At 72.2% G+C, this 47,505-nt stretch carries 47 protein-coding genes, 2 tRNA genes and 2 pseudogenes; 26 read left to right on the forward strand and 25 right to left on the reverse strand.

Features of this window, described 5'->3' with window-relative positions:
- Both ON36_RS06385 and ON36_RS06390 read left to right on the forward strand, forming a co-directional pair.
- Positions 1–1,061 (forward strand): alpha/beta hydrolase family protein (locus ON36_RS06385; RefSeq protein ID WP_043648908.1); only part of this gene is annotated, 1,061 nt, incomplete at its 5' end.
- 81 nt (positions 1,062–1,142) lie between these two features.
- Complete coding sequence (locus tag ON36_RS06390) at positions 1,143–1,544, forward strand: helix-turn-helix domain-containing protein (protein WP_083884947.1); 402 nt, start codon at positions 1,143–1,145, stop codon at positions 1,542–1,544.
- A gap of 15 nt (positions 1,545–1,559) precedes the next feature.
- Here ON36_RS06390 and ON36_RS06395 read toward each other — a convergent pair whose 3' ends face one another.
- The 4 genes from ON36_RS06395 to ON36_RS06410 all read right to left on the reverse strand — a co-directional run bounded on the left by ON36_RS06395 (position 1,560) and on the right by ON36_RS06410 (position 6,710).
- Positions 1,560–2,153 (reverse strand): ClpP family protease, encoded by a 594-nt coding sequence (locus ON36_RS06395; protein WP_043648910.1) that lies wholly within the window; start codon positions 2,151–2,153, stop codon positions 1,560–1,562.
- 36 nt (positions 2,154–2,189) lie between these two features.
- Positions 2,190–2,849, reverse strand: coding sequence for a ClpP family protease (locus ON36_RS06400; RefSeq protein WP_052313701.1), 660 nt, complete (start codon positions 2,847–2,849; stop codon positions 2,190–2,192).
- 172 nt (positions 2,850–3,021) lie between these two features.
- Positions 3,022–5,613, reverse strand: a complete 2,592-nt coding sequence (gene pepN / locus ON36_RS06405; RefSeq protein WP_043648911.1) for an aminopeptidase N — start codon at positions 5,611–5,613, stop codon at positions 3,022–3,024.
- A gap of 149 nt (positions 5,614–5,762) precedes the next feature.
- Positions 5,763–6,710: an NADP-dependent oxidoreductase gene (locus ON36_RS06410; protein ID WP_245557943.1), complete on the reverse strand. Its 948-nt coding sequence runs from the start codon at positions 6,708–6,710 to the stop codon at positions 5,763–5,765.
- A 70-nt stretch (positions 6,711–6,780) separates the two neighbouring features.
- On the opposite strand from ON36_RS06410, the gene ON36_RS06415 reads away from it, so the two are divergent.
- The gene (locus ON36_RS06415; RefSeq protein WP_043648914.1) at positions 6,781–7,734 is read left to right on the forward strand and encodes a GlxA family transcriptional regulator; all 954 of its coding nucleotides are present in this window, start codon (positions 6,781–6,783) and stop codon (positions 7,732–7,734) included.
- A 53-nt stretch (positions 7,735–7,787) separates the two neighbouring features.
- The gene (locus tag ON36_RS06420) at positions 7,788–8,624 is read left to right on the forward strand and encodes a phosphoribosylaminoimidazolesuccinocarboxamide synthase (protein ID WP_043648917.1); all 837 of its coding nucleotides are present in this window, start codon (positions 7,788–7,790) and stop codon (positions 8,622–8,624) included.
- Positions 8,625–8,641: 17 nt separating this feature from the next.
- On the opposite strand, the gene ON36_RS06425 is transcribed toward ON36_RS06420, so the two are convergent.
- Positions 8,642–8,998, reverse strand: a complete 357-nt coding sequence (locus tag ON36_RS06425; protein ID WP_043648919.1) for a winged helix-turn-helix transcriptional regulator — start codon at positions 8,996–8,998, stop codon at positions 8,642–8,644.
- 125 nt (positions 8,999–9,123) lie between these two features.
- Between ON36_RS06425 and ON36_RS06430 the strand changes: the two genes are divergently transcribed.
- Positions 9,124–9,942, forward strand: a complete 819-nt coding sequence (locus tag ON36_RS06430) for an NAD(P)-binding domain-containing protein (protein WP_043648922.1) — start codon at positions 9,124–9,126, stop codon at positions 9,940–9,942.
- Positions 9,943–10,054: 112 nt separating this feature from the next.
- On the opposite strand, the gene ON36_RS06435 is transcribed toward ON36_RS06430, so the two are convergent.
- Positions 10,055–10,720 carry an NAD(P)H oxidoreductase gene (locus ON36_RS06435; RefSeq protein ID WP_052313702.1) on the reverse strand — a complete coding sequence of 222 codons (666 nt, stop codon included), beginning with the start codon at positions 10,718–10,720 and terminating at the stop codon, positions 10,055–10,057.
- Positions 10,721–10,836: 116 nt separating this feature from the next.
- Between ON36_RS06435 and ON36_RS06440 the strand changes: the two genes are divergently transcribed.
- Positions 10,837–11,787 carry an AraC family transcriptional regulator gene (locus ON36_RS06440; RefSeq protein ID WP_043648925.1) on the forward strand — a complete coding sequence of 317 codons (951 nt, stop codon included), beginning with the start codon at positions 10,837–10,839 and terminating at the stop codon, positions 11,785–11,787.
- A gap of 23 nt (positions 11,788–11,810) precedes the next feature.
- On the opposite strand, the gene ON36_RS06445 is transcribed toward ON36_RS06440, so the two are convergent.
- Complete coding sequence (locus ON36_RS06445) at positions 11,811–12,305, reverse strand: NUDIX hydrolase (RefSeq protein WP_043649002.1); 495 nt, start codon at positions 12,303–12,305, stop codon at positions 11,811–11,813.
- A gap of 139 nt (positions 12,306–12,444) precedes the next feature.
- On the opposite strand from ON36_RS06445, the gene ON36_RS06450 reads away from it, so the two are divergent.
- Positions 12,445–12,870 (forward strand): winged helix DNA-binding protein, encoded by a 426-nt coding sequence (locus tag ON36_RS06450; protein WP_043649004.1) that lies wholly within the window; start codon positions 12,445–12,447, stop codon positions 12,868–12,870.
- Here ON36_RS06450 and ON36_RS06455 read toward each other — a convergent pair.
- From ON36_RS06455 to ON36_RS06465, 3 genes are all read right to left on the reverse strand, one after another.
- Positions 12,861–14,066 carry an RNA polymerase sigma factor gene (locus tag ON36_RS06455; protein WP_043649007.1) on the reverse strand — a complete coding sequence of 402 codons (1,206 nt, stop codon included), beginning with the start codon at positions 14,064–14,066 and terminating at the stop codon, positions 12,861–12,863. The two genes, ON36_RS06450 and ON36_RS06455, sit on opposite strands and share 10 nt — an antisense overlap.
- Positions 14,067–14,110: 44 nt before the next feature.
- On the reverse strand, positions 14,111–14,512 hold the full coding sequence (locus ON36_RS06460) for a YciI family protein (protein WP_043648928.1): 402 nt from the start codon (positions 14,510–14,512) through the stop codon (positions 14,111–14,113).
- 95 nt (positions 14,513–14,607) lie between these two features.
- The gene (locus ON36_RS06465; RefSeq protein ID WP_043649010.1) at positions 14,608–15,828 is read right to left on the reverse strand and encodes an NAD(P)/FAD-dependent oxidoreductase; all 1,221 of its coding nucleotides are present in this window, start codon (positions 15,826–15,828) and stop codon (positions 14,608–14,610) included.
- 164 nt (positions 15,829–15,992) lie between these two features.
- Here ON36_RS06465 and ON36_RS06470 point away from each other — a divergent pair, with 164 nt between their 5' ends.
- The gene (locus ON36_RS06470; RefSeq protein ID WP_052313703.1) at positions 15,993–16,637 is read left to right on the forward strand and encodes a mycothiol-dependent nitroreductase Rv2466c family protein; all 645 of its coding nucleotides are present in this window, start codon (positions 15,993–15,995) and stop codon (positions 16,635–16,637) included.
- A gap of 77 nt (positions 16,638–16,714) precedes the next feature.
- On the opposite strand, the gene ON36_RS06475 is transcribed toward ON36_RS06470, so the two are convergent.
- Positions 16,715–16,791, reverse strand: a tRNA-Pro gene (locus tag ON36_RS06475).
- A gap of 43 nt (positions 16,792–16,834) precedes the next feature.
- Positions 16,835–16,905: transfer RNA gene (locus ON36_RS06480), tRNA-Gly, on the reverse strand.
- A gap of 713 nt (positions 16,906–17,618) precedes the next feature.
- Between ON36_RS06480 and ON36_RS06485 the strand changes: the two genes are divergently transcribed.
- Positions 17,619–18,569 carry a GGDEF domain-containing protein gene (locus tag ON36_RS06485; RefSeq protein ID WP_043649013.1) on the forward strand — a complete coding sequence of 317 codons (951 nt, stop codon included), beginning with the start codon at positions 17,619–17,621 and terminating at the stop codon, positions 18,567–18,569.
- A gap of 1 nt (position 18,570) precedes the next feature.
- Here ON36_RS06485 and ON36_RS06490 read toward each other — a convergent pair whose 3' ends face one another.
- Together ON36_RS06490 and ON36_RS06495 are read right to left on the reverse strand one after the other, a co-directional pair.
- Positions 18,571–19,374 carry an Fpg/Nei family DNA glycosylase gene (locus tag ON36_RS06490; protein ID WP_043648934.1) on the reverse strand — a complete coding sequence of 268 codons (804 nt, stop codon included), beginning with the start codon at positions 19,372–19,374 and terminating at the stop codon, positions 18,571–18,573.
- Between the two features lies 1 nt (position 19,375).
- A complete protein-coding gene (locus tag ON36_RS06495) occupies positions 19,376–19,849 on the reverse strand; it encodes a ribose-5-phosphate isomerase (RefSeq protein ID WP_043648937.1) in 474 nt (157 codons plus the stop codon).
- 119 nt (positions 19,850–19,968) lie between these two features.
- Here ON36_RS06495 and ON36_RS06500 point away from each other — a divergent pair, with 119 nt between their 5' ends.
- Entirely contained in the window at positions 19,969–21,156 is a 1,188-nt protein-coding gene (locus ON36_RS06500; protein ID WP_373281776.1) for a M48 family metallopeptidase, read from the forward strand.
- A 47-nt stretch (positions 21,157–21,203) separates the two neighbouring features.
- On the opposite strand, the gene ON36_RS06505 is transcribed toward ON36_RS06500, so the two are convergent.
- The 3 genes and pseudogenes from ON36_RS06505 to ON36_RS37100 form a co-directional block, all read right to left on the reverse strand.
- On the reverse strand, positions 21,204–21,788 hold the full coding sequence (locus ON36_RS06505; protein WP_245557945.1) for a DUF4352 domain-containing protein: 585 nt from the start codon (positions 21,786–21,788) through the stop codon (positions 21,204–21,206).
- An 89-nt stretch (positions 21,789–21,877) separates the two neighbouring features.
- Positions 21,878–22,294, reverse strand: coding sequence for a PucR family transcriptional regulator (locus tag ON36_RS06510; RefSeq protein WP_043648940.1), 417 nt, complete (start codon positions 22,292–22,294; stop codon positions 21,878–21,880).
- A 412-nt stretch (positions 22,295–22,706) separates the two neighbouring features.
- Positions 22,707–23,159 (reverse strand): annotated as a pseudogene (locus tag ON36_RS37100) (RsbRD N-terminal domain-containing protein); the annotation flags it as partial.
- Positions 23,160–23,337: 178 nt separating this feature from the next.
- Between ON36_RS37100 and ON36_RS06525 the strand changes: the two are divergent.
- The 7 genes from ON36_RS06525 to ON36_RS06555 all read left to right on the forward strand — a co-directional run bounded on the left by ON36_RS06525 (position 23,338) and on the right by ON36_RS06555 (position 29,249).
- A complete protein-coding gene (locus tag ON36_RS06525) occupies positions 23,338–24,096 on the forward strand; it encodes an ABC transporter ATP-binding protein (protein WP_043648949.1) in 759 nt (252 codons plus the stop codon).
- The gene (locus ON36_RS06530) at positions 24,093–24,812 is read left to right on the forward strand and encodes an ABC transporter ATP-binding protein (protein ID WP_043648952.1); all 720 of its coding nucleotides are present in this window, start codon (positions 24,093–24,095) and stop codon (positions 24,810–24,812) included. Before ON36_RS06525 ends, ON36_RS06530 begins: the two co-directional genes overlap by 4 nt.
- A 1-nt stretch (position 24,813) precedes the next feature.
- Positions 24,814–25,695: a branched-chain amino acid ABC transporter permease gene (locus tag ON36_RS06535; RefSeq protein WP_043648955.1), complete on the forward strand. Its 882-nt coding sequence runs from the start codon at positions 24,814–24,816 to the stop codon at positions 25,693–25,695.
- Positions 25,692–26,678, forward strand: coding sequence for a branched-chain amino acid ABC transporter permease (locus ON36_RS06540; protein WP_083884950.1), 987 nt, complete (start codon positions 25,692–25,694; stop codon positions 26,676–26,678). Before ON36_RS06535 ends, ON36_RS06540 begins: the two co-directional genes overlap by 4 nt.
- On the forward strand, positions 26,675–27,922 hold the full coding sequence (locus ON36_RS06545; RefSeq protein ID WP_043648958.1) for an ABC transporter substrate-binding protein: 1,248 nt from the start codon (positions 26,675–26,677) through the stop codon (positions 27,920–27,922). Before ON36_RS06540 ends, ON36_RS06545 begins: the two co-directional genes overlap by 4 nt.
- Positions 27,923–27,984: 62 nt before the next feature.
- Complete coding sequence (locus ON36_RS06550) at positions 27,985–28,731, forward strand: DUF8020 domain-containing protein (RefSeq protein WP_052313705.1); 747 nt, start codon at positions 27,985–27,987, stop codon at positions 28,729–28,731.
- Between the two features lie 113 nt (positions 28,732–28,844).
- Positions 28,845–29,249, forward strand: coding sequence for a DUF1801 domain-containing protein (locus tag ON36_RS06555; RefSeq protein WP_043648962.1), 405 nt, complete (start codon positions 28,845–28,847; stop codon positions 29,247–29,249).
- Positions 29,250–29,266: 17 nt separating this feature from the next.
- Here ON36_RS06555 and ON36_RS06560 read toward each other — a convergent pair.
- A pseudogene (locus ON36_RS06560) lies at positions 29,267–29,992 on the reverse strand (metallophosphoesterase); the annotation flags it as partial.
- A 194-nt stretch (positions 29,993–30,186) separates the two neighbouring features.
- Between ON36_RS06560 and ON36_RS34580 the strand changes: the two are divergent.
- Positions 30,187–30,375 carry a hypothetical protein gene (locus tag ON36_RS34580; protein ID WP_157224802.1) on the forward strand — a complete coding sequence of 63 codons (189 nt, stop codon included), beginning with the start codon at positions 30,187–30,189 and terminating at the stop codon, positions 30,373–30,375.
- Between the two features lie 7 nt (positions 30,376–30,382).
- Here the strand turns inward: ON36_RS34580 and ON36_RS06565 are convergent, their stop codons facing one another.
- Positions 30,383–32,878: a phosphoketolase family protein gene (locus ON36_RS06565; protein WP_083884951.1), complete on the reverse strand. Its 2,496-nt coding sequence runs from the start codon at positions 32,876–32,878 to the stop codon at positions 30,383–30,385.
- Positions 32,879–33,042: 164 nt separating this feature from the next.
- Between ON36_RS06565 and ON36_RS06570 the strand changes: the two genes are divergently transcribed.
- From ON36_RS06570 to clpX, 5 genes are all read left to right on the forward strand, one after another.
- Positions 33,043–33,603 (forward strand): FKBP-type peptidyl-prolyl cis-trans isomerase, encoded by a 561-nt coding sequence (locus ON36_RS06570; protein ID WP_043648965.1) that lies wholly within the window; start codon positions 33,043–33,045, stop codon positions 33,601–33,603.
- Between the two features lie 178 nt (positions 33,604–33,781).
- Positions 33,782–35,143, forward strand: coding sequence for a trigger factor (tig, locus tag ON36_RS06575; protein WP_043649032.1), 1,362 nt, complete (start codon positions 33,782–33,784; stop codon positions 35,141–35,143).
- Positions 35,144–35,325: 182 nt separating this feature from the next.
- Positions 35,326–35,907: an ATP-dependent Clp protease proteolytic subunit gene (locus ON36_RS06580; protein ID WP_052313707.1), complete on the forward strand. Its 582-nt coding sequence runs from the start codon at positions 35,326–35,328 to the stop codon at positions 35,905–35,907.
- 76 nt (positions 35,908–35,983) lie between these two features.
- Positions 35,984–36,637 (forward strand): ATP-dependent Clp protease proteolytic subunit, encoded by a 654-nt coding sequence (locus ON36_RS06585; protein WP_043648971.1) that lies wholly within the window; start codon positions 35,984–35,986, stop codon positions 36,635–36,637.
- 193 nt (positions 36,638–36,830) lie between these two features.
- Entirely contained in the window at positions 36,831–38,111 is a 1,281-nt protein-coding gene (gene clpX / locus ON36_RS06590) for an ATP-dependent Clp protease ATP-binding subunit ClpX (RefSeq protein WP_043648973.1), read from the forward strand.
- 482 nt (positions 38,112–38,593) lie between these two features.
- Here clpX and ON36_RS06595 read toward each other — a convergent pair whose 3' ends face one another.
- Positions 38,594–39,460, reverse strand: coding sequence for a hypothetical protein (locus ON36_RS06595; protein ID WP_245557946.1), 867 nt, complete (start codon positions 39,458–39,460; stop codon positions 38,594–38,596).
- Between the two features lie 313 nt (positions 39,461–39,773).
- Between ON36_RS06595 and mihF the strand changes: the two genes are divergently transcribed.
- Entirely contained in the window at positions 39,774–40,088 is a 315-nt protein-coding gene (mihF, locus tag ON36_RS06600; RefSeq protein ID WP_043648975.1) for an integration host factor, actinobacterial type, read from the forward strand.
- 24 nt (positions 40,089–40,112) lie between these two features.
- Here mihF and ON36_RS06605 read toward each other — a convergent pair whose 3' ends face one another.
- From ON36_RS06605 to ON36_RS06615, 3 genes are all read right to left on the reverse strand, one after another.
- A complete protein-coding gene (locus ON36_RS06605) occupies positions 40,113–40,676 on the reverse strand; it encodes a hypothetical protein (protein ID WP_052313708.1) in 564 nt (187 codons plus the stop codon).
- Between the two features lie 75 nt (positions 40,677–40,751).
- Positions 40,752–43,043, reverse strand: coding sequence for an FdhF/YdeP family oxidoreductase (locus ON36_RS06610; protein WP_043648977.1), 2,292 nt, complete (start codon positions 43,041–43,043; stop codon positions 40,752–40,754).
- Between the two features lie 21 nt (positions 43,044–43,064).
- The gene (locus ON36_RS06615; protein ID WP_157224803.1) at positions 43,065–44,306 is read right to left on the reverse strand and encodes an FHA domain-containing protein; all 1,242 of its coding nucleotides are present in this window, start codon (positions 44,304–44,306) and stop codon (positions 43,065–43,067) included.
- Positions 44,307–44,403: 97 nt separating this feature from the next.
- Between ON36_RS06615 and ON36_RS06620 the strand changes: the two genes are divergently transcribed.
- Positions 44,404–44,958, forward strand: coding sequence for a GNAT family N-acetyltransferase (locus ON36_RS06620; protein WP_245557948.1), 555 nt, complete (start codon positions 44,404–44,406; stop codon positions 44,956–44,958).
- 7 nt (positions 44,959–44,965) lie between these two features.
- Here ON36_RS06620 and ON36_RS06625 read toward each other — a convergent pair whose 3' ends face one another.
- Positions 44,966–45,823, reverse strand: coding sequence for a dioxygenase family protein (locus ON36_RS06625; protein ID WP_043648985.1), 858 nt, complete (start codon positions 45,821–45,823; stop codon positions 44,966–44,968).
- Between the two features lie 92 nt (positions 45,824–45,915).
- Here ON36_RS06625 and ON36_RS06630 point away from each other — a divergent pair, with 92 nt between their 5' ends.
- Positions 45,916–46,395 carry a MarR family winged helix-turn-helix transcriptional regulator gene (locus ON36_RS06630; protein ID WP_306306900.1) on the forward strand — a complete coding sequence of 160 codons (480 nt, stop codon included), beginning with the start codon at positions 45,916–45,918 and terminating at the stop codon, positions 46,393–46,395.
- A 7-nt stretch (positions 46,396–46,402) separates the two neighbouring features.
- Here the strand turns inward: ON36_RS06630 and ON36_RS06635 are convergent.
- The coding region (locus ON36_RS06635) for a glycerol-3-phosphate dehydrogenase/oxidase (RefSeq protein ID WP_043648991.1) at positions 46,403–47,505 on the reverse strand (1,103 nt) is incomplete at its 5' end.

A 47,505-nucleotide genomic window follows, 5' to 3' on the forward strand; every position in this document is an offset into this window, starting at 1 on the left:
CGGGCGAGCACGGTTCGGTGATCAAGACGCAGCCGCTGACCGGCGCGCCCGCGATTCCGGGGGCGCGCAACCAGCTCGTCCTGTACCGGTCGGTGGACGCGCAGGGCAAGCCGGTCGCGGTCTCGGGGCTGCTGGCCGTGCCCGCCGGGACTCCGCCCGCGGGCGGGTGGCCGCTGATCTCGTGGGCGCCGGGGACGACGGGGGTGGCCGACAAGTGCGCCGCCTCGCGGGACGACCGGGACTCCTCGCCCGTGCGCGACCTGCAGGCGAAATGGATCGCGGCCGGGTACGCCGTGGCGCAGACCGACTATCAGGGCCTGGGGACAGCGGGCGAGCACGGCTACCTCATCGGGGAGACCGAACAGCGGGCCGTGGCCGACATGGCCACGGCGGCACGGTCGGTCGACTCCTCGGTCGGCCGCCGCTGGGTCGCCATGGGGCACTCCCAGGGCGGGCACGCGGCGCTGTTCGCCGCGAGCGCCGCGAGCGCGTGGGCGCCGCGGTCGGAGCTGCTCGGCGTGGTCGCCCTCGCGCCCGCCGCGCACCTGGGAGAGCAGGTGCGGGTGGCGAAGCTGGCCGCGGCGTCGCCGGTCGGCGGCCTCGGCGCGGGCGACCTCGCGGTGTTCGTGCCGCTGCTGGTGCGCGGCGCGCAGACCGTCGGCTCCCTCGACACCTCGCGCTTCCTCACCGACAAGGCCAGTTCCCTGCTGCCCCTGGCCGATTCGGAGTGCACCGGCGGCCTGCGCGACAAGAACCGCTGGGGCGGGCTGTCGCCCAGGGACGTCTTCACCAAGAACGCCGACCTGGGCGACTTCCTGCGCGTCCTGGACACCAACGACCCCAGCTCGCTGCGCTTCGACGTCCCGGTCATGGTCCGTCAGGGGGGCCGCGACCTCACCGTCACGCCCCAGTCCACCGAGGCCATGCTCGGCGAACTGAAGCTCCGCGGCCAGCACGTCGACTACGAGAAGTACGACGGCGTCGACCACGGCGGCATCCTCGCCGCCTCCTACGACGACGTCCGCGCCTGGGTGGACGCCCGCTTCGGCATCAGCCGCTGACCGGCCGCGCCGTCGCGTCGTGGTGTTCGCCCACAGCAGAGGGACCGCGTGCGCGGGCCCGCCGGTCTCTAGTCTCGGAGTATGGGCGAGCGCGACGGACTGCAGGTCATCCCCGGCGGGCGCGAGGAGCGTCCCGAACCGCTGTGGCGGGAGGTGCTGGGCGAGCGGTTGCGCGCGCTGCGGCAGGACCGGCGCTCGACGCTGGCCGAGACCGCCGGGCGGGCCGGGATCTCGCCCCAGTACCTGTCCGAGGTCGAGCGCGGGCGCAAGGAGCCGTCCAGCGAGATGATCGCGGCACTGGCCGGGGCGCTGGGTACCTCCGTCGGCGACCTGGTCGGCCAGGTCGCCGACGCGATGCGGACCGGCCGCCGGGTGGCGGCCGGCCGCAGGGCCGTGCCGCACCTGCGGTCGACGGCGCGGCCGGTGCCCCCGCTCGCCCGGCCCGGCGGAGCGGGCCCGAACGCCCTGCTCATGGCGGCCTGACCCTGCGCGGCGCGGTCAGCGCCGCTGGGTCAGGACGTGGTCGACGAGCCCGTACTCGATCGCGGCCGCGGCGGTGAAGACCCGGTCGCGGTCGGTGTCGCGGCGCAGCGTCTCGGGTGTCTGGCCCGTGTGGTGGGACAGGATCTCCTCGATGGCGGCGCGCATGCGCACGATCTCGTCGGCCTGCAGGATGAGGTCGGGGATGGCGCCCTGGCCCCGGGTGGCCGGCTGGTGCAGGACGGCGCGGGCGTGCGGCAGCATGGCCCGGTGCCCGGCCTCCCCGCCCGCCAGCAGGACCGCCCCGACGGCGATCGCCTCGCCGACACAGGTCGTGTGCACGGGCGCCTGGATGAAGCGCATGGTGTCGTAGACGGCCAGCATGGCGGGCAGCTCGCCGCCCTCGCAGTTGATGTAGAGGTTGATGGGCAGCTCGGGATTGTCGGACTCGAGGTGCAGCAGCTGGGCGATCAGCGCGTTGGCGACGCCGGAGTCCATCGGGGTGCCCAGGTAGACGATGCGTTCGCCGAGCAGATGCGAGTAGATGTCGGTGACGCGTTCGCCGCCGCGCGGATGCTGGGAGACGACATTGGGGATCGTGTAGGTGCTCATGGTTGTCCGTTCTGCGCGCAGGGGTGGGGTGGCCGCTCAGGCGTCGCCGTCGGCGCCGGGCCCGTCGTCACCGGGGAGCCGCCCCCACCCGGCCGGGGTCAGGCCGAAGCGGTGCCGCTGCGGGATCACCTGGTCGAAGGACTCGACGACGTGGTCGACGAAGCCGTACTCCAGGGCCTGGGGCGCGGTGAACCAGCGGTCGTGCAGGGAGTCCTCGTAGACGCGCTCGTAGGGCTGGCCGGTGTCGGCGGCGATGAGCCCGAGCACGGTCTCCACGGTGTGGCGCAGGTCGTGTGCCTGCACCTCCACCTCGACCGCGGAGCCGCCGATGCCTGCCGAGCCCTGGTGCATGAGCACGCGCGCGTGCGGCATGGCGTAGCGGCGGCCGGGGGTGCCCGAGGACAGCAGGAACTGCCCGGCGCTGCACGCCAGGCCGAGCGCGAGCGTCGCGACCTCGCAGGGGATCAGGTTCATCACGTCGCGGATGGCGAGCATGGAGGGCACGGAGCCGCCGGGGGAGTGGATCCACAGCGCAATGTCGGCGCGCGCGTCCTCGGCGGCGAGGGTGAGCATCTGGGTGAGCAGCAGGGTGCCGTTGTCGTCGTCGAGCGGGCCGTCGAGGACGAGGATGCGGCGGGCGAAGAGGTGTTCGCGTGCCCGCCGGTCGAACATCGGGGTGGTGCGTTCGGTAGCCATGCCCCGAGACTGCCCGGCGCACGGGCGGCTCCGCCGCCGTCGCTGCTGTGAGCGGATCCGCTGTGAGCAGCGGCGTTCGCCGCGTCGGCGGCACGGGTCGCCGCGGCCTCCTCTCGGAGACTGCGGCGACCGTGGCGACCGCGGCGACCGCCGGGTCCGGCGCGGGTGGGGACTACTTCGCGTCGAAAGCCCGTGCGCGCAGCGACCGTTCGACGCCCGCCTTGCCCTCGGAGACCAGGCGGTACAGCGCCGGCGGGATGTCACCGGCGAGGAAGGCGTCGGCCTGGGCGACGGCCGCCTCGCTGATGTCCCAGTGCGGGTACAGGCCGACCACCACGGTCTGCGCGACCTCGCTGGAACGCCGCTCCCACACGTCGGCGACCTCGGCGAAATACTTGCTCACATACGGCGCGAGCACCTCGCCCTGTCCCGCCGGGGCGAACCCGCCGACGATGGCGCGCGCGGTGATGTTGGGGACCGCGTCGTCGTGCATGACCGTCGCCCAGGCCCGCTCCTTGACCTCGGCGTCGGGCCGGGCGGTGCGCGCGGCCGCGGCCTGGCGCTTGCCCGCCGCGGTGGGGTCGGCGGCGAGTTCGGCGTCGATGACCGGGGATTCGACCCCGCCCGCGTCGACGACCCCGGCGGCGGCCAGCGCGGTGAGCAGGCGCCAGCGCAGGTCGGTGTCGACCGCCAGGCCGGGCAGGCCCGCCTGCTCCGGGTCGGCGTCGAGCAGCGTGGACAGCACCTCGGTGTGGCGCGGGGCCAGCTTCGCAGTGGTCAGCGCGTTGACGAAGGCCAGCTGGTGATCCGAGCCCGCCTCGGCGGCCCTGGCCAGTTCCAGCAGGCGGTCGGCGAATTCGCCCCAGCCGGTCTGTTCGGCCCAGGCCGGGTCGGCGTAGCTGCCGATCGCGGTGTGGGCCTGCATGAGCAGCCGCTGCACGACACCGATCTCGGACTCCGCGCCGATCCCGCGCTGCACCAGCGCCACGAAATCGCGCGCCTTCATCTCGGCCTGGCGGGTCATCTCCCACGCCGCCGACCAGGCCAGCGTGCGCGGCAGCGACTCGGCGATCTCGCCGATGCGGTGGACGACCACGTCGAGGGAGTCGGGGTCCAGCCGCAGCGAGCAGTAGGTGAGGTCGTCGTCGTTGACCAGCACCAGCTGACCCGCCCGCACGCCGACCAGCTCGGGCACCTCGGTGCGCTCGGCCGCGTCCAGGTCGACCTCGACGCGGTGCGTGCGCACGATGCGTCCGTCCTGCTCGCCGTAGACGCCGATGGCGATGCGGTGCACGCGGTGCTCACCCGCGCCCGGCTCGGCACCCTCCTGCACGACCGCGAACCGCGAGAACGTGCCGCCGGGCTCGATCTCGAAGTCCGGGCGCAGGATGTTGAGGCCGGTGGTCTTGAGCCACTGCGCGCCCCAGGTCGACAGGTCGCGGCCCGAGGCCTTCTCGAGCGCGCGCAGCAGATCGTCGAAGGTGGCGTTGCCGTAGGCGTGCTCGGCGAAGTAGGCACGCAGGCCCGCCAGGAACGGCTGCAGGCCGACGTAGGCGACCAGCTGCTTGAGCACCGAGGCGCCCTTGGCGTAGGTGATGCCGTCGAAGTTGACCTCGACGGCGTGCAGGTCGGGGATGTCGGCGGCGATCGGATGGGTGGAGGGCAGCTGGTCCTGGCGGTAGGCCCAGGACTTCTCCACGTTCGCGAACGTGGTCCAGGCGCTGGTGTATTCGGTGGCCTCGGCCTGGCACAGCACCGAGGCGAACGTGGCGAAGGACTCGTTGAGCCACAGGTCGTCCCACCACTTCATGGTGACCAGGTCGCCGAACCACATGTGCGCCATCTCGTGCAGCACGGTCTCGGCGCGGCGCTCGTAGGAGGCGCGGGTCACCTTGGAGCGGAAGACGTAGTCCTCGAGGAAGGTGACCGCGCCCGCGTTCTCCATGGCGCCCGCGTTGAACTCCGGCACGAACAGCTGGTCGTACTTCCCGAAGGCGTAGGGGACGCCGAAGTTGTCGTGGTAGAAGGCGAATCCCTGCTTCGTCTCGGTGAACAGGCGCTCGGCGTCCATGTGGTCGGCCAGGGAGGCGCGGCAGTAGAGCCCGAGCGGGATCTCGCCGTGGCTGTCGGCGAAGGAGTCGGTCCAGCGCGCGTACGGGCCGGCGATCATGGCGACCAGGTAGGTGCTCATGCGCGGGGTGGTGGCGAAGGTGTGGCGGACCACGGCGCCGATCCGGTGCTCGTCGACGGTGGCGCCGTTGGAGACGACCTTCCAGTCCGCGGGCGCGGTGGCCACCACGTCGAAGGTGGCCTTGAGGTCGGGCTGGTCGAAGCAGGCGAACATCCGCTTGGCGTCGGCGGTCTCGAACTGCGAGTACAGGTAGACGTTGTCGTCGGCCGGGTCGACGAAGCGGTGCAGGCCCTCGCCGGTGTGGGAGTAGACGCAGTCCGCCTCGATCACCAGCTCGTTGTGCTCGGCCAGGTTCGGCAGGGCGATGCCGGTCGACTCGTCGTAGCCGCTGATGTCGAGCGGGTCGCCGTTGAGGACGGCGGAGCGGATGCCCGCGGCGACCAGATCGATGTAGGTGCTCGCGCCCGGGGTCGCGGTGAAGGTGACGGTGGTCCGGGAACCGAACGTGTCGGAGACCTCCGACGCGGCGCCGCGCGGCTGGTCGGTGAGGTCGAGTTCGATCCGGTAGTTCTGCACGGCCACCGTGGCGGCGCGTTCGACCGCTTGGTCGCGGGTGAGATTCGGGGCAGCCATCGGTACTTGACACTCCTTCGTCGTCGACGAACACGGCACGGGGGAGCACCGCCGGCGAACGAGGCGGGGTGGTGCTCACGACGGTGTCCACAATGCCACCTGCCGCTGACCCCCGCTCACGACTTTCCGCCCGTGCCGTGCCCGCGCGCTCAGACCATCGAGACGACGAGTTTGCCCAGTGTCCGGTTCGTGTCGCCGAGTGCATGCGCGGTCGCCGCCTCCTCGGGCGGGAACACCCCGGCGATGGTCGGGCGGAGCGCGCCCGAGCCGAGCAGGTCGGCGATGGCGACCATGCCCTGATGATCGGCCTCGACCAGCAGCGACGCCACGCGCACGCCGTGGCGGTCCGCCGCCGCCCGCAGCCGCGGCCCCGCGCCGGGGAGCAGGGTAACGAGCAGGCCGCCGGGCCGCAGCGTCGGCAGCGACCGCAGCGCGTTCTCCTCGCCGAGCGTGTCGAGCACCACGTCGACCTCGCGCACGGTCCCGGCGACGTCGACCCGCCGGTAGTCGATCAGTTCGTCGGCGCCGAGCCCGCGCAGGTGCTCGTGCTTGGCCGCGCTCGCGGTGCCGATGACGTACGCGCCACGGGACTTGGCGATCTGCACCGCGAGGTGGCCGACTCCGCCCGCGGCGGCGTGGATCAGGACCCGCTGCCCGGCGCGGACGTCCGCGGTGTCGACGAGGGCCTGCCAGGCGGTGAGCGCGGCCAGCGGTGTCGCCCCGGCCACGACGTGGTCGACCCCGGCGGGCTTGCGCGCGAAGGCGCGGGCAGGGCCGGTGGCGTAGTCGGCCAGCGCGCCGTGCCCGTACGGGTAGGGCAGCATGCCGAACACCTCGTCGCCGGGCGCGAACAGGGTGACGCCGAAACCGACGGCCTCGACGACGCCGGAGACGTCCCAGCCGAGGACGAACGGCGGTGGCGGAAGGAACAATCCGGGCAGGGCCCGGTGCTTCCAGTCGGTCGGGTTCAGCCCGGCGGCGTGCACCCGGACGAGCACTTCGCTCGGACCCGGTGCCGGCCGGGGGATCTCGGTCACGTGCAGGACCTCGGGACCTCCGAGGACGTCCTGGCTGACGGCGCGCATGGTATCGGTCACGCGCTCCACGGTGCCGGGTCCGGCGCGCGGAGGAAATGGCAGAGAAGTCATCATCCGATAGGATCGTGCCATGCATCGTGTGGTTGTCCTGGCCCTCGACGGCGTCTACCCCTTCGAATTGGGCATTCCCCGGCGGATATTCGGCAACCTCGCCGACCGCTACGAGGTCATGACCTGCTCCGCCGACGGCGCGCCCGTGCAGACCTGTGCCGACTACCGGATCGTCGTCGAACACGGGCCGGAACTGCTGGCCACCGCCGACACCGTGGTGATCCCCTCCTGCGATCCCGAGGGCGCGACCGCCGGCCTCGACCCGGCGGTCACCGCCGCGCTCGCGCGGATCCGGCCGGGCACGCGCATCGTGTCGATCTGCACGGGCGCGTTCGTGCTGGCCGAGGCGGGCCTGCTCGACGGGCGCCCCGCCACCACGCACTGGCGCCTGGCCGACCGCTTCCGCGCGCGCTTCCCGCACATCGCCCTCGACCCCGATGTGCTCTTCGTCGACGACGGCGACGTGCTGACCTCCGCGGGCGCGGCCTCCGGCATCGACCTGTGCCTGCACATCGTGCGCGCCGATCACGGCAGCGCGGTCGCCAATCACGTGGCCCGCCTGGCCGTCGTCCCGCCGTGGCGCGACGGCGGCCAGGCCCAGTACATCGATCTGCCGGTCCCGGATCCGGCGGTGGCGGGCACCGCCGCGATCCGGCACTGGGCCGTGCAGCACCTCGACCTGCCGATCACCATGGGCGAGCTGGCCGAGCGGGCGGGCATGAGCAAGCGCACCTTCGCCCGCCGCTTCGTCGACGAGGTCGGCCTGAGCCCCGGGCGCTGGCTCATCCAGCAGCGGGTGGCGCGGGCGCGGCACCTGCTCGAGGTGAGCGACCTGTCGGTCGAGCAGATCGCCGGGCGCGTCGGGTTCGCCACCGGCGCCTCGCTGCGCCAGCACTTCCAGGCGGCGGTCGGCGTCGCGCCCCTGGCCTACCGGCGCACCTTCCGCGTCCCCGCCGACCGGGTGAGCGCCTGACCTCGGTAGAGTTCTGGCGAACCAGCAGGTATCCAGGATTCGGAGGCTCGACGTTGAAGCATGTGCACGCCGGGAAGGTTCGTGACCTCTACTCCGACGGCGACACCCTGCTGCTGGTCGCCTCCGACCGCGTGTCGGTCTACGACGTCGTGCTGCCCACCCCGATCCCCGGCAAGGGCGCGTTGCTGACCCAGCTGTCGAACTGGTGGTTCGAGTACTTCTCCGACATCCCCAACCACGTGGTCTCGGCGACCGACGTGCCCGCCGAGTTCGCCGGGCGCGGCATCCGCGTCAAGCCGCTGAAGATGCTCGCGGTCGAGTGCATCGCGCGCGGGTACCTGACCGGGTCGGGCCTCAAGGAGTACCAGGCCACCGGCACGGTGTCCGGGATCGCGCTGCCGCCGGGCCTGCGCGACGGCGACAAGCTGCCCGAGCCCCTGTTCACCCCGTCCACCAAGGCCGCCGAAGGGCACGACGAGGCGATCAGTTTCGCCGACGTGGTGAACCAGGAGGGCCGCGAGGTCGCCGAGAAGCTGCGCGACCTGACCCTCGAGATCTACACCCGCGGCGCCGCGCACGCGGCCGAGGCGGGCGTCATCGTCGCCGACACCAAGGTCGAATTCGGCTGGGACGGCGACGTGCTCACCCTCGGCGACGAGGTGCTGACCTCCGATTCGTCGCGCTTCTGGCCCGCCGACCAGTGGGAGCCGGGCCGCGCCCAGCCCTCCTTCGACAAGCAGTTCGTGCGCGACTGGGCGACCTCGACCGGCTGGAACAAGGAGTACCCCGGCCCCGAGATCCCGGCCGAGGTGGTCGAGGTGACCCGGGCCAAGTACGAGGAAGCCTACGAGCGCATCACCGGCCGCCGCTGGACGGCGGACCGGGGCTGACCCCTCGCCCGGCGCGCTCAGTGCACCGGCGCCGCGACACCTTTCACGGCGCAGATGTGCGCCATGTTCGCGCTGCCCCACGCGCCGAGCGTCACCAGCGCAGCGTTGAGCGAGACGCCCAGCTCGGTGAGTGAGTACTCGACCTTCGGCGGCACCTGGGCGTAGACCTCGCGGTGCACGATGCCGTCGTGCTCGAGTTCGCGCAGCTGCTGGATCAGCATCTTCTCCGTGGCCCCCGGCACCAGCCGCTTGAGGTCACCGAACCGCTGGGTGCCGGTGGACAGGGCCCACAGGATCAGCGCCTTCCACTTGCCGCCGACGACGTCGAGGGCCGCGTCGATGCCGCAGGAATACGGACGCTCTCGGTGCTTCATGCTCGCCTTACTTACTTTTTGGTGAGTATCGGACTTGATAGTCGGTACTTGTGAAGTGTAGTGCTACCGGCAAATCTGGGAGCACATCGCCGATCGGCGGTGCGAGCTTCGGAACAAGGGGAGACATGGGCAACTCGGTGGGCGCACAGCGGGTTTCGGTGATCGGTCTCGGTGCGATGGGTACCGCGCTCGCCCGGGCGCTGCTGGCCGCGGGCCATCGGGTGACGGTGTGGAATCGCACCGCCGCCCGCGCCGAGCCGCTGGCGGCGGCGGGCGCGGCGCTCGCCGAGAGCGCGGCCGCGGCGATGACGGCGGCCGACCTGGTGATCCTGTGCGTACTCGACGACGCGGCGGTGCGCGAACATCTCGAGCCCGCCGCGGACCGGCTGCGGGGCCGCACCGTGGTCAACCTGACCACCACGACGCCCGAGCAGGCGCGGGCGCTGGGGCGGTGGGCGCACGAGCGCGGCATCGATCTCGTCGACGGCGGGATCATGGCCGTGCCGTCGATGATCTGCGGACCGGCGGCCTTCGTGCTCTACAGCGGCGCGACCGCGGCCTTCGAGCGCTTCCGGCCGGTTCTCGAGGTCTTCGGGCGCGCGGAGTACGTCGGCCCGGATTTCGGCGCGGCGGCCATGTACGACCTGGCCATCCTCGGCGGCATGTACTCGATGTTCGCCGGTTTCCGGCAGGGCGGGCAGATGGTGCGCACCGCGGGCGGCACCGCCGCGCACCTGGCGACCCTGATGGCGCCGTTCCTGCAGGCGATGACCGCCATGCTGGCCCGGTACGCCCCCGGCATCGACGACCCGGCGAACTACGTGCCGGAGCAGAGCGCCGAATTCACCGCGAGCGCGCTGGCCACCATCGAGCTGGCGGCCGAGGAGGCGGGCACCGGGTCCGAGCTCCTCGGCGTGCTGCTGCGCACCCTCCCCGGCCTGTGAGCGGGGTGCCCGGCGGGCCGCGACGCGCCGGCGGACCGTCCGGCGCACCCGGCGGCGCCGCGACCGGCCGCGGCGTCGCGGCGCCGCCGGGTGCGGAGTCCTCGCGTCGGGCTCAGACGCTCACCGGCGCGGCGACCGCCAGGAAGTCGTCCACGAACGCGACCGCCCTTGCCTCGAACTCGGCGTAGTGCCGGGCCCGCGCGTCACCGGCGACGGCCTCGCCGAGCTGGAACGAGCCGTCGGCCCCGACCGTCTGGGGCTGCTCCTCGGCGTCGGGCAGCAGGCCGACCCGCGAATCGGCGAAGCCGCTGTAGTAGGCCAGGCCCGCGCTGAGCTGGCCCTCGAGCGCGGCCTGCATGTCCGGGATCAGCGGATCGGCACCGGACGCGCCCGCCAGGGCCAGCCACAGGATGCGCTTGCCCGCCAGCCGTGGCTTGCTGCGGCCGTAGGCGAAGCCGTAGTTCCACACCCGGTCGATCCAGCCCTTGAGCATCGCGGGCACGCTGTACCAGTAGGTCGGGAAGGCGACCACGACCACGTCGGCGGCCAGCAGCCGGTCCATGTGGGCCCGCGCCACCTCGGAATAGCGCTTGTCGCGGTTGCCCCAGTCGGGCTGGTCCGCCTCGATCATCCGGGGGTCGAAGTCCTCGGCGTGCAGGTCGAGCAGGTCGACGGTGTGGCCGGTGGCGGTGAGCCGGTCCACCGCGCGCCGGGCGATGTGCGCGGTGAGCGAATCGCGGCGGTGGTGGGCGACGACGACGAGAGCGTGCTTGGTCACGATGAACTCCTGGTGAGGGATCCGAATTGCGCTGTGCCTCCGAGTCAACCGCGAACGGCGTGGACGATCTATGGGAGAAGGTCTCGGATGGATAGGAATTCGTCTACGCTCGGGGCATGGATCCATTGAGCTCGCTCCTCGGGGGCATCCGGGCCGAGGGCTCGGTGGTGGCCCACGCGGTGCTGACCGCGCCGTGGACGATCCGGTTCGCCGACCGGACACCGCTGATCCTGCTGACGGTGCTGCGCGGCGGCGGCGTGCTGCGGCTGCCCGACGGGACCGCGCGCAGGCTCGCACGGGGCGACACGGCGGTGGTGCAGGGCGCCGAGCCGTTCCTGCTCGCGCACGACACCGACGCCGCGACGGGCCCGCACGTCGAGTACGAGCTCTCCTGCTTCGTCCCCGACGGTTTCGGCCCGGCCGCCCCCGAGTGCGCGACGGACGGATCGGGCCCCCGGCCGCCGGACGCGGCGGCGGCCGAGGAGACCGCGCTCGTCGTGGGCGCCTACTGCGCCGCGGGCCGTCGCCACGAACGGCTGCTGCGCGCGCTCCCCACCGCCCTCGTCGTGCGCGAGGAGGACGACGTCTGCGACTGGCTCGAGACCGCGGCCGCCTCGGCCTTCCGGCACCGGGCCGGCGCCCAGGCGATGATGGACCGGCTGCTGGACTGGGCCCTGGTCTGCACCCTGCGCACCTGGCTCGCCGAACAGGGCGACTGCGCGCCCGCCTGGTACCGGGGCCTGGCGGACCCCGTCGTCGGCCCGGCGCTGACCGCCATCCACACCGAGCCCTACCGGCGCTGGACGGTCGCCGCGCTGGCCGCCGAGGCGGCGGTGTCACGCGCGCTGCTGGCGCGCCGCTTCACCGAGGTCATGGGCGAGCCGCCGCTCGCCTACCTCACCGAATGGCGGATGGCCGAGGCCGAGGAACTCCTCGCCGACCCGACGCGCAGCGTCGCCCAGATCGCCGGAACCGTGGGATACGCCGACGCTTTCGGCTTCAGCGCGGCGTTCAAACGGTCCCGCGGAGTGAGCCCGACGGCCTTCCGGCAGCGCGTGTCCGCCTGACGGACGTCGCCCCGCCGCCGGCGTCAGTCGGCGGCCGCGGCCGGGTCGGGCAGGGCCGTCAGCCGGGCGAGGAAGGGACGCTGGCCGGTGACGAGTTTGTCGACCGCGACGTCGGGGCCGAACCAGCCGACCCGATCGATCTCGGGGAAGGTCGCGAGGGTGCCGGAGCGCGGCGGCCACTCCATCTCGAAGGTCCCCGGCACCACGAGTGCGGGGTCCAGGTCGCCCCGGACCGCCCACACCCGCAGGGTTTTCGCGCCGCGGCCGCTGCGGTAGCGAACGTCGCCCAGGTCGGTCCACGGCCCGGGCGGGACGGGCAGGCCCAGTTCCTCGGTGAATTCGCGAGCGGCCGCGGCCGCCGGGTCCTCGGCGCCGACCTCGTATTCGCCCTTGGGCACCGACCACGCGCCGGTGTCCTTGCGCGACCACAGCGGCCCGCCCATGTGGCCGAGCAGGATCTCGATGTCGGTGCCCGCGGTGCGGTAAAGCAGCACGCCCGCGCTGAAACGCTCGGTCATCGTGCCAGTGTGCCCCGAGCCGGGGCCGGTGTCAGCCGAGCGCGCCGACGAAACGGGGGCGGGCGCGCCGGCGCCCTGCGGGGTGAGACCCTCGGACATGGACGTGTTCGACGACACAGACCCCTGCGGAGGAATGCTCATGGCGCAGACCCGGATGATCGGATACCAGATCAAACGCCTCGACCAGCTCGTCGAGGAGACCTTCGATCGCGCCGTCGGCGAGACCGGGCTGACGCGACGGCAGTGGCAGCTGCTCACCGCCCTCGGCGCCGGTCCGCGGACCGAGGCCGAACTCACCGACGCGTTGCGGCCCTTCTGGGAGGTGAACGCGGAGCCGGTGCGGGCGGCCATCGAGGACGTGATCGCCCGCGGCTGGGCCGTGGAGCAGGGGGACCGGACGGCGCTGACCGAGGCGGGGTCCGCCGCGCACGCGGGCGCCGCCGACGCGGTGCACGCCGTGCGCACGCGGATGACCGAGGGGGTGAGCGCCGACGAGTTCGTCGCCTTCACCGGCGTGCTGGCCCGGCTGATCGCCAATCTCGAGGCGGGCGCGAATCATTCGTGAGCCCCGGCGGCCCCGGCCCTGACCCGGGCCGCCCGCAACAGGAGATAGTCGCGTTCGGCCGTGCTGTGCGTCCCGGCCGCCGCGGCGTGATACTCGGCCACCGCGCGGTCGGCTCGCCCGGCCATCTCGAACAGGTGCCCGCGCACGGCGGCCGGCCGGTGGGTGGCGCCGAGCTCGGCGGCCACCGTGTCGACCACCGCCAGACCCGCGTCCGGGCCGTGCACCATCGCGGTCGCGACGGCGCGGTTGAGCGTGACGAACGGGTTCGGTCCCTGCCGCTCGATCAGGTCGTAGAGGCGCAGGATGCTGGGCCAGTCGGTGTCGGCGGTACCGGTCGCCTGCGCGTGCAGCCCGGCGATGGCCGCCTGCAGCTGGTAGAGGCCCGACAGGCCGGTCGCCAGCGTGGCCGTGACCAGGCGCAGGCCCTCGGTGATCAGCGCGGCGTCCCAGCGGCGGCGGTCCTGGTCCGGCAGCGGGACGAGTTCCCCGTGCGGGCCGGTCCGCGCCGGGCGACGCGCCTCGGTGAGCAGCATCAGCGCCAGCAGCGCGGTCACCTCGTCGTCCTCGGGCAGCATCGCGTGCAGGCTGCGGGTGAGCCGGATGGCCTCCCCGGCCAGGTCCGGCCGGGTCAGGCCGTCGCCTCCCGTTGCGGTGTGCCCCTCGGTGAAGATGACGTAGAGCACCCGCAGCACCGCCTCGAGCCGCTCCGGCTCGGCGCCGGCCGCGACGAACGGGCGCGCGGTGCCCGCGAGCTTCTTCTTCGCCCGCGAGATGCGTTGCGCCATGGTGGCTTCCGGCACCCCGAACGCGGCGGCGATCTCGGCCGTGGTCAGGCCACCCACCGCGCGCAGGGTCAGCGCCACCGCCCCGGCTCTCGGCAGCTCCGGATGGCAGCACAGGAGATACAGCTCGAGGCTGTCGTCGCGGGTGATCGCCTCGGTGGGGACCTCGCGCACGAAGACCTCGGTCTCGCGCCGCCGCCGGGCCACCTCGGCGCGCACCGCGTCGGCCATCCGCCGCTGCGCCACCTGGATCAGCCAGCCGCGCGGGTTGGCGGGCAGCCCGTCGCCGGGCCACTGGGTGGCGGCGGCCAGCAGCGCGTCCTGGACGGCGTCCTCGGCGGTGTCGAAGTCGCCGAAGCGGCGGACCAGGACCGCCAGCACCTGCGGGCCCAGCTCCCGCAGCAGGGGTTCCACGGACCCGGCGCCCGCCGTGCGGGCGCCGGGGGAGGCGAGCGGCACTAGCCCGCGACCGGGGCGCTCATGATCTGGCGCACCTCGATGTACTCGCCGATCGGCTCCCCGCCCGGGCCGGGCGCGGCCGAAGCCTGGGCGGCGACCTCGTAGGCCCGCTCGGCGGAGTCGACGTCGATGATCCAGTAGCCCGCCAGGAACTCCTTGGTCTCGGGGAACGGCCCGTCGGTGACCACCGGCGCCGACCGGCCGTCGGAACTGACGATGCGCGCCTGCCCCGGATCGGCAAGGCCCTGCGCCTCGACGAGTTCGCCCGCCGCGGCGAGCTGTTCGCCGAGGGCGCGCTGGAAGTCGATGTGCGCGGCGATGTCCTCCGGCGCCCACTCGGTGATCGGGACGTCGCAGTTGGCGGCGGGGGCGTAGGTCTTGATCAGCATGAACTTGGTCATGATCGGCTCCTCGATTCGATGTGCGTCCGGATGACGCCGTCACCGTGTGGTCGGAGCGGGCAGCCCGCCCTCGACACGGTGGACGGTGATCTGGGTCACAGCGGTGTCCCGGTGTCGGCGAGGCGGACGGGGTCGACCGGCTCGCCGGACAGGATCAGTTCCTTGACGCGGTCGGTGACGTTCCAGACGTTGACGTTCATCCCCGCCTGCACCCGGCGCTTCTCGTCGAGCCAGAACGCCACGAACTCGCGGCCCGGCAGATCGCCGCGCACCACCAGCTCGGTCCGGTCGCCGCGACCGACGTAGCCGGTGTACTCCATGCCGAGGTCGTACTGGTCGGAGAAGAAGTAGGGCAGCCGGTCGTAGACGGCGGGCCGGTCCAGCATGGTCGCCGCCGCCACCGCGGGCTGGTTGAGCGCGGTCGCCCAGTGCTCGACCCGGATCCGCCTGCCCAGCACCGGATGCAGCTGCTCGGCGATGTCGCCGACGGCGACCACGTCGGGGTCGCTGGTGCGCAGCGACTCGTCCACCAGCACACCGGAATCCACCGCCAGCCCGGCCGCGAGCGCGGACTCGATGTTGGGCGCCGCGCCGACCGCGACCAGGATCGCCTGGGCGGGCACGACGCGGCCGTCGGTCAGCCGCACGCCCGTGGCGATCTCCTCGTGCGTGAGGATCGCCTCGACCTGCGCCTTCAGCTGCAGGTCGACGCCGTGCTCGCGGTGCAGCTCGGCGAACATCGCGCCCATCCGGTCGCCGAGCACGCCGACCAGCGGCCACTCCGCGGTCTCGAGCACGGTCACCTCGACGCCGCGCTGCCTGGCCTGGGCGGCCACCTCCAGGCCGATCCAGCCCGCGCCGATGATCACCAGGTTCTGCACGGCCGCCAGCACCTGCAGCAGGATGTCCGAATCGCCGATGGTGCGCAGGGTGTAGACGTTGGGCGCGTCCGCGCCGGGCAGCGGCAGTCTCCGCGCCCGCGAGCCCGTCGCCAGGGCGAGCTTGTCGTAGGTCAGCGTCGAATCATCGGGCAGGGTCACCGTTTTCGCGACAGGGTCGAAGGCCTGGGCGGTGGTGCCCAGCCGCAGGTCGACGTGGTGGTCGCGGTACCAGGCGCTGTTGTCGACGGTGAAGTCCGGCAGCTGCTGGGTGCCTGCGAGGTGCTGTTTGGACAGCGGGGGGCGCTCGTAGGGCAGTTCGTCCTCGGCGGCGAGCAGGGTCAGCCGTCCGTCGAAATCCTGGGCGCGCAGCGACTGGGCGAGTTTGGCGCCGGCCAGGCCGCCGCCGATGATCACGAAATGCCGGTTCGAGCTCATGCGGGTCTCCATTCGTCGTTCGACGCGACTGCACGGCGTTCGCAAACTCTGCTGGGGCCGAGCCTAGTGCGCCCGGCCGGACGGGGGAACGAATCACCCGCGCGCGTGGTTACACCTGCCAGCGGGCGTGCGCCCGTCCGGAGAGATGTGTGAGAGGAACGCTTGTGAGCGAGCAGCCGTCCAAGGACCTCGTCGAGTTCTGGTTCGACCCGCTGTGCCCGTGGTGCTGGATCACCTCGCGCTGGATCCTGGAGGTGGAGCAGGTCCGCGATATCGAGGTCCGTTTCCACGTGATGAGCCTGGCCGTGCTCAACGAGGGCCGGGAGGGCCTGCCGGAGCGCTACGTCGACCTGATGGCGGCGGGCTGGGGCCCGGTGCGGGTCGCGATCGCCGCGGCGCAGAAGTACGGCGACGAGATCCTGCCCGCCCTCTACACCGCGATGGGCACCCGGATCCACGACCGGGCCGCCGAGTACGAACGCGATTCGGTGAGTGAGAAGCTCTCGGCCGTGGTCGCCGACGCGCTGGCCGAACTCGACCTGCCCGCGGAGCTGGCCGCCGCCGCCGACAGCACCGACTACGACGAGGCCCTGCGCGCGAGCCACCACGCGGGCATGGACAAGGTCGGCCCGGATGTGGGTACCCCGACCATCCACATCAACGGCACCGCCTTCTTCGGCCCCGTGCTCTCGCGCATCCCGCGCGGCGAGGTGGCGGGCAAGGTCTTCGACGGGGCCGTCGCCCTGGCCTCCTACCCGCACTTCTTCGAGCTCAAGCGCACGCGCACCGAGGATCCGGTCTTCGACTGATCCCGCTGTTCTCCGCGCGGAGACGCGAACGGCCCCCGGAACCGGTTCCGGGGGCCGTTCGCTGTCCGAGTCGATCCTGGTCGGGGTGACAGGATTTGAACCTGCGACCCTCCGCTCCCAAAGCGGATGCGCTACCAAGCTGCGCTACACCCCGTGACCTCGGGGCGGCGTCCGCCGGCGAGGAGATTCGGTCGTTGAGCGGGTGACGGGAATCGAACCCGCACCATCAGCTTGGAAGGCTGAGGTTCTACCATTGAACTACACCCGCAGGCATACGACACCGATGGGATCGCCACGATGTCGTGTGCGCCACGACTGTACCGAATGCCGCCGGGTTCACGCCAATCCGCCTCCCCACCGTGTCCGACCGGGGAATCTCCGGGCGCGGTCGGCCCGCTCCGTGCCCGAATAGGGCCCTATGGCCCTATCGTCCCGGCAGCCCCTCCACCACCATGGATGAGCGCAGTGACGAGTATCGTCAGCGCCGGGGGATTAAACAGGAGAATTTTCCTCAAAAACCTGGCGGTTCGTGCTCGGTTCGGCCACCATTGAGCCCGTGACACAGCTCTCCATTCGGAAGGGCCACGTGGGACCCACACCACACGTCACGACTTCGCCTGTTCGTTCGAAGGAACCTGATGCGGATGTCTCGGCCACCACCCCCGACGAGGCGCTACGCTGCGCATTCGGCGCTCCACGGAGAATTTCGAAAAGGTGTGTAACGCCGGAGCGTCCGCAGCGATGTCATAGCCGATCGCCATTCGCCAGGGGCTGTAACGGGTTCCAATTCACCCGCTGACGACCTCGAGTGGCTTGCTAGGATCCTTTTTGCCGGACGGGGGTATCTGGAAAGGGGGCGGTGAGCGTGTACCGAACTCGGTGGACCCAACCGCGTAGCAGTGCGAACGATCGGGGTGACGCCGGCACCTGCGCGTCTGCAGGCTGCCCGACGACTGCTGTCACCCAGCGCCGGTGATGACGATGTCCGACAACCACATCGCACCGGTGGCCCAGATGGCCCGCGCCTGGGCGCGTGCGGTCTGTGCCGAACCGGGCTCCTCCGCGGCGCCCCACAAACTCGAGCCCGTGCTCATCGACATCGTCGAGCGGCTGCTGCTGCTGGCGAAGACCGAACCGTTCCCGGTCCCGCAGGCGCGCATGCTCGGCGCCCGCCTGGCCGAGGAGCCGTTCGAACGCACCCGCATGCTGGCACACGCGACCCGCTGGCTGCTCGGATTCCCTTCGGGGGTACCGGGTTCCCTGGTCGCCACCCGCTGGCCGCTGGTCGCCAGCCAGGCCATCGACAGCTATGCCCAGGCCCTGCAGGAGCGGGCGCTCGCCCAGCAGGAACAGAACATCTCGGCCAAGGTCTCGCTGCGCGTGCAGGAGATCGCCGCCCTGCAGCACCGGCTGCGGCACGAGGCCACCCACGACGCGCTCACCGACCTGGCCAACCGCACCCTGCTGCAGGAGCGGGTCCGCGCCATGGCCGCCGACCCGACCCGCGGCGTCGGGGTGCTGGTGGTCGACCTCGACCGGTTCAAGCAGATCAACGACGGCTACGGCCACGCCATCGGCGACGAGGTGCTGGTCGAGCTGGCCAACCGCCTGCGCGAGGTCTGCCCGCCGGAGACCGTGATCTGCCGCTACGGCGGCGACGAATTCGTGGTCGCGGCCAACCCGCGCCGCGACACCCTCGGCGAACTGGCCCACCGGGTGGTCGCCGCGCTGCGCGACCCGGTGTGGTCGAGCGCCGGACCGGTGCCGGTCTCGGCGAGCGTCGGCACCGCGTTCTGCCCGCCCGGCGTGCCCTGCGACTTCACCGACCTGCTTCGCCGCGCCGACCGGGCGATGTACTCGGCCAAGTCGGCGGGCGGGCGGCGTTTCGCCCTGGCCGACGGGGAAGCGGGACTGGGGGCGGCGGCGGGGTGAGTCAGCCCGGCTGACAGGTGGGGCACCAGAACAGATTCCGGCCCTCGAGGACCGCGTGCGACACCGGCGTCGCACACACCCGGCACGGTTCGCCCTGCCTGCGATAGACGTAGGTGCGGGGGCGGTCGGCCGCGTAGGACGGCGCGCCGTGATCGTGTTCGGGCCGCACCACGTGCATGCGCCCGGTCGCCACGCCGACCGGCATGAGTTCCACCAGATCCGCCCACAGCGCGTCCCACTCCGCCGCGTCGACGCCCGTGCCCGGGCGGAACGGTGAGATGCCGTGGCGGAAGAGCACTTCCGCGCGGTAGACGTTGCCGACGCCGGCGACGACGGACTGATCCATCAGCAGCGCGCCGATCGGGCGGCGCGAGCGGCGGATCCGGGCGCCCGCCCGGCCGGGATCGGCCTCGGGATCGAGGGGGTCGGCGCCGAGGCGCGCGAGCAGGGTGTCCACCTCGGCCTCGGTGAGCACCTCGCAGGCGGTCGGGCCGCGCAGGTCGGTGCCGTAAGGGGTTGCGGCACCGACCAGGCGCATCCGCACCTGGCCGACGGGCTCGGCCATCGGCAACGGCTGTTCGGTGAACGTGCCGTACAGGCCGAGGTGCACGTGCACCGTCAGGCCCGAATCGTAGTCGTGGAACAGGTGTTTGCCGTGGGCGCGGGCGGCGACGAGGACCTGTCCGTCGACGCGCGCCGCGCCCTCGGTGAAGCGTCCCTGCGGGCTCGACACCCGCACCCGGTCACCGGCGAAGCGGCGCTGGTGCAGGGCGGCGAGCCGATGCAGGGTGTGACCCTCGGGCACCTCAGTACGCGGGCACCGCCGGGGCCACACCGGTCTTCTCGTACTCGGCCAGGATGTCGATGCGGCGCTGGTGGCGCTCCTCGTCCGACCACGGGGTCGCGAGGAACGCGTCCACGATGGCCAGGGCCTCCTCGGTGGAGTGCATGCGGCCGCCGATGCCGATCAGCTGAGCGTTGTTGTGCTGGCGGGCCAGCTGGGCGGTCTCCACGCTCCACGCCAGGGCGCAGCGGGCGCCCGGCACCTTGTTCGCGGCGATCTGCTCGCCGTTGCCGCTGCCGCCGAAGACCAGGCCGAGCGAGCCCGGATCGGCCACCGTGCGGCGGGCCGCCTCGATGCAGAAGGCGGGGTAGTCGTCGAGCGCGTCGTACTCGAGGGCGCCGCAGTCGACGACCTCGTGTCCGGCCTGCTCGAGATGGGCCTTGACGTGATTCTTCAGTTCGAAACCGGCATGGTCGGCACCCAGGTAAACGCGCATGGCTGCGATTGTGTCAGGCCGGTTCCGTCGGTCCGGTGGCGGGTGAACACCGGGGGTCCGCGGGTCGCGCGGGCGGCGGAGACGGCGGAGGTGGCCGCGATGGGCCTAAGGTGCGAAGTATGCGACCGCACGAACCGCACACCCGGGATTCGCCTGGTGCCCCGGGCGATTCCGGGGCCGGCGTCCCCGCCGCGCCCGTTCCCGCCTCGCCGTGGGCGCCCGTCCCGCCGTCGTCGGCGACCGGTCCGGTGCCGTCGGGGGCGCCGGTCTGGGGGCCGACGGGCCCGGTGCCCGAGACCGGCGGCGGACATCCGCAGGGCGGGCTCCCGGTGCCCTACGGCGCGGCGCCCGTCCCGCAGGCCGGGTGGTACCCGCCCGGCGGGCCGCCGGTACCGCCGCAGGGGCAGCCGCGCGGGCTGTCGCCGTACGGGCGACCCGCGCGGCACGTGTGGGAGATCCCGCTGCTGGTGATCGTCATCGGATGCACCGCCATCGCCTACCTGCTCGCGGTGCTCATCCTGGTCGGCTCGGCCTTCAGCGAGGAGGGGCTGATCGTCAGCCCGTACGTGCTGCTGCTGGTGTTCGCGCCGGTGGTGGTGTGGCTCGGCCGAGGACTGAACTACGCCACCCAGCGGATCAACGGCGTGAAGATGTCGCCGACCCAGTTCCCCGAGGGCTACCGCCTGGTGCAGGAGGCCGCGGCCCGCTTCGGGATGGCGACCGTGCCCGACGCCTACGTGGTCCTCGGCAACGGCCAGATCAACGCCTTCGCCTCCGGGCACGGATTCCGCCGGTTCGTGGTCGTCTACAGCGACCTGTTCGAGATCGGCGGCGCGGCGCGCGATCCCGACGCCCTGGCCTTCATCATCGGCCACGAGGTGGGCCACATCGCCGCCGGGCACACCTCCTACTGGCGCCAGCTCGGCATGTTCGCCGCGCCGTCGCTGCCCATCCTCGGCTCCTCGCTCATCCGCTCCCAGGAGTACACTGCCGACAACCACGGCTTCTGCAACCGCCCCGGCGGTGCCCCCGGCGCCATGGCGACCCTCGCCGCGGGCAAATACCTCAACAGCCAGGTCGGTTTCGACGAGATGGCCGACCGCGCCGCCCGCGAGAAGGGCGGCTTCGTCTGGCTCGTGAACGCCCTGTCCAGCCACCCCGTCCTCACCTGGCGCATGTGGGCCCTGCGCGACCGCAGCAGACACGGCCCCCTCTTCTGGCGCCCCTCCGCCCGCCACCAGATCCCACCCACCACCGGCTACCCCCCGATCACCGTCCCCCCGGCCACCCCACCGAAACCCGTCTGATCCGCGACGATCGGCCTCGCCGCGTGGCGGGGCCGACCGCGGGTCGGTCAGCGCAGGGCCACCTTGGCCCCGCCGGAGAACGCCGAGTCGTGCAACTCCAGCGCCGCGGGTGTGGTGCCCGCGGGAATGTCGAACACGACGACGACGTCCACCGAGTTGCCCGGGTTGATCTCCGAACTCATCGCCGTGCCCTCGTTGACGTTGATCCCGGCCATGGTGTCGTTCTCGAACTCGCGGCCCCGGTCGTCGATGAGCTTCTGGTTGCCGGACCAGTAGGTCTGCGCCTTGTTGCCGATATTGGTCACCCGGACGTAGACCAGCAGGTACTCGCCCTGAGCGGTCTTCTGCAGGTACGGATTCGACCCCACGGTCTTCACCGGCGGGTCGATGGCGGTCACGGTGAACTCGAACTTGCCGTCGCGCACCGTCGCCCCGGCCGCCGCGACATCGGACCTGCCGGGTGGTGCCGCCGAGGGCGCGCCGGCGCCGCCCGCCGCGGCCGGCGCACCCGCGGGCTGGGTGAAGGTGGGGGCGGCTTTGCTGCCCTTGTCCGTGCCGGAACCCAATGCCGCCACGCAACCGCCGAATCCGCACAGCACGAAGACACCGGCGAGCACCGACAGAACGATCACGGGTGGTGTTGTTCTTCTTCGGCGGCCGGGGCGGAAAGCCACCCGGGCCGTAAGGCCGTGGGGGATAAGGCTGTTGCGGATACTGCGGATCAGCTGTGGGGGTCCTGGAGGTCTATGGCCACCAGGAGTTCTATGAGGTCGTCGACGCGGCGGAGGTTGCGGCCGGTGAGGTCCTGGATGCGGCCGAGGCGGTACTTGGCGGTGTTGAGGTGAACGCGCAGGGCGACGGCGGCTTCGCGGAGGTTCATGTCGGCGGCGGCGAAGGCGCGGATGGTGTCGGCGAGGGTGCCGCCGCGGGCGCGGTCGTCGGCGAGCAGGTCGCGGATGCGGTGATCGACGAGGTGGCGGGCGGTGTCGTCGGCGCGCAGCAGCAGGTAGCGGAACGGGCTCAGTGCGGGCAGGGCGAGCACGCCGCCGGAATCGGGGAGCAGGTCCAGCGCCGCCACCGCCCGCTGGTGCGCGTGCGGCAGGCGCGCGACCGAGGTCGCCACGGTGCTGACCGCCATCGCCACCGAGAGCCCCTCGGCCCCGTAGGTGATCGGTCACGGCCCGCAGCCTGCCGACGAGATCGACGGTGCTGCCGTCGCGGCCGAGCACGACGATCGCGACCACCTCGCCGCCCCGGACCCCGGCCAGGGTGCGGGTGCCGGTGACCCCGGTCCGCGCCAGCGCCGCGCACACCCGGCGCCGGGCCTCGGCCGCCGCCTCGGGCCGGTCGCCGCCCCCGAGCAGCACCGCCGTCACCACCACCATCGGCGCGCCGGGGGACAGGCCGATGCCGTGCGCATGCGCCAGCGACAGCGCGGGCCCGCCGCCGGGCAGCACGCCGTCGAGCAGGCCGTCGATCACCTCGATGGTCTCGCGGCGGTTCTCGGTGGCCAGGTACTGCTGGTGCTCGAGGAAGGCGTTCGCCGCCTGGGTGCTGATCAGGTCGCAGAAGCGCGAGAGCGGCGTGACCATCGACAGCGCCGCCTCGCGGCCGACCTCCGAATCGCCCGCGTGGCGGATCAGCGCCTTCCACAGGGCCTGCTGACTGAGCCGGAAGGCCTTGAGGTACTCGACCAGCGTCACCCCGGACTGCGCCCGGCGGGTCGCCGCGACGCGGGTGGCGCCGACGTCGGCGGGGGTGACCCGCCGGTCCTCGAGCAGCGCGCCGAGCCCGAGCCGGGTCAGCTGGGTCACCTGGTCGTGCACGTCGGCGCGGAACCGGTCGCCGCGGGCGGCGTAGGCGGGGATCTGGGCGAGGATCGCCGAGACCCCGGCGTCGGCCATGTCCTCGCTGCGGTCGTAGAGCTCGGCGACGATCCTGGTCCGCTCGGACTGCAACGTCGCCGTATCCAGCGCGCCCGGCGAGTGTGATCCAGCTGACATAGCCCGCGATGCTCCAGTGCCGGCGCCGCTCTGTCAACCGGTCGCTTCCTGTCCGCAGAGGACAAAACGGGCACGTCATGTTCGGTCGCCGCGTCCGATGTGCGCCCTGACCTGGACTTTTAGCCTGTGTGAACTGAATCACTCCGTCCGGCCGGTCCGGACGCCTGCCGGAGGAAGCATGCTCGACATCCAGGATCTGACGATCCGATTCGGCGGCATCACCGCCCTGCAGGACGTGGCACTCCACGTCGACGCGGGGACCGTGGTCGGCCTCATCGGACCCAACGGGGCGGGCAAGACCACCCTGTTCAACTGCGTGAGCCGGCGCTACCGGCCCGACGCGGGCAGCATGCGCTTCGAGGGCACCGACCTGGGCGCCGTCGCGCCGTACGTGCCCGCGCGGCTCGGCATCGCCCGTACCTTCCAGAACCTCGGCCTGTTCGCCCGCATGTCGGTCCGGGACAACGTGCTCGTCGGCACCCACCACGGCGGTCGCGCCGGATTCGTCTCCGCGAGCCTGCGCCTGCCCGCGGTGCGCCGCGAGGAACGCGCGGCCGGCGAGCGCGCCGACGCCCTGCTCGACCGGCTCGGCCTGACCGGGGTGGCCGACCGGCCCGCCGCCGGGCTGCCCTTCGGCACGCTCAAGCGGGTCGAGCTGGCGCGGGCGCTGGCCGTGCGGCCCCGGCTGCTGCTGCTCGACGAACCGGTCAACGGGCTCAGCCACGGCGAGGTCGGCGAGTTCGCCGCGCTGCTGCGGGAACTGCGTGCCGAATTCGCGCTCACCATGATCGTGGTCGAGCACCACATGGGGTTCGTCATGAACACCTGTGACCGGGTGGTCTGCCTGGAGTTCGGCCGGGTCATCGCCGCGGGCACCCCCGACGAGGTCCGCGGGAATCCCGCGGTGGTGCGCGCCTACCTCGGGACCGCCGCGTGACCGGCGCGGCGCTGGCGGTGGCGGGCCTGCACGCCGGGTACGGGCAGGGAACGGTGTTGCAGGACATCGGGTTCGAGGTCGCCGCGGGCGAGGTCTGCGCGATCCTCGGACCCAACGGCGCGGGCAAGACGACGCTGCTGCGCGCGCTGTCGGGGATGGTGCGGGTCCGCGGGGCCGTGCGGCTCGACGGCACCGACGTCGCCGGGCGGGCCCCCGAGGCGCTGGCCCGCCTCGGCGTCGCGCACGTCCCGGAGGGTCGCGGCACGTTCGCACCGCTGACCGTCGGGGAGAACCTGCGCCTCGGGCATTTCCGCAGGCGTGACGGCGCGCGCGCCCGCGACACCGCCCGGATGCTCGACTACTTCCCGGTCCTGCGCGAACGGTTGCGCGAGCCGGCGGGCGGGCTGTCCGGCGGCCAGCAGCAGATGCTCGCCATCGCCCGCGCGCTGCTCTCGCGGCCGCGGCTGCTCCTGCTCGACGAACCCTCGCTCGGGCTCGCCCCGGTGGTCACCCAGGAGCTGTTCCGCATCGTGGCCCGGATCAATCAGGAGGAACGAACCACGGTGATCGTCGTGGAACAGAACGCCGAACTCGCCCTCGCGATCGCCCAGCACGCCCATGTCCTCGAGGCGGGCCGGATCGTGTTGTCGGGCACCGCGGACCGGATCCGGGCCGACGACGCGGTCGCCCGCTCCTACCTCGGATACGAGGTGTGAGATGACGACCCTGTCCGAACATCTGCTCGCGGGGCTGACCGCGGGCGCCCTCTACGCGGGCCTGGCGCTGGCGCTGGTCCTCATCTACCGGTTCACCGGCATCGTCAACTTCGCGCAAGGGGAACTGGCCATGTTCTCGGCCTTCCTGGCCTGGCAGCTGATGCAGACCGGGCTGCCGTTCTGGGCGGCGTTGCCCGCGACACTGGCGATCTCGTTCGCCGTCGGCGCGGTCATCGAGCGGTTCGTCATCCGCCCGGTCGAGGGCGCGCCGGAGCTCACGCTGGTCATCGTCACCGTCGGGCTGTATTTCGTGATCAACGCGGTCGCGGGCTGGCTGTGGTCGTATCAGGTCAAGGCGGCGCCGAATCCGTTCCCGGAGGGCGGTTTCCGGCTCGGGTCGGTGCCGGTGAGCTACTACAGCGTCGGGGTGCTCGCGGTGGTCGCGGCGGTCATGGCCGCGCTGTATCTGCTGTTCCGGTTCACCACGATCGGGCTGGCCATGCGGGCCGTGGCGTGCAACAAGCCCTCGGCCCGGCTCGTCGGCATCCGCGTCGGCGCGGTGCTGGCGCTGGGCTGGGGACTGGCCGCGCTGGTCGGCGCGGTCTCCGGGGTGCTCTCGGCGCCGCTGCTGTTCCTCGAACCCAACATGATGGGCGGCGTCCTGATCTACGCCTTCGCCGCGGCGACACTGGGCGGGTTCGACTCACCCGGCGGCGCGGTGGCGGGCGGGCTGATCGTCGGCGTGGCCGAGACGCTGACCGGCGCCTACGTCGGCCTCGTCGGCACCGAGCTGAAGATCGGTGTGCCCCTGGTGATCATCCTCGGCGTGCTGCTGGTGCGCCCGCAGGGTCTCTTCGGCCGGGCGGCGGTGGAACGGGTATGAACCGTGATCACGCCCCGAACTCGCCGCGCGACCTCCTGCGGCGCTACCGCACCCCCGCGCTGGTCGGCCCGCTGCTGCTCGCCGCCTGCCTGGCCCCGCTGTATCTGGTGCCGTTCCACAATTTCCAGCTCAGCATGGCCATGGTCTACGCCGTCGCGCTGCTCGGCCTGAACCTGCTGGTCGGGCACACCGGCCAGATCTCGCTCGGCCACGGCGCCTTCTTCGGCGCGGGTGCCTACGCCACCGCGATCCTGCTCGACCAGGGCCTGGCCTACCCGCTGACCCTGCCGATCGCGGCCGCGATCGCCTTCCTGCTCGGGTTCGGCCTCGGCGTCCCGGCGCTGCGATTGCGCGGGCTGTACCTGGCCCTGGTCACCCTGGCGATCGCGATCTTCTTCGTCCCCCTGCTCAAGCGCTTCGACTCGCTGACCGGCGGGTCGATGGGCCTGACCCTGACCAAGCCGGCCGCGCCCGCCTGGACCGGTCTCGCCGAGGACCAGTGGCTGTACTACCTGGCCCTGGCGGTCACGGTGGGCAGCGCGGCCCTGGTCGCCGGCCTCGTCCGCTCCCGGGTCGGCCGGGCCCTGCACGCGGTGCGCGACAACGAGACCGCGGCCGAGGTCCTCGGCGTGCGGCCCGCCTACTACAAGACCCTCGCGTTCGCCTGGGGCGCGATGCTCGCCGGCGCGGCCGGGTGCGTCTACACCTGGGTGATCGGGTTCGTCTCCCCGGACTCCTTCGCCGTCTCCCTCTCCATCACCCTGCTGGCCGGGTTGGTCGTCGGCGGCCTCGGGTCCGGCTGGGGACCGCTGCTGGGCGGACTGTTCGTCATGTTCGTGCCCGGCCTCGCCCAGGACGTCAACCAGGCCGCCCCCGGCGTGGTCTTCGGCCTGCTGATCATCGCCGTCATGTTCCTCGCGCCGACCGGCCTCGCCGGTCTGGGCACCCGAGTTCTGCCCCTGCTCCGAAAGAAGACCTCATGAAGACCACGCCGATCCGGTTGACCTGCGCCGCCGCGGCGCTGCTCGTCTCGCTCACCGCCTGCGGCGGACGCGGCGAGGAGGGCGGCACCGTCGGGCAGGGCGACTGCCGGGGCCAGCAGACCACCGGGATCACCGACACGAGTATCAGACTCGGTGGCGTCTACCCGCTGTCCGGCCCCGCCTCCGCCTACAGCGACCTGCCCAAGGGCGCCAGGGCGTATTTCGACTACCTCAACGCCGAACAGGGCGGGATCGGCGGGCGCAAGGTCGAGTACCTGGTCCGCGACGACGCCTACCAGCCGCCCAAGACCGTCGAGGAGACCCGCAGGCTCGTCGAACAGGATCAGGTCTTCGCGGTCTTCCAGACACTGGGGACCGCGACCTCCTCGGCCGTGTGGGACTACCTGAACCAGCGCAAGGTGCCCCAGGCGTTCGTCGCGGGCGGAGCGACCAAATGGGGCGCGGGCGACGGCCATCCGTGGACCATCGGGTGGCAGCCCAGCTACCGCACCGAGGCCATCGCGTTCGCGAAGTACGTCCAGCGGACGAAACCCGACGCGACCGTCGCGGTGCTCTACCAGAACGACGACTTCGGCAAGGACCTGCTCGACGGGTTCACCGAGGCCGTGCGCGGCAGCGGCGTCCGGGTGGTCGCCGAGCAGAGCTACGAGGCGACCGACCCCACCGTCGACGCGCAGGTGCGCACCCTGGCCGCCTCCGACGCCGATGTGCTGCTGAACTTCTCCACCCCGAAGTTCGCGGCCCAGGCGCTGGCGGGCGACGTCCGCGACACCGGCTGGAACCCCGTGCACGTGCTGGCGAGCGTGTCCAACACGCTGACCACCCTGAAACCGGTCGGCCTCGACCGGGTGCAGGGCGTGGTCTCGGTGGCCTTCACCAAGGATCCGGCCGACCCGCAGTGGCGGGACGACGCGCCCATGCGGTTCTACAAGGACCGGCTGGCGAAGTACGCGCCCGGCACGGACCCGACCAACCAGTACGCCCTGGTCGGCTGGGCCGCCGCGGACAGCTTCGCCAAGACCATGGCGGCCGCGAAATGCCCCACCCGCGAGGGCCTCCGCGACGCGATGCACGCCCTGAACGACGTGGACATCGACCTGCTGCTGCCCGGCATCCGGCTGCGCACCGGCGCGGGCGACAACTACCCGATGGAAGCCGTGCGCATCCAGCGCTTCGAGGGCGACCACTGGGTGCTCACCGGCGACGTGATCGAAGGCCGCTGAGCCGCACCACTTCCCGCCGTGCCCCTCGCGGCGGGAGACGAAGAGAGATGAGGAATCCGACAATGACGTTGCGACACTCCCTGCTGGCCGCGGCCCTCGCCGCCGCCACCGCGACCGCGGGCGCCGGCCTGGCGCACGCCGAGGCACCGGCGCAGACCGAGGTGTCCTACGAGGTGAGCAGGCAGGGCGACACGGCCGTGCTCACCACCGACGGCGGCCTGCGGCGGGTCGAGGACCAGCTGGTGCTCACCACCACCGACGGCACCCCCGTCGCCGCCGTCCCGCTGACCTACCGTGTCGACGGCACCGCCTACCCGATCACCCTCGACATCGACGGCGGGAAGGCCGTGCTCACCCCGCAGCGGACCGGCGGGACACCGGTGGCGGCCGCCACCGACCTCATCGGGCCCGACCGGGCGGTCCGCCAGGTCGCCGAATCCTTCACGCCCCGCGACCAGTCCGCGCTGGGCGCGTTCACCCAGCGGCTGACCGCGGGCGGCGCGGTGAGCGCGATCGTCGGCGCCATCCTCGGCGGCGGGGTCGGCTGCCTGGCCGGGGCGGCCGCGGGCGCGGTCATCGCGAGCCCGGTCATCGTGCTGCTCGCGCCGTGGGTCGGCGCGACCGTGGCCGGGTGTGTGCTCGGCGCGGCCACGCTGGGCGCGGTCGGCTCGATGGTCGGGCTCATCGCGGTCGGCGGCCCGATCGCGCTGTTCTCGGCCTTCCAGTACTTCTCGACCATCCTCGCGCCCTGCCCGGCCGAACTGGGCGCGTACTGCAAGGACCCGGCGGTGCCGACGCCCGCCAAGTAGCCGGGGCCGGCGGGCTCCCGCCGACCTCCGCCGGTCCGCCCGACCACCTCACGGGCGGGCCGGCCTCCGGCGTGTCCGGGCGCGGTTCGGCGCGGGCATGTCAGGATCGGCCCATGACCTACGTGGCCGACCCGCGGGTCGACGCCTACATCGACGCGCTGCCCGTCTGGCAGCAGGCGATCTGCCGTCAGGTGCGCGAGCTCGCGCACGCGGCCGACCCGGAGATGACCGAGACCGTGAAGCGGCGGGTGCAGCCGTATTTCGTGCTCGACGGCAACGTCTGCGCGCTGCTCGCGGCCAAGACGCACGTCAACATCTTCCTCTACGGCGGCAGCATCGTCCCCGACCCGGACCACATCGTCACCGGCGGGCACGACAACAAGACCGGGCGCACCATCGCGGTCTACGAGGGCCAGGAGATCAACGCGCGGGCGCTGACCACCATGCTCCGCCGGATCGTCGCCGACAACCGGGCGGGCGGCTGGCGCCGGCTCGAGCGGGAGCGCGGGACGACCTAGCCGATACCGGGCCGCGCGTACCAGGTCCGCTCGGCCCGCACCGACACCGTGGTCCGCTCCGGGTAGCGCAGGGCCGACAGCGCGCCGCCGAAGACGACGCCGGTGTCCAGGCACAGGGTGTTGTTCACCCAGGTCAGCTCGGTGACGGGCGTGTGCCCGTACACCACGGTCGCCGCGCCGTGATAGCCGGCGGCCCAGTCGGCGCGGATGGGCAGTCCGTGTTCGTCGTAGCGACCGGTCGGCGCCCCGTAGAGCGCGAACGACAACGCCCGGCCCGACGGCGAGGCGTGCAGCGACTCGGGCAGGCCCGCGTGCGCGACGACGAGCGCGCCGCCGTCGAGGACGTAATGGCTGGGCAGGTTCCGGCAGAATTCGCGGGCGGCGGAACGGAAACCGGGATCCTCGCCCGCCAGCTGGTCCAGCGACTCGCCCAGACCGTGGGCGACGCGGACGTTGCGGCCGTCGAGCGCGCGCACCAGCTTGTGCTCGTGATTGCCGGTGACGCACAGCGCGTTCCCCGCCGCGGCCATCCCCATGACCAGGCGGAGCACGCCCGGGGTGTCGGGGCCGCGGTCGACCAGGTCGCCGACGAACACCGCGGTGTGATCCTCCGGATGCGCCGCCCCGCGCGCCCGCCCCCGGTCGTCGCGCTCGATCCGGTACCCGAGTTCGCCGAGCAGGGTCTCGAGTTCCGCGCGGCAGCCGTGCACGTCACCGATCACGTCGAAGGGCCCGCGCAGGTCGGGACGGACGCGCGGGGTGTTCGTCGGGCGGTGCGGGGACTGCTCGGTACGGGTCATCGCCACCATCGTCGGCCACCCGATCACGCGAACGCAACCGAGATCCGGGTGGCGTCCTGTGGCGGTTGCCACTAAGGTGACTCGGTTCGGGTCCGCGCGGGAGGCGCGGGTCCACGAGTCTCCGGGGGAGATCCGCTGTGGTGCGTTTCGGCGTATGGATGATGGTGTTCGGGTTCGGGTCGATCCTGCTGCAGGCGATGGACATGCATTTCGTCCTGCTGGCCTGGGCCGACGACTACCAGCCGCTGTTCGGTGGCGCGCTGGGCGGGCTGGGGGTGATCGTGGCCCTCTTCGGGTTCGGGCTGGCGTCGAGCAGCGCGGACTGAGCCGGGCTCACCGGCCCGGGCGGGGGATCGCCGCCTCGGGCCACACCCAGTTCGCGACCTCGGGGATGTCCTCGCCGTGTTCGCGGGTGTAGCGGCGCGCCGTCCAGCGGGCGTCCTGCATCTCCTGTCGCAGCCCCGCGGCCTGCTCGCGCAGGCCGGGGACGCGGTCGATCACGTCGATGACCAGGTGATAGCGGTCGAGGTCGTTGAGCATCACCATGTCGAACGGCGTCGTGGTCGTGCCCTTCTCCTTGTACCCGCGCACGTGCAGGCCCGCGTGATTGGTGCGGCGGTAGGTCAGGCGGTGGACCAGCCACGGGTAGCCGTGGAAGGCGAACACCACCGGGCGGTCGCGGGTGAACAGGGTGTCGAAGTCGGGGTCGGGCAGGCCGTGCGGATGCTCGCTGTCGGGCAGCAGCCGCATCAGGTCGACCACGTTGACCACGCGGATCCGCAAGGCGGGCAGCCGATCCCGCAGGATGGCCGCGGCGGCCAGGGTCTCGAGGGTCGGCACGTCGCCCGCGCAGGCCAGCACCACGTCCGGCGTGGTCGACGGGTCGTCGTTGTTGCCCGCCCACTCCCAGATGCCGAGCCCGCGCGCGCAGTGCGCCGCCGCCTCCGGAATCGGGAGCCAGTCGGCGCCGGGCTGCTTGCCCGCCACCACCACGTTCGCGTAATGGCGCGAGCGCAGGCAGTGGTCGTAGACCGAGAGCAGCGTGTTGGCGTCCGGCGGCAGGTAGACCCGCACGATCTCGGGGCTCTTGTTGAGCACCACGTCGAGGAAGCCGGGGTCCTGGTGGGTGAACCCGTTGTGGTCCTGGCGCCAGACGTGCGAGGACAGCAGGTAGTTCAGGCTGGCGATGGGCCGCCGCCACGGGACGGCCGAGGCCGCGTCGAGCCATTTGGCGTGCTGGTTGAACATCGCGTCGACGATGTGGATGAACGCCTCGTAGCAGGTGAACACGCCGTGCCTGCCCGTCAGCAGATAGCCCTCGAGCAGGCCCTGGCACATGTGCTCGGACAGCACCTCGATGACCCGGCCGGAGCGGTCCAGGTCCACGTCGAAGGGGCCGATCTCGAGCTGCCAGTTGCGTCCGGTCACCTCCAGCACGTCCTGGAGCCGGTTGGAGACCAGCTCGTCGGGGGCGAGCACGAGGAAGTCGTCGGGGTTGGCGGCGGTGACATCGCGCAGCCAGGCGCCGAGCACCCGGGTTGCCTCGTGCCGGGTCGCGCCGTGCGCGGTGACCGGCACGCCGTAGTTCTGCCATTCCGGCAGCCGCAGCTCGCGCACGAGCAGGCCGCCGTTGGCGATCGGGTTCGCGCTCATCCGGCGGTCGCCCGCCGGGACCAGTTCCAGCAGTTCCGGCGCGGGCGCGCCGTCGTCGGTGAACAGCTCGCCGGGCTGGTAGGACTTCAGCCACGCCTCGAGGGTGGCCAGGTGCGCGGGATCGGTGCGGGCCGCGGGCAGCGGCACCTGGTGGGCGCGGAAGGTGCCCTCGACGGGTTCGCCGTCGACCACCGGCGGGCAGGTCCAGCCCTTCGGCGTGCGCAGCACGATCATCGGCCACACCGGCCGTTCGGCGCGGTGCTCGGCGCGCGCCGCGCGCTGGATCGCGGCGATCCGGTCGAGGCACGTGTCGAGGGTGGCCGCCATCTCCTGGTGCACCGTCGCGGGGTCGTCCCCGGCGACCAGGAACGGTTCGTAGCCGTAGCCGCGCAACAGGGTCAGCAGTTCCTCGTCCGGTATCCGGGCGAACAGCGTCGGGTTGGCGATCTTGTACTGGTTGAGGGCGAGCACCGGCAGCACCGCGCCGTCGCGCGCCGGTTCGAGGAACTTGGCCGCGTGCCAGCTGCCCGCCAGCGGCCCGGTCTCCGCCTCGCCGTCGCCCACCACGCAGAACACCGTCAGATCCGGGTGGTCCAGCGCCGCGCCGAACGCGTGCAGCAGCGAATAGCCCAGCTCGCCGCCCTCGTGGAAGCTGCCCGGCGTCTCCGGCGCGCAGTGGCTCGGCACGCCGCCGGGGAAGGAGAACTGATGGAACAGGGTGCGCATGCCCTCGGCGTCGCGCGGAATGTGGCTGTAGAGCTCGGAATACGTGCCCTCCAGCCACGCGCACGCGTTCGGCCCCGGCCCGCCGTGCCCCGGGCCCGCCACGTACACCGCGTTCAGGTCGCGGGCCCGGATCGCCCGGTTGGCATGGGTCCACACCAGGTTGAGGCCGGGCACGGTGCCGAAATGGCCGAGCAGGCGCGGTTTGATGTGCTCGGGCAGCAGCGGTTCACCGAGCAGCGGGTTGGCCATCAGATAGATCTGGCCGACCGAGAGATAGTTGGCCGCGCGCCACCAGGCGTCCAGGGCGACGAGTTCGTCGCGGGACAGGGGGCCGGGGGCGTCGCCGAGGATGTACGGGCGCGGGGCGATGGTCTCGCCGCCGCCGGAACCGGCGAAATCGGGGGCGGTGTCGGGGGTGTCCTGCGCGGTATCGGTGGTGCTGTCGGGCATCGGAGAGATCTCCTCGTGCTCGTGGACCGGCGCGGCGCCGCGGCGCCCGGGCTACTTGCGCGACCGGCGGGCGCGAGGTCCTCCGGCCGAGGGAACAGCACCGCCCAGCCTACGCGGGCCGAGCCGGTCGAGGGCCGCGCGAACCGGTCAATTACTGTGCGGCCATGCAGATTCTCGGCAGGATCATCGGGACCGGCCTCGTCGCGGCCGCCGCGCTCACCGCCGCCGCCTGCGGCTCGGACTCCGGCAGCACCGCCGCCACGTCGACGACCGCGCGCAGCACCGTCGCGGCCGCGCCGACCGCGAGCAAGGGCCGGGCGTGCACGACCGAGGACATCAAGGTCGAGGGCGCCTTCGGCGCCGACCCGGAGGTCACCCTCCCCGACAACTGCGACCCGCCGACTACCCTGCTGGTCAAGGACCTGCTGCCCGGGTCCGGCCCCGGCGCGGCCGCGGGCCAGCCGCTGAGCATGAACTACGAGCTGACCACCTGGTCGGACAAGCAGGTGCTCGACAGCTCGTTCCGGCGCGGCAAGCCGTTCGGGCTCACCCTCGGCACCGGACAGGTCATCCAGGGCTGGGACCAGGGCCTGCTCGGCGTCCAGCAGGGCGCGCGCCGGCTGCTGATCGTGCCGCCCGACCTCGGCTACGGCGCGCGTGGACAGCAGGGCGTCGCGCCGAACGAGACGTTGGTCTTCGTGACCGACGCGGTCAAGGTCGGCTGAGTCCCGTCCCCGATACGACCGGGTAACCCGCCGCCGGATGCAGCGCCTCCGGGGCGTTCGACTACGCTGGCCGGATGCGCGCGCCGTGCCTCGAACGGCACGGCGCCCCTGCGTGGGGCGGCACCGCCGGCGGCACGTACGTGAAGACGACACGAACTACGAACCAAGGAGCATGTCCGTGAAGAGCACCGTCGAGCAGCTGAGCCCGACCCGGGTCCGGATCAATGTCGAGGTGCCCTTCGAGGAGCTGAAGCCCGACTTCGACCGTGCCTACAAGGCGCTGGCCCAGCAGGTCCGCATCCCCGGCTTCCGTCCCGGCAAGGCCCCGGCCCGCCTGATCGAGACCCGCGTCGGCCGCGGCGCCGTGCTCGAGCAGGTCGTCAACGACGCGCTGCCCGGCCGCTACGCCGAGGCCGTGCAGACCGCCGAGGTCAAGGTCATCGGCCAGCCGGAGATCGAGATCACCAAGATCGAGGACGGCCAGGAGCTCGCCTTCTCCGCCGAGGTCGACGTCCGCCCCGAGATCGCCCTGCCGGACTACTCGGCCATCGAGGTGACCGTCGACCCGATCGAGATCGGCGACGAGGACATCGAGACCCAGCTGACCTCGCTGCGCCAGCGCTTCGGCACCCTCACCGGTGTGGAGCGCCCGGTCGCCGAGGGCGACTTCGTCTCCATCGACCTCTCGGCCACCGTCGACGGCGAAGAGGTCACCGAGGCCTCCACCACCGGCCTGTCGCACGAGGTCGGTTCGGGCCAGCTGATCGAGGGCCTGGACGAGGCCATCATCGGCGCCACCGCGGGCGAGTCCAAGGAGTTCACCTCCACCCTCGTCGCCGGTGAGCACGCGGGCAAGGAAGCCGTCATCACCGTGACCGTGCAGTCGGTCAAGGAGCGCGAGCTGCCCGAGGCCGACGACGACTTCGCCCAGCTGGCCAGCGAATTCGACACCATCGACGAGCTCAAGGAAGACCTGAAGGGCCGCGCCGAGCGCGTCAAGAAGGTCGAGCAGGCGGGCCAGATCCGCGACAAGGTCCTCGACGCCCTGCTCGAGACCGTCGAGATCCCGCTGCCGGAGAAGGTCGTCCAGGCCGAGATCGACGCCGTGCTGCACGACGCCGTGCACGGCTTCGACCACGACGAGGCCAAGCTGGCCGAGGCCCTCGAGGCGCAGGGCTCCTCCCGCGAGGAGTTCGACAAGGACACCAAGGAGGCCGCCGAGAAGTCGGTCAAGACCCAGCTGCTGCTCGACGCGGTCGCCGAGGCCGAGAACACCCAGGTCGGCCAGCAGGAGCTGACCGAGCGCATCCTGTTCCAGGCTCAGCGCTACGGCATGTCGCCCGACCAGTTCATCCAGCAGGTCCAGCAGGCGGGCCAGCTGGGCGCGGTCTTCGCCGACGTGCGCCGCGGCAAGGCGCTGGCCGGTGTGGTCAACCAGGTCAAGGTCGTCGACACCGCGGGTAACGCCGTCGACACCGCCGAGATGTTCGGTGCCCCCGAGGAATCCGCCGAGGCGGAGTCCGAGGCCGCGGCCGAGTAGGCGAGCGGTAAGTACGAAGTAGCAGCGAGATTGCGCTGTGAGCGAAGTCAGGGCGGTACCGGGAGTTCGGTGCCGCCCTGCTTCGTTAATGTGAACGACGACGATCCAGTGATGGCTGTGTAGCAATCGCCAGCCGGTGAGAGAGAAGGCAGGTATCCGTGACAAACAACCAGGCAGGGGTCATGACAGCCGCGACTGCTGGACTCAACCTCAGTGATTCGGTGTTCGAGCGCCTGCTGCGCGAGCGCATCATCTTCCTCGGCACCCAGGTCGACGACGACATCGCGAACAAGCTGTGCGCGCAGATCCTGCTGCTCTCGGCCGAGGACCCGACCCGCGACATCTCCCTCTACATCAACTCGCCCGGTGGCTCGGTGACCGCGGGCATGGCGATCTACGACACCATGCAGCTCTCCGAGTGCGACATCGCGACCTACGGCATGGGCCTGGCCGCCTCGATGGGCCAGTTCCTGCTCACCGCAGGCACCAAGGGCAAGCGGTACGCGCTGCCGCACGCGCGCATCATGATGCACCAGCCCTCGGCGGGCATCGGTGGTTCGGCCGCCGACATCGCGATCATGGCCGAGCAGTTCGCCCACACCAAGCGTGAGCTGAACGAACTCCAGGCGCTGCACACCGGCAAGTCGGTGGAGCAGGTCACCGAGGACGCCGACCGCGACCGCTGGTTCACCGCGAAGGAAGCCCTCGAGTACGGCTTCATCGACCGCGTGATCAGCCACGCGAACCAGGCCAAGACCAGCTAGTCGCCGCCTCGAGCCGCTCACCCACCCCGTGGCGCCCGGGCCCGCCCGCCCGCGCCGCACAGACTTTGGAGACAGAATGGTCAACCGTTTCGAGCCCACCGGCATCGCGGCCCCGGGTCCGGTCGCGCGCTACATCCTGCCGCAGTTCGTCGAGCAGTCCAGCTTCGGCAACAAGGTGTCCGACCCGTACAACAAGCTGTTCGAGGAGCGCATCATCTTCCTCGGCAACCAGGTCGACGACATCTCCGCCAACGACATCATGGCGCAGCTGCTGGTGCTCGAGTCGCAGGATCCCGACCGTGACATCACCATGTACATCAACTCGCCCGGCGGCTCGTTCACCGCGCTGATGGCCATCTACGACACCATGCAGTACGTGCGTGCCGACGTCGCGACCGTCTGCCTCGGCCAGGCCGCCTCCGCGGCCGCCGTCCTGCTCGCCGCGGGCGCCCCCGGCAAGCGCGCCTGCCTGCCCAACGCCCGCGTGCTGATCCACCAGCCGTCCTCGGGCGGCGTGCAGGGCCAGGTCTCCGACCTCGAGATCGCCGCCGCCGAGATCGAGCGGATGCGCAAGCTGATGGAGACCACCCTGGCGCAGCACACCGGCAAGGACGCGGCCACCATCCGCAAGGACACCGACCGCGACAAGATCCTCACCGCCGACGAGGCCAAGGAATACGGCATCGTCGACACGGTGTTCGACTACCGCAAGCTCAACGCCCGCACCTAGGCCGCGGGCAGGAAAGTGGCGCGGGACGATCGACACTCTCCGCGCCACTTTCCCCACAATGTCGACCCGTTTCCGGTGGAACGGGTACGGTCGACACAGGGACCATCGTGAGACGATCGACGGCACCGAAAGCACCCACCGGTGATCGGATTACGACGGTCGCACCCGGACTCAGAAAGTAGGGACCCACGAGATGGCACGCATCGGAGACGGTGGCGATCTGCTCAAGTGCTCGTTCTGCGGTAAGAGCCAGAAGCAGGTCAAGAAGCTGATTGCCGGGCCTGGGGTGTACATCTGTGACGAGTGCATCGACCTGTGCAACGAGATCATCGAGGAAGAGCTCGCCGAGTCCAGCGAGGTCAAGCTCGACGAGCTGCCCAAGCCCGCCGAGATCCGCGACTTCCTGGAGAATTACGTCATCGGCCAGGACACGGCCAAGCGCACGCTGGCGGTGGCGGTCTACAACCACTACAAGCGCATCCAGGCCGGTGACAAGGGCCGCGACAGCCGCGGGGAGACCGTCGAGCTGGCCAAGTCCAACATCCTGATGCTCGGCCCGACCGGCTGCGGCAAGACCTACCTCGCCCAGACCCTGGCCAAGATGCTGAACGTGCCGTTCGCCATCGCCGACGCCACCGCGCTCACCGAGGCCGGCTACGTGGGTGAGGACGTCGAGAACATCCTCCTCAAGCTCATCCAGGCCGCCGACTACGACGTCAAGCGCGCCGAGACCGGCATCATCTACATCGACGAGGTCGACAAGATCGCCCGCAAGAGCGAGAACCCGTCGATCACCCGCGACGTCTCCGGCGAGGGCGTGCAGCAGGCGCTGCTGAAGATCCTGGAGGGCACCCAGGCCAGCGTGCCGCCGCAGGGCGGTCGCAAGCACCCGCACCAGGAATTCATCCAGATCGACACCACCAACGTGCTGTTCATCGTCGCGGGTGCGTTCGCCGGCCTGGAGAAGATCATCTCCGACCGCACCGGCCACCGCGGCATCGGCTTCGGCGCCGAGGTCCGGTCCAAGGCCGAGGTCGACACCGACGACCACTTCGCCGAGGTCATGCCCGAGGACCTGATCAAGTTCGGCCTGATCCCCGAGTTCATCGGCCGCCTTCCGGTCGTCGCCTCGGTGACCAACCTGGACAAGGAATCGCTGGTCAAGATCCTGTCCGAGCCGAAGAACGCGCTGGTCAAGCAGTACGTCCGGCTGTTCGAGATGGACGGGGTCGACCTCGAGTTCACCCAGGACGCCCTCGAGGCCGTCGCGGATCAGGCGATCCTGCGCGGCACCGGCGCGCGCGGACTGCGGGCCATCATGGAAGAGGTCCTGCTGCCGGTCATGTACGACATCCCCAGCCGGGATGACGTGGCCAAGGTCGTCGTCGACGCCGACACGGTGAACGACAACGTCCTGCCGACCATCGTGCCGCGCAAGGCCCAGCGTCCGGAGCGCCGCGACAAGTCCGCCTGAGTTGTTGGAGCGCTGGCGCGCTCGAGTCGCGGCCCTTCGGGCCCCGACGAAAAGAGACCCGATACTCGCGCCTTCGGCGCATTGTCTCGGGTCTCTTTCCGTCGGGGCGGCCGCGACCGCCGCTGCGCGGCGGGGCCTCCTCGGGGTCGGCCCGTTCGTATTGCGTCGGGGGGGTGTGCGTGTGCGCGGGGATGCCAAGGGGTCGGTGCCGTCAGGGCACGTCACGGGGACAGCGTCGCGTGCGGGGTCACGTCACGGGTCGGTGCCGCGTGCGGGTCGCGAGAGGGCGATGTCGCCTCGTCGCGGCCGCGGACGCGGGGGCGGGCACCGACCCTCCGAGGAGCGGGGTCTCCCCGATGTCGTGGGGCGGTGCCGGTGAAACGCTCTCCTGGGTGAGCGGAGTGTTGTCCAGATGAGGTCGCCGTGAGCGCGCGGGGTGACCGGCACCGCATAGGCCGCCGACCGGTCGCCCCGGTGTCGCGTCAGTCGCGCAGTGCGGGGAGGACCCAGGTGTCGGCGGGGGTGCGGTCCGTCGGCGACTCGTCGGCGCGCGCGGGGGACAGGTCGGCGCCCAGCGGGGCGTCGGGGTCGTCGGGGATCTCCATGCTCGCCCGGGTGATCGCGGTGCTGTAGCGGGCGCTGGCGGCGTTGTGGATCATCAGCGCGACACCGATCATCACCGGCGCGACGCCGTGCACGGCGGCGTCGTACCAGTCGCCCTCGCTGACGTGCGGGTAGGTGTTGAGCGCGATGGTCAGGGACAGCAGGGACAGCTCGGCGATCAGGACCTGGTTGCGGTTGCCCACCACGCCCCACTCGGCGACCCGGCTGGTGCCGACCATGATGATGATCAGGCAGACGCTGATCATGGCCTCCAGGCCGAAACTGGCCCAGTACAGCGGGTCGCTGGGCCCGCCGGGGGCGATGTTCTGCTGGACGTTGACCGCCGACCACAGCATGCCCGCCACCACGACCCCCGCCAGCGCCCGCAGCGACCAGGCGCGGTGGCGATACAGCGACGCCAGCCGGGCGCGGGGATCGGAGGCGCGGCGCTGGGCCGCGATGGCCTTGCGGGCCAGCATCACGTCGGCCATCTCGGCACGGTCGAGGGCGGCGTTGGTGTCGCGGAGCCGGTCGGCCTTGGCCGAGGCGGCCTCGATGGCCTTCCACCGCTCGTCGCGCTCGTAGGACCGGATGCGTTCGGCGAGTTCGCGTTCGGCGCGTAGCTCGCGCTCCGACAACGCGTCGGTCAGCGCGGGATCGGCCTGGATGGCGATTCGGCGGCGGTTGGCTTCTACCCGGGCCGCCAGGGCGACGACATCGTCGTCGACCAGAGTTTCCTCTCGCATCACAGCGTTATTTGTAGCGCATGCAGTGGCATCGAGCACATCCACGCCCTCCGGGGACCTGTCGAGGAGCTTCGTCGATCCTCTCGGTTCGCCGTTGAACCGTTGTCCGATTTCGGGCTGCTGTGCTGTTTGTCGCTGCGGCGGAGATAGGTGTTACGCCTCGTTGTGCAGGTCGTTCACTGATTAGGACGGGATGACCCGGGAAAACTCATCGGACCACCCGGCCGGTGTGTCGGCCGGATTGTGCCGCGACCGTGCTGTTTACTCGGCACGTTCAAGCACATGTTCGAGTGACGATGGAAGCGGAGGAGACATGGCACTGCCTACGATGACCGCCGAACAGCGCACCGAAGCGTTGGCCAAAGCGGCTGCCGTGCGCAAGGCGCGCTCGGAACTGATCGGCCAGGTGAAGGACGGCAAGGTCACCGTCGCCCAGCTGCTCGAGAAGGCGGACAAGGACGACCTGGTCAAGAAGACCAAGGTGGCCGCGGTGATCAAGGCCCTGCCGGGCGTCGGCCCGGTCAAGGCCGCCAAGCTGATGGATCAGGCCGAGATCCCCGAGGACCGCCGCATCGGCGGCCTGGGCGCCCGCCAGCGAGCGGCCCTGCTCGACGCGCTCGAGGGCTGAGCTGCCCCGGTCCGACGCCCGTGGTCATCTGCCACGGGCGTTTGCCGTTCCGCGGCCCGTGTCGCGGCGGCGGCCGGGCAGGCGCAGCCGCAGCGGGGCCGGGTCGGGCAGCGGGGCGCGGTCGGGGACCACGAGCACGCAGGCCAGGCCGAGCGCCGGCAGCGCGAGGGCGCCGACGAGGCTGATCGCGTAGCCGACCCCGCCGAGGCCGTGCGGGTGGTGGGTCGCGTGATAGATCAGGTGCGGCAGCCCGAAGACCAGCCAGCCGAGGCCGGCGGCCCGCACCGACGCGGGCACCGGGCGCCACAGCGCGAAGGCGCTCACGGCGGCGAGGGCGAGGAAGAACGCGCCGACATCGGCGGCCAGGTGCTGGTTGTAGGGGCCGTCCACGGCGACCCAGCGGGAGCCGAAGCCCGGGAAGCTCGTGTACCAGGAGTGCGGCGCGAGCACCGCCCAGAGCCCGACGACGAGCCCCTGGAGCACCAGGATCGTCAGCATGATCCGGATGGCCAGCCAGCGACGCCGGTCCTGGTCGAACCGCATCCGTACCTCGAGGCCCCCGTCGCCGCCCCACAGCGAAATCCGCATCGCCCACTCCGTTCTCGTGGCGTGAAGGATCGTGGGACAACGCTAAGCCGCCGGGGCGCCGGCGGGCAATGGTGACTACGCGGTGCGTTCCAGGCGGATCGTGACGGCCTTGGACACCGGGGTGTTCGAGCCCGCCGCGACGTGGTCGAGGGGGACCAGCGGGTTGGTCTCGGGGTAGTAGGCGGCGGCATTGCCGCGCGGGGTCGGGTAGGCGACCAGCCGGAACCCCTCGACGCGGCGCTCGGTGCCGTCGGTCCACTCCGACACCAGGTCGACGGTGTCGCCGTCGGTGAAGCCGAGGGCGGTGATGTCCTCGGCGTGGATCAGCAGCACCCGGCGGCCGCCGTGCACGCCCCGATAGCGGTCGTCGAGACCGTAGATGGTGGTGTTGTACTGGTCGTGGCTGCGGAGGGTCTGCAGGATGAGGCGGCCCGGCGGCACCGGCAGCCAGTGCAGGTGGTTGACGGCGAAGTTGGCCCGGCCGGTGTCGGTGCGGAACTCGCGGCTGTCGCGCGGGGGATGCGGCAGCTGGAAACCGTTGCGCTGCCTGACCTTCGCGTTGTAGTCCGCGCAGCCGGGCACCACCCGCGCGATGGCGTCGCGGACGCGGTCGTAGTCGTCGCGGAACGCGGCCCACGGGACCGGATGCCCGGCGCCGAGGACCGCCTCGGCCAGCTCGCACACGATGGCGACCTCGCTGCGCAGGTGCTCGGAGACCGGCGTCAGGCGCCCGGTCGACAGGTGCACCATCGACATCGAGTCCTCCACCGACACCTGCTGTTTCACGCCGTCGCGCACGTCGAGGTCGGTGCGGCCGAGGGTGGGCAGGATCAGGGCGGTTCGCCCGTGCACGACGTGGCTGCGGTTGAGCTTGGTGGAGATCTGCACGGTGAGCGCGCAGCGGCGCAGCGCGGCCTCGGTGACCGCGGTGTCGGGGGTGGCGGAGACGAAGTTGCCGCCCATGCCGACGAAGACGCGGGCCCTGCCGTCGCGCATGGCCCGGATGGCCTCGACGGTGTCGAGCCCGTGCGCGCGGGGACTGGTGATCGCGAACTCGCGGTCGAGGGCGGCCAGGAAGGACTCGGGCATCCGCTCCCAGATGCCCATGGTTCGGTCGCCCTGGACGTTGGAGTGCCCGCGCACCGGGCACACGCCCGCGCCGGGCTTGCCGATCATGCCGCGCAGCAGCAGCAGGTTGGTGGCCTCGCGGATGGTGGCGACCCCGTGCGTGTGCTGGGTCAGGCCCATCGCCCAGCAGAAGATGGTGGCCTTCGAGGCGGCCAGCAGGTCGGCGGTGTCGCGCAGCTGCCGTTCGGTCAGGCCGGTCGCCTCGCCGACCACGGCCAGGTCGACCGCGCGCAGCTGCCGCGCGTACTCGTCGAAACCGGCGGTGTGGTCTTCGACGAACGCGCGGTCGACCACCGTGCCCGGCGCGCGGTCCTCCGCCTCGAGCAGCAGTTTGCCGAGGCCCTGGAACAGGGCCATGTCGCCGCCGATGCGGATCTGCAGGAAGTCGTCGGCGATACGGATGCCGCCGGTGTAGCCCGAGACCGTCTGCGGGTCACGGAAACCCAGCAGGCCCGCCTCCGGCAGGGGGTTGACCGCGACGACGCGCGCGCCGTGCTGTTTGGCGTGCTGCAGGGCGGTGAGCATGCGCGGGTGGTTGGTGCCGGGGTTCTGGCCCGCCACGAGGATGAGGTCGGCCGCGGGGAAGTCGTCGAGGGTGACCGACCCCTTGCCGATGCCGATCGACGAGGTCAGCGCGGTGCCCGAGGACTCGTGGCACATGTTGGAGCAGTCGGGCAGGTTGTTGGTGCCGAAGCTGCGGGCGAAGAGCTGGTAGAGGAACGCGGTCTCGTTGGCGGTGCGGCCGGAGGTGTAGAACACCGCCTCGTCGGGGCTCGACAGCCCGCGCAGGTGCCCGGCGACGAGCCGGTAGGCCTCGTCCCAGGAGATCGGCGTGTAGTGGGTGGCGCCCTCCCGCAGGACCATGGGCTCGGTGAGCCTGCCCTGCTGGCCGAGCCAGTAGCCCGAGCGCTGCGCCAGGTCGGCGACGGAGTGCCGGGCGAAGAACTCGGGGGTGACCGTGCGCAGCGTGGCCTCCTCGGCCACCGCCTTGGCGCCGTTCTCGCAGAACTCCGCCGGGCGCCGCGTCCCGGTCGGGTCGGGCCACGCGCAGCTGGGGCAGTCGAAGCCGTGCCGGTGGTTGAGCCTGCCCAGCGCGCGGGCGGTGCGGACCACGCCCATCTGCTCGACGGCCCGTTCCAGGGCGATGGTCACCGCGGGCAGGCCCGCCGCTTCCGTCTTCGGCGCGGTGACGGTGAGAGCCGATTCGTCGTAGTCCTCGGCGGGTGCCTCGCGGTGCATGCCTCCCATTGTGGACCGGGCTCAGGCGCGGTAGGTCAGCACCCGTTCGCTGATCCGCAGCCGCCAGCCCGGCGGCAGTTCCACCGGGGTGGTGCCGACGCGCGACCACTGGTCGGTGCCGGGGGCGGCGAGGTAGGTGCCCGAGGTCGAGGGCGCCTCGCGGACGTAGACCTTGCCGCGGTCGGGGGCGACGTAGGCGTGCACCCGCGAGACCATGCGGTCGCGTTCGATGAGGATGGGCGCGGCCGAGGCGGACCGGATCGACTCGTCGCCCGCCGGGTTGCGGCCGAGCACGTACGGGCGGTCCAGGGGGTAGGTCACGCCGTCGTCGGTGATGAGGGAGCCGAGGCTGTCCTCGCCCGAGGGGGCGGGCGTCTTGGTCAGCCCGACCGAGCGGGCGGCCGCGTCGAGGGCCTGGGACCAGGCCAGCGGCGCGTGGTTGGCCGGGGTGTGGCGCGGTCCCGCGCTGACCGTCGGTCCCTCGGGCACGGCGTGTTCGCCGGAGGTGGCGCCCGTGCGGGGGAGGTGACCGGTCCGGGCGGTCACCGCGCGCGGACCGGACTCCGGCCCGTTCGCCCGGACCGTCGCGCGCTCACCGGATTCCGGCGCGGCGGGCGCGGCGGCCGTGTCGGACGACGCGCGCGTGCCTGCGGACCGGGCGGCCTCGGCCCGCGGGACCACCGGCGTGGCTCCCGTCGGTTCCGGAACGGCGCGGAAGCCGGAGGCCGCCGTGGCGGGGGGCTCGCCGGGCGCGGTGACCCGCCGCGGGGTCGGGGTGCGGCGCTTGCCGAGGGTGAACACGAAGCCGTCGCCGGTGACGACGCCGGACCGGAGATCGGTGCGTGGGTGCGCGGAGATCGGGTCGGCGGTCTCGGCGGCGACGGCGATCCGGCGCACGGGTTCGCGGATGATCTCGTCGACCCAGGTGAACGCGCGGTCGCCCGCCAGGCGCCGGTTGCCCTCGGCGCCGGAGATCTCGGCGATCACCGCCCCGCGCAACAGGATCAGGGTGCCGTCACCGGTGGGTGCGAGCACGCCGAACGGCGGGGGCGCCGAGGAGCCGCCGAACACCACCGCGGCCAGCCGCTGGGCCAGCGCCGCGCCGGGCGCGGAGGCGTCGGTGCTGTTCGCCACGGTGTCCACCGCGCCCAACATGCGTTCGGTGGAGGCGGTCTCCCCCGCGAGATACAGGACGACCTCGCCGAAACGGGCGACGAGGCCGGTGCCGGGCACGATGGCCACGGTCGATGTCTGGGTCCGCATACACGTCTCCTTCCGCCGCAGCCAGCATAGAGCGAATCGGGGCCGCCCCGATGCCGGACCGTCGAGCCGCCGAGGGGCGACGTCGTACCCTGAGGGGGTGCAGCAACCTGCTCCGACTGTGCAGACGGACCCGATCCGCGCCGTGACCGAGGCGGATCTGCCCTTCCTGCAGGCCATCGAGATCCGGGCGGGCGTGCCCTTCGCCGAGATCGGGATGATCGAGGTCGCCGAGGACGATCCGCCCGAACTGGAGACCCTGCGCGCCTTCGCCGCCGCGGGCCGCGCCTGGGCCTGGCCCGGCCCCGACGGGGTGCCGGTCGCGTACCTGGTGCTCGCCGTGGTGGACGGCCAGGCCCACGTGGAACAAGTGTCGGTCGACCCCGCGCACGCGGGCAGGCGGATCGGCAAGCGCCTGCTCGACCGGGCCGCGCGGTGGGCGCTGGCCCACGGCTGCGAGGCGCTGACGCTCACCACGTTCACCGAGGTGCCCTGGAACGGGCCGTATTACGAGCGGCTCGGTTTCACCTTCCTCGACCCGGACCGGGAGACCCCGGGCCTGCGGGCGATCCGCGCCGCCGAGACCGGCCACGGCCTGGACCGGTGGCCCCGCGCCTGCATGCGCGCCGAACTGAGCGAATGGCGGTGGAGCTGAACACCCTTCACGCGACCTGCAGCGACCGGATCGAGTTGCCCCACCAGGCGGCGTCGATGACGGTCTCGGGGGTCGCGTCGGGGTCGCCCGCGCCCAGGGTCAGCAGCAGCGGCACGAAGTGGTCGGCGGTGGGGTGCGCCACGGCCGCGCCGGGCGCCGCGGCGCGGTAGTCCAGCAGGGCGTCGACGTCGCGGCGGCGCAGGGCGTCGGCCGCCCAGGTGTCGAAGGCCTCGATGTGCCCGGACAGCCGGGGGTCGCGCATGACCGCGAAGCTGTGGGTCATGAATCCCGAGCCCATGATCAGGTAGCCCTCGGCGCGCAGCTCGCGCAGCCGCTCGCCGAGGCGCAGCAGCGCGCCGGGATCCAGCGACGGCATGGACAGCTGGACCACCGGCACGTCGGCGGCCGGGTACATGGCCATGAGCGGGATGAAGGCGCCGTGGTCGAGGCCGCGGTCGGTGTGGTGATGCACCTCGGTGGTGTCGGCGAGGCTGCCGACCACGCGCCGGGCGAGCTCGCTCGCGTCGGGGGTGGCGTAGGGCAGCGTGTAGTAGCGCGGGGCGAAGCCGCCGAAGTCGTAGAACAGGGGCGTGCCCGCGGCGGCGCCGGTGACCGCGAGCGGCGCGTTCTCCCAGTGCGCCGAGACGACCACGATGCCGCGGGGGACGGGCATGGACCGCGCCCAGCGGTGCAGGGCGTCGAGCCAGCCGGGTTCGTCGAGGGTGGGCGGGGCGCCGTGGCTGACGAACAGCGCGGGCAACGCGCCGTCCGCGGGTGTCCATCGTGGCCGGTCGCCCTCGGTGGGCAGGGTCCGCGCGAGCAGGGCGTCGTAGGCGGCCGCGGGGCCGGTTGGGTGGTCGGTCATGGCTGCGCCGTCCTTCCGATTACTTAACTGTTTAAGTGAACGGCGGGCGTGGCCGATGCATTCCCGGCCCGCACGTGACTAGGGTGGCCCGGGTGGAGGAACCCCGGTGGCTGGACGCGGAGGAACGCGAGGCGTGGCTGACGCTCGTCGCGCTGGCCATGCGCCTGTTCCCCGCGCTGGACGCCCAGCTCAAACGCGACGCCGGGATGACCCACTACGACTACCAGGTGCTCGCGGTGCTCTCCGCGGCGCCGCGGCACACCCTGCGCATGAGCGTGCTCGCGGCCTCGACCGAGGGATCGCTGCCCCGGTTGTCCCAGGTCGTCGGGCGGCTGGAGAAGCTCGGCTGGGTCCGGCGGACCCCCGACCCCGACGACGGCCGGTCCACCCTCGCCGTGCTCACCGCCGCGGGTGTGGCCGAACTCGACGCCGCCGCGCCCGGGCACGTGGCCCGGGTGCGGCAGCTGGTCATCGATCCGCTGACCCGCGGCCAGCTACGGCAGCTCAGCGTGGCGGGTCAGCGCATCCTGCGGGCGGTCGACGCGGCCGAAGGACAGCACCGCAGGCCGTGACGCGGGCTCAGCGCGCCCGGGCGAACGCCGCCTCCGCCGCGGGCAGCGCGGCGGCGCGGTCGGCGGCGACGAGCCCGATGCGGGAGCGGCGGTCGAGCAGGTCGTCGACGGTGAGGGCGCCCTCGGCGCGGACCGCGAAGTCGAATTCGGCCGCGGTCACGTCGATACCGGGCGCCACGGGCTCCCGTGAGGCGGGATCGGCCAGCCAGGCCGCGACGATCTCGCCCGCCTCGTCGCCGTAGCGCTCCACGAGCACCGGCGGGGCCTCGACGCGGTCGCGCCGCGCGCCGGACACCGCGCCGACCAGCGGCACGTGCGCGGTCCGGCAGGCCGCCGCGACCAGGCCCGCGTTCGCCAGGGCGGTGTCGATGGCGTCCTCGGCCATCCGCCGGTAGGTGGTCAGCTTGCCGCCGACCACCGTGACCAGGCCGTCGGGCGAGGTCAGGACGGCGTGCTCGCGGGAGATGTCGGCCGTCGAGTCGGCGTCGGTCTGCAGCAGCGGGCGCAGCCCGGCGAAACTGCCGCGGATGTCGGCGCGGGTCAGCGGCTCGCGCAGCGCGGGATTGATGGTGTCGAGCAGGAAGTCGATCTCGTCCTCGGCCGGGCGGGGCTCGTCCGGGATCGGGCCGGGGGCGTCCTCGTCCGTGAGTCCCAGGTAGACCCGCCCGTGGGCGGCGGGGAAGGCGAAGACGAAGCGGCTGACGCTGCCGGGCACCGGCACGGTCAGCGCGGCCGAGAGCCCGCCGAAGGCGGCCGCGTCGAACACCAGGTGGGTGCCCCGGCTCGGGCGCAGCGAGATGCTCGGGTCCACCTCGCCCGCCCACACGCCGGTCGCGTTGATCACGGCGCGGGCCCGCAGGGACAGGGCCCGGCCGGTCAGGGTGTCGCGCAGCTCGACCCGGTCGCCGGTCGCGGCGGTCGCCTCGACCCGGGTGAGGACCCGCGCCCCCGCGCCCGCCGCGGTCCGCGCGAGGGCGACCACGAGGCGGGCGTCGTCGACGAGCTGGCCGTCCCAGGCCTGCAACCCGCCGCGCAGGCCCTCGCGCCGTACGGTCGGCGCCAGCCGCAGCGCCTCGGCGGCCGCGACCCGGCGCGAGCGCGGCAGCAACC

The organism is Nocardia thailandica NBRC 100428, assembly GCF_000308795.1.
GTDB classification, from domain to species: domain Bacteria; phylum Actinomycetota; class Actinomycetes; order Mycobacteriales; family Mycobacteriaceae; genus Nocardia; species Nocardia thailandica.

Excerpts from the sequence above, each read along its gene's own strand:
- ON36_RS06390 (WP_083884947.1), top strand. The coding sequence starts at position 1,143 with ATGGGCGAGCGCGACGGACTGCAGGTCATCCCCGGCGGGCGCGAGGAG.
- ON36_RS06395 (WP_043648910.1), bottom strand. The coding sequence starts at position 2,153 with ATGAGCACCTACACGATCCCCAATGTCGTCTCCCAGCATCCGCGCGGC.
- ON36_RS06400 (WP_052313701.1), bottom strand. The coding sequence starts at position 2,849 with ATGGCTACCGAACGCACCACCCCGATGTTCGACCGGCGGGCACGCGAA.
- pepN (WP_043648911.1), bottom strand. The coding sequence starts at position 5,613 with ATGGCTGCCCCGAATCTCACCCGCGACCAAGCGGTCGAACGCGCCGCC.
- ON36_RS06415 (WP_043648914.1), top strand. The coding sequence starts at position 6,781 with ATGCATCGTGTGGTTGTCCTGGCCCTCGACGGCGTCTACCCCTTCGAA.
- ON36_RS06425 (WP_043648919.1), bottom strand. The coding sequence starts at position 8,998 with ATGAAGCACCGAGAGCGTCCGTATTCCTGCGGCATCGACGCGGCCCTC.
- ON36_RS06430 (WP_043648922.1), top strand. The coding sequence starts at position 9,124 with ATGGGCAACTCGGTGGGCGCACAGCGGGTTTCGGTGATCGGTCTCGGT.
- ON36_RS06440 (WP_043648925.1), top strand. The coding sequence starts at position 10,837 with ATGGATCCATTGAGCTCGCTCCTCGGGGGCATCCGGGCCGAGGGCTCG.
- ON36_RS06445 (WP_043649002.1), bottom strand. The coding sequence starts at position 12,305 with ATGACCGAGCGTTTCAGCGCGGGCGTGCTGCTTTACCGCACCGCGGGC.
- ON36_RS06450 (WP_043649004.1), top strand. The coding sequence starts at position 12,445 with ATGGCGCAGACCCGGATGATCGGATACCAGATCAAACGCCTCGACCAG.
- ON36_RS06460 (WP_043648928.1), bottom strand. The coding sequence starts at position 14,512 with ATGACCAAGTTCATGCTGATCAAGACCTACGCCCCCGCCGCCAACTGC.
- ON36_RS06465 (WP_043649010.1), bottom strand. The coding sequence starts at position 15,828 with ATGAGCTCGAACCGGCATTTCGTGATCATCGGCGGCGGCCTGGCCGGC.
- ON36_RS06485 (WP_043649013.1), top strand. The coding sequence starts at position 17,619 with ATGTCCGACAACCACATCGCACCGGTGGCCCAGATGGCCCGCGCCTGG.
- ON36_RS06495 (WP_043648937.1), bottom strand. The coding sequence starts at position 19,849 with ATGCGCGTTTACCTGGGTGCCGACCATGCCGGTTTCGAACTGAAGAAT.
- ON36_RS06500 (WP_373281776.1), top strand. The coding sequence starts at position 19,969 with ATGCGACCGCACGAACCGCACACCCGGGATTCGCCTGGTGCCCCGGGC.
- ON36_RS06510 (WP_043648940.1), bottom strand. The coding sequence starts at position 22,294 with ATGGCGGTCAGCACCGTGGCGACCTCGGTCGCGCGCCTGCCGCACGCG.
- ON36_RS06525 (WP_043648949.1), top strand. The coding sequence starts at position 23,338 with ATGCTCGACATCCAGGATCTGACGATCCGATTCGGCGGCATCACCGCC.
- ON36_RS06535 (WP_043648955.1), top strand. The coding sequence starts at position 24,814 with ATGACGACCCTGTCCGAACATCTGCTCGCGGGGCTGACCGCGGGCGCC.
- ON36_RS06540 (WP_083884950.1), top strand. The coding sequence starts at position 25,692 with ATGAACCGTGATCACGCCCCGAACTCGCCGCGCGACCTCCTGCGGCGC.
- ON36_RS06545 (WP_043648958.1), top strand. The coding sequence starts at position 26,675 with ATGAAGACCACGCCGATCCGGTTGACCTGCGCCGCCGCGGCGCTGCTC.
- ON36_RS06550 (WP_052313705.1), top strand. The coding sequence starts at position 27,985 with ATGACGTTGCGACACTCCCTGCTGGCCGCGGCCCTCGCCGCCGCCACC.
- ON36_RS06555 (WP_043648962.1), top strand. The coding sequence starts at position 28,845 with ATGACCTACGTGGCCGACCCGCGGGTCGACGCCTACATCGACGCGCTG.
- ON36_RS06565 (WP_083884951.1), bottom strand. The coding sequence starts at position 32,878 with ATGCCCGACAGCACCACCGATACCGCGCAGGACACCCCCGACACCGCC.
- ON36_RS06570 (WP_043648965.1), top strand. The coding sequence starts at position 33,043 with ATGCAGATTCTCGGCAGGATCATCGGGACCGGCCTCGTCGCGGCCGCC.
- ON36_RS06580 (WP_052313707.1), top strand. The coding sequence starts at position 35,326 with ATGACAGCCGCGACTGCTGGACTCAACCTCAGTGATTCGGTGTTCGAG.
- ON36_RS06585 (WP_043648971.1), top strand. The coding sequence starts at position 35,984 with ATGGTCAACCGTTTCGAGCCCACCGGCATCGCGGCCCCGGGTCCGGTC.
- clpX (WP_043648973.1), top strand. The coding sequence starts at position 36,831 with ATGGCACGCATCGGAGACGGTGGCGATCTGCTCAAGTGCTCGTTCTGC.
- ON36_RS06595 (WP_245557946.1), bottom strand. The coding sequence starts at position 39,460 with ATGCGAGAGGAAACTCTGGTCGACGACGATGTCGTCGCCCTGGCGGCC.
- mihF (WP_043648975.1), top strand. The coding sequence starts at position 39,774 with ATGGCACTGCCTACGATGACCGCCGAACAGCGCACCGAAGCGTTGGCC.
- ON36_RS06605 (WP_052313708.1), bottom strand. The coding sequence starts at position 40,676 with ATGCGGATTTCGCTGTGGGGCGGCGACGGGGGCCTCGAGGTACGGATG.
- ON36_RS06610 (WP_043648977.1), bottom strand. The coding sequence starts at position 43,043 with ATGCACCGCGAGGCACCCGCCGAGGACTACGACGAATCGGCTCTCACC.
- ON36_RS06615 (WP_157224803.1), bottom strand. The coding sequence starts at position 44,306 with ATGCGGACCCAGACATCGACCGTGGCCATCGTGCCCGGCACCGGCCTC.
- ON36_RS06625 (WP_043648985.1), bottom strand. The coding sequence starts at position 45,823 with ATGACCGACCACCCAACCGGCCCCGCGGCCGCCTACGACGCCCTGCTC.